At 68.6% G+C, this 56,340-nt stretch carries 52 protein-coding genes, 3 tRNA genes and 1 pseudogene (1 of these 56 only partly in view); 23 read left to right on the forward strand and 33 right to left on the reverse strand.

Annotation, left to right across the window (positions count from 1 at the left end):
* The first annotated feature begins 386 nt into the window (after positions 1–386).
* A complete protein-coding gene (locus tag ABZ848_RS45590; protein WP_360841816.1) occupies positions 387–596 on the forward strand; it encodes a hypothetical protein in 210 nt (69 codons plus the stop codon).
* 140 nt (positions 597–736) lie between these two features.
* On the opposite strand, the gene ABZ848_RS45595 is transcribed toward ABZ848_RS45590, so the two are convergent.
* The gene (locus tag ABZ848_RS45595; RefSeq protein ID WP_360841819.1) at positions 737–1,291 is read right to left on the reverse strand and encodes a histidine phosphatase family protein; all 555 of its coding nucleotides are present in this window, start codon (positions 1,289–1,291) and stop codon (positions 737–739) included.
* A 252-nt stretch (positions 1,292–1,543) separates the two neighbouring features.
* Here ABZ848_RS45595 and ABZ848_RS45600 point away from each other — a divergent pair, with 252 nt between their 5' ends.
* Positions 1,544–2,527: a phosphotransferase gene (locus tag ABZ848_RS45600; protein WP_360841822.1), complete on the forward strand. Its 984-nt coding sequence runs from the start codon at positions 1,544–1,546 to the stop codon at positions 2,525–2,527.
* Positions 2,528–2,676: 149 nt separating this feature from the next.
* Here ABZ848_RS45600 and gltX read toward each other — a convergent pair whose 3' ends face one another.
* Positions 2,677–4,044: a glutamate--tRNA ligase gene (gltX, locus tag ABZ848_RS45605; RefSeq protein WP_360841825.1), complete on the reverse strand. Its 1,368-nt coding sequence runs from the start codon at positions 4,042–4,044 to the stop codon at positions 2,677–2,679.
* Between the two features lie 157 nt (positions 4,045–4,201).
* On the opposite strand from gltX, the gene ABZ848_RS45610 reads away from it, so the two are divergent.
* Positions 4,202–4,357 (forward strand): hypothetical protein, encoded by a 156-nt coding sequence (locus ABZ848_RS45610; protein WP_360841828.1) that lies wholly within the window; start codon positions 4,202–4,204, stop codon positions 4,355–4,357.
* A gap of 242 nt (positions 4,358–4,599) precedes the next feature.
* Here ABZ848_RS45610 and ABZ848_RS45615 read toward each other — a convergent pair whose 3' ends face one another.
* The 3 genes from ABZ848_RS45615 to ABZ848_RS45625 form a co-directional block, all read right to left on the reverse strand.
* On the reverse strand, positions 4,600–5,151 hold the full coding sequence (locus ABZ848_RS45615) for an ATP-binding protein (RefSeq protein WP_360841831.1): 552 nt from the start codon (positions 5,149–5,151) through the stop codon (positions 4,600–4,602).
* An 83-nt stretch (positions 5,152–5,234) separates the two neighbouring features.
* Complete coding sequence (locus ABZ848_RS45620; RefSeq protein ID WP_360841833.1) at positions 5,235–5,720, reverse strand: NUDIX domain-containing protein; 486 nt, start codon at positions 5,718–5,720, stop codon at positions 5,235–5,237.
* 124 nt (positions 5,721–5,844) lie between these two features.
* Positions 5,845–6,549 (reverse strand): nucleotidyltransferase domain-containing protein, encoded by a 705-nt coding sequence (locus ABZ848_RS45625; RefSeq protein WP_360841836.1) that lies wholly within the window; start codon positions 6,547–6,549, stop codon positions 5,845–5,847.
* A 240-nt stretch (positions 6,550–6,789) separates the two neighbouring features.
* Between ABZ848_RS45625 and ABZ848_RS45630 the strand changes: the two genes are divergently transcribed.
* Positions 6,790–7,455, forward strand: a complete 666-nt coding sequence (locus tag ABZ848_RS45630; protein ID WP_360841839.1) for an HAD family hydrolase — start codon at positions 6,790–6,792, stop codon at positions 7,453–7,455.
* Positions 7,452–8,321: a DUF1932 domain-containing protein gene (locus ABZ848_RS45635; RefSeq protein ID WP_360841841.1), complete on the forward strand. Its 870-nt coding sequence runs from the start codon at positions 7,452–7,454 to the stop codon at positions 8,319–8,321. The genes ABZ848_RS45630 and ABZ848_RS45635 overlap by 4 nt, the downstream gene beginning before the upstream one ends.
* Positions 8,322–8,345: 24 nt before the next feature.
* On the opposite strand, the gene ABZ848_RS45640 is transcribed toward ABZ848_RS45635, so the two are convergent.
* Positions 8,346–8,897 carry a guanylate kinase gene (locus ABZ848_RS45640; protein WP_360841844.1) on the reverse strand — a complete coding sequence of 184 codons (552 nt, stop codon included), beginning with the start codon at positions 8,895–8,897 and terminating at the stop codon, positions 8,346–8,348.
* Positions 8,894–9,904, reverse strand: coding sequence for an AAA family ATPase (locus ABZ848_RS45645; RefSeq protein ID WP_360841999.1), 1,011 nt, complete (start codon positions 9,902–9,904; stop codon positions 8,894–8,896). The genes ABZ848_RS45640 and ABZ848_RS45645 overlap by 4 nt, the downstream gene beginning before the upstream one ends.
* Positions 9,905–10,316: 412 nt before the next feature.
* On the opposite strand from ABZ848_RS45645, the gene ABZ848_RS45650 reads away from it, so the two are divergent.
* Entirely contained in the window at positions 10,317–10,571 is a 255-nt protein-coding gene (locus ABZ848_RS45650; protein WP_360841847.1) for a helix-turn-helix transcriptional regulator, read from the forward strand.
* Positions 10,572–10,654: 83 nt separating this feature from the next.
* On the opposite strand, the gene ABZ848_RS45655 is transcribed toward ABZ848_RS45650, so the two are convergent.
* From ABZ848_RS45655 to ABZ848_RS45680, 6 genes are all read right to left on the reverse strand, one after another.
* The gene (locus tag ABZ848_RS45655) at positions 10,655–11,062 is read right to left on the reverse strand and encodes a hypothetical protein (RefSeq protein ID WP_360841851.1); all 408 of its coding nucleotides are present in this window, start codon (positions 11,060–11,062) and stop codon (positions 10,655–10,657) included.
* A gap of 1 nt (position 11,063) precedes the next feature.
* Complete coding sequence (locus ABZ848_RS45660; protein WP_360841854.1) at positions 11,064–11,351, reverse strand: hypothetical protein; 288 nt, start codon at positions 11,349–11,351, stop codon at positions 11,064–11,066.
* Positions 11,351–12,400, reverse strand: coding sequence for a major capsid protein (locus ABZ848_RS45665; protein ID WP_360841856.1), 1,050 nt, complete (start codon positions 12,398–12,400; stop codon positions 11,351–11,353). Before ABZ848_RS45665 ends, ABZ848_RS45660 begins: the two co-directional genes overlap by 1 nt.
* 15 nt (positions 12,401–12,415) lie before the next feature.
* Positions 12,416–12,832 (reverse strand): head decoration protein, encoded by a 417-nt coding sequence (locus tag ABZ848_RS45670; RefSeq protein ID WP_360841860.1) that lies wholly within the window; start codon positions 12,830–12,832, stop codon positions 12,416–12,418.
* 106 nt (positions 12,833–12,938) lie between these two features.
* The gene (locus tag ABZ848_RS45675; RefSeq protein ID WP_360841862.1) at positions 12,939–13,646 is read right to left on the reverse strand and encodes a hypothetical protein; all 708 of its coding nucleotides are present in this window, start codon (positions 13,644–13,646) and stop codon (positions 12,939–12,941) included.
* A 67-nt stretch (positions 13,647–13,713) separates the two neighbouring features.
* On the reverse strand, positions 13,714–15,465 hold the full coding sequence (locus ABZ848_RS45680) for a hypothetical protein (protein ID WP_360841865.1): 1,752 nt from the start codon (positions 15,463–15,465) through the stop codon (positions 13,714–13,716).
* A gap of 168 nt (positions 15,466–15,633) precedes the next feature.
* Here ABZ848_RS45680 and ABZ848_RS45685 point away from each other — a divergent pair, with 168 nt between their 5' ends.
* The gene (locus ABZ848_RS45685; RefSeq protein ID WP_360841867.1) at positions 15,634–16,581 is read left to right on the forward strand and encodes an endonuclease domain-containing protein; all 948 of its coding nucleotides are present in this window, start codon (positions 15,634–15,636) and stop codon (positions 16,579–16,581) included.
* A gap of 34 nt (positions 16,582–16,615) precedes the next feature.
* On the opposite strand, the gene ABZ848_RS45690 is transcribed toward ABZ848_RS45685, so the two are convergent.
* From ABZ848_RS45690 to ABZ848_RS45720, 7 genes are all read right to left on the reverse strand, one after another.
* Complete coding sequence (locus ABZ848_RS45690; protein ID WP_360841869.1) at positions 16,616–18,052, reverse strand: terminase family protein; 1,437 nt, start codon at positions 18,050–18,052, stop codon at positions 16,616–16,618.
* A gap of 53 nt (positions 18,053–18,105) precedes the next feature.
* Positions 18,106–18,639, reverse strand: coding sequence for a hypothetical protein (locus tag ABZ848_RS45695; protein WP_360841871.1), 534 nt, complete (start codon positions 18,637–18,639; stop codon positions 18,106–18,108).
* A gap of 25 nt (positions 18,640–18,664) precedes the next feature.
* Positions 18,665–19,570 carry a ParB N-terminal domain-containing protein gene (locus ABZ848_RS45700; protein ID WP_360841874.1) on the reverse strand — a complete coding sequence of 302 codons (906 nt, stop codon included), beginning with the start codon at positions 19,568–19,570 and terminating at the stop codon, positions 18,665–18,667.
* Positions 19,571–19,572: 2 nt separating this feature from the next.
* The gene (locus tag ABZ848_RS45705) at positions 19,573–20,907 is read right to left on the reverse strand and encodes a hypothetical protein (RefSeq protein ID WP_360841876.1); all 1,335 of its coding nucleotides are present in this window, start codon (positions 20,905–20,907) and stop codon (positions 19,573–19,575) included.
* 130 nt (positions 20,908–21,037) lie between these two features.
* Entirely contained in the window at positions 21,038–21,451 is a 414-nt protein-coding gene (locus ABZ848_RS45710; protein WP_360841879.1) for a hypothetical protein, read from the reverse strand.
* A gap of 147 nt (positions 21,452–21,598) precedes the next feature.
* Positions 21,599–21,916, reverse strand: coding sequence for a hypothetical protein (locus ABZ848_RS45715; RefSeq protein WP_360841881.1), 318 nt, complete (start codon positions 21,914–21,916; stop codon positions 21,599–21,601).
* Positions 21,917–22,106: 190 nt separating this feature from the next.
* The gene (locus tag ABZ848_RS45720; protein WP_360841884.1) at positions 22,107–23,243 is read right to left on the reverse strand and encodes a ParB/RepB/Spo0J family partition protein; all 1,137 of its coding nucleotides are present in this window, start codon (positions 23,241–23,243) and stop codon (positions 22,107–22,109) included.
* 842 nt (positions 23,244–24,085) lie between these two features.
* Here ABZ848_RS45720 and ABZ848_RS45725 point away from each other — a divergent pair.
* Together ABZ848_RS45725 and ABZ848_RS45730 are read left to right on the forward strand one after the other, a co-directional pair.
* Entirely contained in the window at positions 24,086–24,619 is a 534-nt protein-coding gene (locus tag ABZ848_RS45725) for a hypothetical protein (RefSeq protein WP_360841887.1), read from the forward strand.
* Between the two features lies 1 nt (position 24,620).
* Positions 24,621–25,397: a hypothetical protein gene (locus ABZ848_RS45730; protein WP_360841890.1), complete on the forward strand. Its 777-nt coding sequence runs from the start codon at positions 24,621–24,623 to the stop codon at positions 25,395–25,397.
* Here ABZ848_RS45730 and ABZ848_RS45735 read toward each other — a convergent pair.
* Positions 25,394–26,344 (reverse strand): recombinase family protein, encoded by a 951-nt coding sequence (locus ABZ848_RS45735; RefSeq protein WP_360841892.1) that lies wholly within the window; start codon positions 26,342–26,344, stop codon positions 25,394–25,396. The two genes, ABZ848_RS45730 and ABZ848_RS45735, sit on opposite strands and share 4 nt — an antisense overlap.
* Positions 26,345–26,886: 542 nt before the next feature.
* Between ABZ848_RS45735 and ABZ848_RS45740 the strand changes: the two genes are divergently transcribed.
* Complete coding sequence (locus ABZ848_RS45740; protein ID WP_360841894.1) at positions 26,887–28,776, forward strand: tyrosine-type recombinase/integrase; 1,890 nt, start codon at positions 26,887–26,889, stop codon at positions 28,774–28,776.
* 148 nt (positions 28,777–28,924) lie between these two features.
* Here ABZ848_RS45740 and ABZ848_RS45745 read toward each other — a convergent pair.
* From ABZ848_RS45745 to ABZ848_RS45755, 3 genes are all read right to left on the reverse strand, one after another.
* Positions 28,925–29,001: transfer RNA gene (locus ABZ848_RS45745), tRNA-Ile, on the reverse strand.
* Positions 29,002–29,180: 179 nt separating this feature from the next.
* Positions 29,181–29,253 (reverse strand) — tRNA-Asn (locus ABZ848_RS45750).
* Between the two features lie 5 nt (positions 29,254–29,258).
* A tRNA-Asn gene (locus ABZ848_RS45755) sits at positions 29,259–29,331 on the reverse strand.
* Positions 29,332–29,474: 143 nt separating this feature from the next.
* Here ABZ848_RS45755 and ABZ848_RS45760 point away from each other — a divergent pair.
* From ABZ848_RS45760 to ABZ848_RS45775, 4 genes are all read left to right on the forward strand, one after another.
* On the forward strand, positions 29,475–29,780 hold the full coding sequence (locus ABZ848_RS45760; RefSeq protein WP_360841897.1) for a YtxH domain-containing protein: 306 nt from the start codon (positions 29,475–29,477) through the stop codon (positions 29,778–29,780).
* A 52-nt stretch (positions 29,781–29,832) separates the two neighbouring features.
* Positions 29,833–31,284: an FGGY family carbohydrate kinase gene (locus tag ABZ848_RS45765; protein WP_360841900.1), complete on the forward strand. Its 1,452-nt coding sequence runs from the start codon at positions 29,833–29,835 to the stop codon at positions 31,282–31,284.
* A 116-nt stretch (positions 31,285–31,400) separates the two neighbouring features.
* The gene (locus tag ABZ848_RS45770) at positions 31,401–33,134 is read left to right on the forward strand and encodes an ABC transporter ATP-binding protein (RefSeq protein WP_360841902.1); all 1,734 of its coding nucleotides are present in this window, start codon (positions 31,401–31,403) and stop codon (positions 33,132–33,134) included.
* Complete coding sequence (locus ABZ848_RS45775; RefSeq protein WP_360841905.1) at positions 33,134–35,065, forward strand: ABC transporter ATP-binding protein; 1,932 nt, start codon at positions 33,134–33,136, stop codon at positions 35,063–35,065. Before ABZ848_RS45770 ends, ABZ848_RS45775 begins: the two co-directional genes overlap by 1 nt.
* A gap of 73 nt (positions 35,066–35,138) precedes the next feature.
* Here the strand turns inward: ABZ848_RS45775 and ABZ848_RS45780 are convergent, their stop codons facing one another.
* The 5 genes from ABZ848_RS45780 to ABZ848_RS45800 all read right to left on the reverse strand — a co-directional run bounded on the left by ABZ848_RS45780 (position 35,139) and on the right by ABZ848_RS45800 (position 42,122).
* Entirely contained in the window at positions 35,139–36,452 is a 1,314-nt protein-coding gene (locus ABZ848_RS45780; protein ID WP_360841908.1) for an RNA polymerase sigma factor, read from the reverse strand.
* Between the two features lie 103 nt (positions 36,453–36,555).
* The gene (gene dnaG / locus ABZ848_RS45785) at positions 36,556–38,460 is read right to left on the reverse strand and encodes a DNA primase (protein ID WP_360841911.1); all 1,905 of its coding nucleotides are present in this window, start codon (positions 38,458–38,460) and stop codon (positions 36,556–36,558) included.
* A 50-nt stretch (positions 38,461–38,510) separates the two neighbouring features.
* Positions 38,511–39,776 carry an FAD-dependent oxidoreductase gene (locus ABZ848_RS45790; RefSeq protein WP_360841913.1) on the reverse strand — a complete coding sequence of 422 codons (1,266 nt, stop codon included), beginning with the start codon at positions 39,774–39,776 and terminating at the stop codon, positions 38,511–38,513.
* 167 nt (positions 39,777–39,943) lie between these two features.
* Positions 39,944–41,197 carry a deoxyguanosinetriphosphate triphosphohydrolase gene (locus ABZ848_RS45795; RefSeq protein ID WP_360841917.1) on the reverse strand — a complete coding sequence of 418 codons (1,254 nt, stop codon included), beginning with the start codon at positions 41,195–41,197 and terminating at the stop codon, positions 39,944–39,946.
* A gap of 55 nt (positions 41,198–41,252) precedes the next feature.
* A complete protein-coding gene (locus ABZ848_RS45800; protein WP_360842001.1) occupies positions 41,253–42,122 on the reverse strand; it encodes a sirohydrochlorin chelatase in 870 nt (289 codons plus the stop codon).
* A 238-nt stretch (positions 42,123–42,360) separates the two neighbouring features.
* On the opposite strand from ABZ848_RS45800, the gene ABZ848_RS45805 reads away from it, so the two are divergent.
* Positions 42,361–43,047, forward strand: coding sequence for an ElyC/SanA/YdcF family protein (locus ABZ848_RS45805; RefSeq protein ID WP_360841919.1), 687 nt, complete (start codon positions 42,361–42,363; stop codon positions 43,045–43,047).
* Positions 43,048–43,210: 163 nt separating this feature from the next.
* Here the strand turns inward: ABZ848_RS45805 and ABZ848_RS45810 are convergent.
* Positions 43,211–43,556, reverse strand: a pseudogene (locus tag ABZ848_RS45810) (transposase); the annotation flags it as partial.
* A gap of 436 nt (positions 43,557–43,992) precedes the next feature.
* On the opposite strand from ABZ848_RS45810, the gene ABZ848_RS45815 reads away from it, so the two are divergent.
* Positions 43,993–46,122 carry a molybdopterin oxidoreductase family protein gene (locus tag ABZ848_RS45815; protein WP_360841922.1) on the forward strand — a complete coding sequence of 710 codons (2,130 nt, stop codon included), beginning with the start codon at positions 43,993–43,995 and terminating at the stop codon, positions 46,120–46,122.
* Between the two features lie 13 nt (positions 46,123–46,135).
* Here ABZ848_RS45815 and ABZ848_RS45820 read toward each other — a convergent pair whose 3' ends face one another.
* Positions 46,136–46,735 carry a DUF308 domain-containing protein gene (locus ABZ848_RS45820; protein ID WP_360841925.1) on the reverse strand — a complete coding sequence of 200 codons (600 nt, stop codon included), beginning with the start codon at positions 46,733–46,735 and terminating at the stop codon, positions 46,136–46,138.
* Positions 46,736–46,847: 112 nt separating this feature from the next.
* Here ABZ848_RS45820 and ABZ848_RS45825 point away from each other — a divergent pair, with 112 nt between their 5' ends.
* The 3 genes from ABZ848_RS45825 to ABZ848_RS45835 are packed head-to-tail and all read left to right on the forward strand — an operon-like array spanning position 46,848 to position 50,805.
* Positions 46,848–48,047 (forward strand): histidine kinase, encoded by a 1,200-nt coding sequence (locus ABZ848_RS45825; protein WP_360841929.1) that lies wholly within the window; start codon positions 46,848–46,850, stop codon positions 48,045–48,047.
* Positions 48,044–48,706 (forward strand): response regulator transcription factor, encoded by a 663-nt coding sequence (locus tag ABZ848_RS45830; RefSeq protein WP_360841932.1) that lies wholly within the window; start codon positions 48,044–48,046, stop codon positions 48,704–48,706. The genes ABZ848_RS45825 and ABZ848_RS45830 overlap by 4 nt, the downstream gene beginning before the upstream one ends.
* 35 nt (positions 48,707–48,741) lie before the next feature.
* Positions 48,742–50,805 carry a glycoside hydrolase family 36 protein gene (locus ABZ848_RS45835; RefSeq protein ID WP_360841934.1) on the forward strand — a complete coding sequence of 688 codons (2,064 nt, stop codon included), beginning with the start codon at positions 48,742–48,744 and terminating at the stop codon, positions 50,803–50,805.
* A gap of 28 nt (positions 50,806–50,833) precedes the next feature.
* On the opposite strand, the gene ABZ848_RS45840 is transcribed toward ABZ848_RS45835, so the two are convergent.
* Positions 50,834–51,262, reverse strand: coding sequence for a gamma-glutamylcyclotransferase family protein (locus ABZ848_RS45840; protein WP_360842003.1), 429 nt, complete (start codon positions 51,260–51,262; stop codon positions 50,834–50,836).
* 120 nt (positions 51,263–51,382) lie between these two features.
* Between ABZ848_RS45840 and ABZ848_RS45845 the strand changes: the two genes are divergently transcribed.
* Entirely contained in the window at positions 51,383–53,035 is a 1,653-nt protein-coding gene (locus ABZ848_RS45845) for a M4 family metallopeptidase (protein WP_360841936.1), read from the forward strand.
* Positions 53,036–53,059: 24 nt separating this feature from the next.
* Here the strand turns inward: ABZ848_RS45845 and ABZ848_RS45850 are convergent, their stop codons facing one another.
* The gene (locus ABZ848_RS45850) at positions 53,060–54,457 is read right to left on the reverse strand and encodes a hypothetical protein (protein ID WP_360841939.1); all 1,398 of its coding nucleotides are present in this window, start codon (positions 54,455–54,457) and stop codon (positions 53,060–53,062) included.
* Positions 54,458–54,830: 373 nt separating this feature from the next.
* Between ABZ848_RS45850 and ABZ848_RS45855 the strand changes: the two genes are divergently transcribed.
* The 3 genes from ABZ848_RS45855 to ABZ848_RS45865 form a co-directional block, all read left to right on the forward strand.
* Positions 54,831–55,349: a hypothetical protein gene (locus tag ABZ848_RS45855; RefSeq protein WP_360841942.1), complete on the forward strand. Its 519-nt coding sequence runs from the start codon at positions 54,831–54,833 to the stop codon at positions 55,347–55,349.
* A 108-nt stretch (positions 55,350–55,457) separates the two neighbouring features.
* On the forward strand, positions 55,458–56,075 hold the full coding sequence (locus ABZ848_RS45860) for a class F sortase (protein ID WP_360841945.1): 618 nt from the start codon (positions 55,458–55,460) through the stop codon (positions 56,073–56,075).
* A gap of 118 nt (positions 56,076–56,193) precedes the next feature.
* On the forward strand, positions 56,194–56,340 hold the start of the coding sequence (locus tag ABZ848_RS45865) for a GNAT family N-acetyltransferase (RefSeq protein ID WP_360841948.1). 1,065 nt of this gene lie beyond the right edge of the window; 147 of the gene's 1,212 nt are visible here — the first part of the coding sequence; its start codon is at positions 56,194–56,196; its stop codon lies off the right edge, out of view.

Consider the following 56,340-nt stretch of genomic DNA (forward strand, 5'->3'; position numbering starts at 1 on the left):
AACATCGCCGCCGCCCTACGGCATCACGCACGCGACACCGACCGCCCCATCAACCTGCTCCTGACGGCGTGATCAACGACTTTGCCGGAGCCCTGGATCCGCGCCCGACTCGTTCATTCAGTCAGGCCGATCGGTGCCAAGGTGCAGTTGTGGATCAAGCGGAGGAGTGCTCATCGGAGGGCGCGCTGGTGCAGGCACATCCTGCTCCGCAGGCGGACCCGCGTCGCAGAGAGCTCGTCGAGCGCAATCTGACGGCAGTCTCGTCTAACTTCGCCGAGCTCGGGGTACCGCCGCCTGATCTACGCACAGGCAGCTATCGTCTTGGCTGAGAGCAAGGGCAAGTTCCAGCCTGCCATAGGCCGGGACGTCGAGATCGTGCGGATATTGTGCTCACCGACTCCGATGTCACCGCCGGTGAGCGGCTCGCGGGCAGGGAGCTTGGTTCAGAGCTTGAGCATGAGTTGAAGAGCAGCGCCTATGAGGCCCGGCTCCTGGACGAGCGCGTACCCGTGGATGCTGTACGCGTGGCCACCGACGGGCGTTCCGGCTTTGACATAGCGCGCGAGGAGATGGCCGCTACCGACTGGCTACTGTAACTGGACGGACAGGTACGGCCAACCGATGGGCCTTTCAAACAGACTCGCTCTGGCCGTAGCACGATCAGGCCAGCACGGGACACGGCAGACACCGGTGCGAGGGCGACTTCCCGAGCCGCATCCCGTGGCCATCGAGCGCACTACCCCAGATGCTTTGTCGACGCGATGTCGATTACCGTCAGGTCCTCGAACGTGGTGACCGCGCAGGAGGGAACTCCCTCATCCAGCAACTCCGACGTCACAGCCTCATCGCCGAGCAGTGTCCGGAGCAAGTCCACAGTGACGCCACCATGCGTGGTTACCACGATCGGCCCCGGCTTGGAGGCGTAGTCGAGGAGAAACGCGCGGAACCGGGCCCCCGCCTCACGTGAGGAGACGCCAGTCCGCGGGACGTAGTCGCGATCTCGTACAGACTTGGCCCAATCGGCCATAAATTCCTCAAATGACTGGCCCTCCTCCCAGTTCGCCCGCTCCTGCAGCCGGGCATCCACCTGGAGTTCGAGCCCAGTCTCGGCGGCGATTGCCTCCCCCGTCTCCCGAGCACGTCGCAAGGGACTGCTCACCAAAGCACGCAGACCTAGGTGGCTAAGCCACTGTGCGGTCCGATGAGCCTGCAATCGGCCGAGTTCGGTGAGCCGTTGATCACCGGGCTGCTGCTCCTTCTCGGCATGCTGCACTACGTAGAAGAGCGTCATAACATCGAAGCCTGACGCATCAGCCGCGTGCTCCACCACTCAAGACACGCCCAGTAGACCTGCATGGGCGTCTCCCGCCCGCGCGGCTCGTCAAGACGCCCACCACGATCGCTGCACGCATCCCCATAGCGCCTGCTTCCCCCGATCAGCGATGGTCCGGTGCTTGCGCCTGGGCGCCGGCGAGTCGCCCGACCTGGTCCCGTGCGGGAATTCCGGTGGCGACTCGGGCTGCGAGTCCGCCACTCTGGCGGAATGCCGGACGCCGTCACTCCGAAACCGCCATACGCCTCTACCGCCGCGCGCCCCTGCTGGGAGAGCCTTCCCCAGGAAGTCCGCCATCTGATCTCGCGACGTCTGGGAGGCACAGCCATCGCTCAGCCGAGCGCCGGCAGCGGGTTCACCGGAGGCTTCGCCGCAGTGATCAATGGGCGCTCTAGCACGCAGTTCATCAAAGCAGTCAACAGCACGGACATGGTCCATGTCGCCGACTGCTACCGGCGGGAGGCGGTGATCAACCAGGCCCTACCAGAGGAGGTCCCGGCTCCACGCATCCAGTGGATGGAGGAGCAGGACGGATGGGTGGTCCTTGGATTTGAAGCCGTCGATGGTGGGCGGATGCCTACCGAGCCGTGGAAGCGCCACGAGTTGGTCGCCACCTTGGCCGCCTTCGCAACGACGGCTGAGGCGCTCTCGTCACCGCCGGAGCAACTGATGCAAGTCGGGCTCAAACCCGTCGGCGCTGGGGGAGACTTCGGCGACTGGCGTGACCTGCAGGCCGGCGTCACCAAGGTCGATCTCCTGCCTGAGTGGGTACCGGTCCAGCTCCTAGACCCCTTGGCTGAACTCGAGGGCGGATGGCGGCAGGCCACCGCGGGCAACGCGGTCCTCCACCACGACCTGCGCCAGGACAACGTGCTGATCGATATCAACGAGGCCGCCTGGATCTGCGACTGGAACTGGCCTTGCTTGGGGGCGCCCTGGTTCGATCTCGTGCTCCTATTGGCCACCGCACACGCCGACGGCCATGACGCCAACGAGCTATTCGCGGAACACCCCACGGCTCGCGGAGTCGCCGATGAACAACTCGACGCCGCTCTGTCTGCTCTGTCCGGCTTCTTCCTCATCTCTGGCGCGCAGCCCCCGGCCGACTGGTCCCCGTACATTCGCCAGCATCAGACCTGGTGCGGAGAGGTCACGTTGCGGTGGCTGGCAGACCGGCGTGGTTGGACGTTCTGAGGCCACACTACGTCGAGGGTTGGCCTCACGCTGGTCGTCATGCTGCAACTGCCCTGGTCACGTCAGTCCGTCGCGTCTCCGACGGGTTCAACAGGGTCCGGTGGGGTTCTTCAAGCCCCACTGCCTCCCCGTACCTGGAATGCAGGGCTTCATCGGGCGAGCTTCGCCAGGGCCGCGTCGATCCGGGCCATCGTGCGGTCCTTGCCGAGGACCTCCAACGACTCGAAGAGGGGCAGACCGACCGTGCGGCCCGTGGTGGCGACGCGCACCGGGGCCTGGGCCTTGCCCAGCTTCAGGCCGTGCTCCTCGCCGGCGGCCAGAACCGCCTCCTTGAGGGACGCGGGGCTGGTCCAGTCAGATGTCTCCAGCTTGGCGCAGGCCGTGGTCAGGAGGGCAGACGGGTCGCCCTTCATGGCCTTGGTCCAGGACGCCTCGTCCTCCACCGGCTTCTTCAGGAACAGGAAGTCGACGTTGGCCGTGATGTCGGACAGGACGGTCACGCGGGTCTGGGCATGCGGGGCGATCGCCTCCCAGGCGGCCTGATCGAATTCCTCGGGCGCCCAGCTGGCGTACGGGGCGCGCAGCCACGGCCCACAGGCCTCGATGAACTTCTCCAACGGCAGGGCGCGGATGTACTCGCCGTTGAACGCGGTCAGCTTCTTGATGTCGAAGAAGGCCGGGGAGGTGTTCACGTCCTTGACGCGGAGCTTCTGCTCCAACTCCTCGTACGGCAGGAGCTCGACGTCGTCGCCGGGGCCCCAGCCGAGCAGCATCAGATAGTTGGTCATCGCCTCGGGCAGGTAGCCCTCGGCGAGGTAGTCCTCAAGGGCGACCTTGTCGCGGCGCTTGGACAGCTTCTGCCGCTTCTCGTTCACGATCACCGGCAGGTGTGCCCACACAGGGGGCTTCGCGCCGAGGGCTTCCCACAGCATCTGCTGTTTGGGCGTATTCGACAGGTGCTCGTCGCCGCGGATGACCAGGGTCATGCCCTCGTCGAGGTCGTCGACGACGTTGGCGATGAGGAAGACCGGGGAGCCGTCGCCGCGCGCGATGACGAAGTCCTCGATCGCCGAGTTCGGGAAGGACGGCTCCCCGCGGACCAGGTCCACGACGACCGTGTCGCCCTCGGTGGGCGTACTGAACCGCAGAGCCCGGCCCTCGACGTACTCAAGGCCCCGGTCCCGGCAGAAACCGTCGTAGCCGAGGTGCTGGGAGCCGGTCCGCTCCTGCACCTGCTCACGGGTGCAGTCGCAGTAGTACGCGCGGCCCTGGGCATAGAGCCGCTGGGCGGCCTCGCGGTGCCGGTCGGCGTTCTGCGACTGGAAGTAGGGGCCCTCGAACACGGGATCGTCCTTGGAGATCCCGATGGACGCGAGCGCGCTGATGATCCCGTCGATCCACTCAGGCTTGTTGCGGGCCGCGTCGGTGTCCTCGATGCGCAGGACGAACTTGCCCCCCGACTGTCGTGCGACTGCCCAGTTGTAAAGAGCCGACCGGGCTCCGCCAACATGGAACATTCCAGTTGGAGACGGGGCGAAACGCACGCGAGTGGAGGTCATAGACATACGCGCAAGCCTACTGATTCCTACCGGGTGCGCGGCCGACGATGGCGCGTGGATCTGCGACTAAAACTGACCGCGCCTCGGGGGCAGTTGGTTCGACTAGGTCCTCCTCTTGGCCACCGCGTTCACTGATGGCCACGACGCCACGACACTGTTCGCGGCGCAACCCACCGCCCTCGAGGTCGCCGACGAGCGGCTCGACGCCGCCCTCGCCGCGCTCCCTGGCTTCTTCTTGGTCTCCGGTGCACAGCCTCCGGCGGACTGGTGACCGCACCCTCGCCAGCATCAGACATGGTGCGGCGAAGTCACTCTGCGATGGCTGTCCGACCGGCGTAGCTGGTCGTTCTGACTCCGTGAAGCCGCCCTACCCTTCGGCCTCCCCGTAGCCGAAGGGCAGGACTTCGGCACAAGATCGGCCACGATAGTTAGCACACCTGTACGAGACCATGGAGTTGTGCGCGAGCCGTGATACTGCAGCTTCTCATCGGCTTCAAGGAGGCTGCGGGCTCCTTATGAGCAAGCAGGGACTGCCAGTTCGAACCAAGTCGTCTTGCCTGCCGTACAAGGCTCAGAGCCCCACTCGGTCGCCAACGCGTCAACGAGGAAGAGGCCCCGCCCGTCTTCATCCATCGCGTCAGCGCGGGACGGACGTACCAAGGTGGGCTCAACATCAGTGACTTCAACGCGCAATCGCTCTCCGGTCCACCGCACCGACACCACACACGAACCCTGCGTGTGGGTGATCGAGTTTGCGACTACTTCTCCGGTGAGCAAGCGCAGGTCGTCGGTAAGTTCGTCACCCAGGGGAAGCCCGAGCCGTTGCGCACGGTTGACAACTCGGGCTCGTGCGGATGGAACCGCCTCGACCGAGGGTGGGACGGTGAACGCGTAGGGCGAACCTTCGAGTGGGCCGGACATGACTGTGGCCTCTCGCGAGGCGGGAGTTAGGGTGTCCACGCGGTCTCCCAGAAGTGAATGGGTCGCTCGCCGTATTGACCGGGCGCGTCCAGCAGGTGACGTCTGGAAACCGGCAGCAGCCCAGTAGGTGGCGGACAACACCATGGGCCAAAGGTGGCTCAATTCCCTATCCCACAGGTGATATCACCTCTGCAATACCCAACGGGCAGCCCCACCGGACCATAAGTTCACGAGCGAGCCGTCAATCCGTCGCGACCTGCGCGGTGCAGACGATGATCGAGTTCCCACAGGGCCGAGCGGTTGGAATCCCACTGCACAGCCGTCATCGCCGCGTCGAAGGCGAACCATCTGTACTCGGTGTGTTCGTTGGAAAGCGTCAGCTCCGGGCTGTCGACTCGGACCCCGAAGGCGAACTCCGGGATCACCAGTACATCCGGTCCCCAGGTGAACTCGCCGGTGACGTACACCACCGGGATCGTCGCGCGAGAGTCGAGTTCGACGAAATCAAGATCGCCGTCCAAGTCCGCCTCCTCGGCGGCCTCTCGCCGAGCCGCCTTCATCGGGGATTCCCCTGCTCCGCCGCCTCCAGCCACACCCTGCCAGCAGCCCCGATCTGCACGCCGGAACAGGGCGTATCTCAGCCCATCCCCGGTTTGCCGGAAAGGCAGAACCAGCACCTGGAACGGGGCCCGGCCCTTCGGATCGTCAGTCATCGATTTACGGTAGGGCACCGCCAAGCATCCCGCTGTCGTCTGGCCCCCGGGAACTCCATGCTCACGGCGAGAACATCGACGAACCTCGGTGCCGACACTTCACGTCGTACGGCTACCAAATCCGTCATGGCGTTCCGCTGCGCCGGTAGCCGGCCCACAAACGGCCGCCGACCGGCCCCAGCACGTCGTCGACCACGTCGACAAGGGCCTCGTCATGGCCCTCCAGCGCATCGCGGACAGCGTGGTGTAGGCGCAGACCGAGCCCGGGTGCATGGGCCTCAAGACGACGCGCGAGCCACTTCCCGCCACCACTCCAAGCCCCGCCAACAGCCAGCATCAACTCGCCGGTTCGGCGGGTCAATTCGGTAGCGATGAACAGGCGCTCAACCCGGTCGGTGCTCGCAGCGAGATCGTCCAAGAGATCAGTGATCGCGTAGCGATAGTATTCGATCTCTTCGCCCGTCACAGCGGGTGGCCCAGCGGCGGCCAGCTTCCGGGCTTCAGCAGCGAGACGTTCACCTACTCCATCCCTGTCGAAGAGCAGCAGGCCGTCCGCGCACATCCACAGCAGAGGCGACCGGCGCTTCACTACCTCCCGCTTTACGAAGGCGTGCCACGTCTCCTCGGTATGCACGAACAGCTCAACCGGCCATTCGCCATGCTGAAGGCTCTCCCGGTATGGAGCCGGTGCTCCGTGCAACAGCACCACGATGTCGAGGTCAGACGTCGCCGTGCGGCGCGCCGTGACGACGCTGCCCCCTAGGAACGCCGCACGAGCGGCCGGATGACGTTCCTCTGCAACGGCGCGAGCTGTGGCAACCGGATCCATGTAGGCCACTATTCAGGGATTTTGGGCAGCGTGCATCCTCCTTCTGCATCCGGACGCGCGGACAGTGACCGGCGGTGAAGGTGTTCGCAGGATGTGGAGAACGGCATCGTGGCGATCGTGGCGCTAATGTTGCCAGTTCTCTCCTGCGCCCATTCGCAACAGCGCCCACGCCAGCCAAGGCAGTCTCGTCCACCGGCCCGACCCCGTGACGGCCGCTGGGCTCAGCTAGGGTCTCGCGCTGTGCAGAAGCTGGTGCTCTTTGACCTCGACAACACCCTCATCAACCGCCAGTGGGCGCTGACGGAATGGGCGGCCGACTTCTGCCGCCTCCAAGGCCTGAGTGACGAAGACGAGGGGCACCTCGTTGGGGCGCTCCGGGAAAGGGCGTACCCGGCCACCTTCGAACGGCTGCGCCAGGAGCTCGGCCTCGAGGCGCAGGCTATGGACCTCTGGGACAACTACGTCACTGGAATCACCGCCGGAGTGCCCCGTAGACCGGACATCGTCCAGGCCCTCGACCAGCTACACGACGCGGGATGGCGACTGGGCATCCTCACCAATGGAGCCACCGACATCCAGCGCGCCAAAATCGCCGCCGCAGGACTCACCGAGGCTGTCGACGCCATCGTGATCTCAGAAGAGATCGGAGCACGCAAGCCAGAAGCGGACGCCTTCCACGTCGCTGTCGCCCGCTGCGGCGGCACCCCCTGGGAGGAAGCCTGGATGGTTGGCGACAATCCCGAGAACGACATCCGCGGAGCTCAAACCGCTGGCCTCGGAACCATCTGGGTCAGCCACCACAGACCATGGCCCGATCACCTCACCCCGCCCAACCACGCGGTACCCGAGACGCTCAGCGCCATCGCACTGCTGCTGAACACCACCCAGACGAGGACAGCACCATGATGGTCACAGGGATAACTGTCGGGCTGATGCACCCCGGCAGCATGGGCGCTGCTTTCGGTGCCCAATTGCGAAGGCAGAACGTCCGGGTGCTGTGGTGCACAGATGGCCGCAGCAGCCGATCATGCGCCCGGGCCGAGAACGCTGGCCTCGAAGGCGTGCAGAACCTTGCGCAACTCGTGGCGCATGCTGATGTGTTGCTGTCTCTGTGTCCGCCTGCCGCCGCGGTGGATGTCGCACAGCAGGTGGCTGCCTGCGGGTTCGATGGCCGGTTGTATATCGAGGCGAACGCGATCACGCCGAGCCGCGTCCAGGATGTCGCAGAACTGCTTCCTGGCACCAAGGTCATCGACGGCGCGGTGATCGGCTCTCCGCCTGTGGGCGGCAAGCAGCCCACGTTGTATCTGTCCGGAGACCCAGACGGCTGTTCTCAAGCCACGGCCCTGTTCGCCGCGAGCGACGTGAAGACCTATCTGTTGGGCGCCGAGGTGGGAGCGGCCTCTGCACTGAAGCTGTCTTACTCGAGTTACCAGAAGGCCTCCCGCGTCCTGGCGGCGCTCGCCTACGGCGTCGCCGATGCCAGCGGCGTAGCCGACGAGCTCCTCAAGATCGCCGGGAAACGGGGCGGCAGCTATCTGACCGAAACCGAGTACATCCCCAAGACAGCATCCCGCGCCTGGCGCTGGGGCCCTGAACTTGACGATGCAGCAGCTCTGCTGAGGGAGATCGGGCTCCCCGATGACCTGATGCGAGCAGCCAGCCGAGTCCTCCACCAGTGGTCGGACGCCCGAGACCGCGAACTCACCGTCGCCGAGGCACTCTTGCTTCTGCAAGTTGACCAAGGCCGGGAAGGTAACGACGAACCATAGCGAGTTGCCGTGGTTCGCCTGCGGTCAGATGCCGTGGCGAATCAGGCGATCAATCTCCTGGGCCGCCTCTGTGGGCGACACGGCATCGGTATCGAGTCGCAGATCCCAGCCGAAATCCGAACTGGCCTCGAGGTCTTGGGCCGTAGCCTCCCAGGCAGCCAGGCGGGCCTCGGTGTCGCTGTCACCGCGCCCCTTGGAACGGACCGCGGTGCTCTCCCGTGAACACCACAGCAGCACACTGCTCCACGAGGCGGGGAACCTAGCCACTACCGCCTCAAGTCCCGCGACCTGCCCGAGATGCAGGATGGGAACGGACCCGTCCTGCATGGTCTGGACAAGGCCCTGACGGTCTACGAGGTAGATGTTGCCGTACCTGTCGTTACGGTAGATCACGTCTCCGCGCGCCTCGAGCTCTACGAGCTGATCGGAGGTCCCCATGCGGTAGCCATCGGTGCGGCCACTGCCAATTTTCAGACGCTTGAACGCGCTGTAGGACTGGTTGTGTTCGCACAGCACCGTAGTGATGGTGTCCTTCCCAGATGCGGGTGGACCGTAAAGCAGGATGCCCTGGCTCATGCGAACACCGCCCCGAAGATCTGTCGCACCTGGTCGGTGAGGGATATTGCAGCACCCAGACGGTTGTCGACCACCAAGTGCGGTATGACCGGACGCAGCTCCGGGTCAATCGTCGAGGCGTACTCGTCCCAGTTCTGCAACTTCCAGCTGTCGCGGGCTGCCGAGCGAAAGCTGATGTACTCGTGCATCGTCTCCAGGTCACACTGGATCCAGATGACCGCCACGGTCACTCCCCGAGCCTCGCACCGGTTGATCAGCCGGCGCATCCACCGCTCGTCGCTAACCTCGGCAACGAACGGTGCGGTGAGCACCGTGCTGATCGAACAATCGACATTGGCGTAGGCGGTCTCCAGCAAGCACTGGTACTCCAAAGGCCGCACGCTCTCCCGATATACCGGGGAGTGGCGGTCGTTTGGATCGCTTCCCATCTCAACCAGCAGCCGCTCAACAAGCGGACGGGTGATGGGGTCCTTGTCGAGGACAGGCCATCCGGTGAGCCGCGAGATGAACCGTGAGAACTCCGACTTCCCACTGCCGGCGAAGCCGCCCACCATCAACAGAGTGGGCCGGTTCGGATCGCCGCCAGTGTGACGACGTCTCCAGGCGTCGATGATCCGCTGCTGAACCTCCTTACCGTTGCTGCTGGCGTCGCCCGGAGCGATCTGCAGCACCGCGCGCTCAACGGCCAGCACGTGGTCGCCGAGCGGTTCCGCCTTCGACGGTGTGAGCTTGAGCTGAGTCTGCTCACCCGGCAGTGCCTTACGCAACCCCAACTCCGGCTCAGTGGCTCGGTAGAGAAGGCAATAAGCCCGACGGTAGTGGGGGCCGGGATACACCTCGCCCTGCTCGTGCTGCCACAGCGTCTGGAAGTTCGCTGCCGGCACAGTGAGTCCGGCAGCGCCGGCCACTTCACGAAGCCGCTCGCCGGCGCCCTCAAGCGTCAGACCATGTGCTTCGCGCATGGCACGAAGCTGGTCCGGACGCCACCCCGCGCGGCCTTTGCCCATGCCTGCTACCACCTGCCCGCTACTCACCATGATCGTGACCCTAAGTCTGCCCCGAACGAACACATGTGTAAGCGGATGTTGAAAAGTCACGTCGCCCGACGTTGAGCAGTTTCGCCAAGCGCCAGTGATACGCCACAGAGCCGAACGCCGGTGTGATGGGGCACACGCCGGCCGGTGCCGGATCCAAGGTTTTTCAGCGAGCGAAGGAGACGATCAGGTGTCGGGGCCGCGGGTCACTGAGATAACTGCAACTTCACGGGACACTCGTCGGTGCCGTACCTGCCAGTGCCGCCTGAGCAGGTACAACAGCGACGACATCTGTTCCGGCTGCGCTCGCAGCGGGGCGGTTGCACAGCCTGCGGGCCCCTCCGTTCCACCCCATGTATGGGCTTGCCAGAGCGTCAGAGCTGCTTTGTTACACAGAGACTTCGGCAGGCTGTGCCAACTCGTACGGGAGCACGGCCATCTCCGTCAGGAGGACATGGCCCTCCTGACGGGGCTGAGCCAGGCTTTTCTGTCGATGCTGGAGTCTGGGCAGCGGCGCCTCACCAACGTCGACCGGATCATCGTGCTCCTGGACGGCTTGAACGCACCCGTCGACATCACGGGGCCGATGCTCCGCCCCGTATCTGCCACTCAAGGCACGCCTCTCCGGACCGCCTCCTGATGGACCACCTCAGATCGCGATCTTGTTGGCAAGGGTGGCCGGCGTGCCCACACGAGACGGCGGCGCGCCCCGGCCGTCAGCCCCTACCTGTAACGGTGTGTGGGCACCAGCCACGTCATCCCAAGCGTCTCGTCCGCCTCGCCTTGGTCATCCGAGTCATCCGGCGAGGCGACCTGGCGCGCCTGCTCGATCTGCCGCTCGATACCGCGCAGGTTCTCCTGAAGGTCCATCGTCACCACGCCGTCGACGGTGACCTTCAACGGGTCCGCGAGGAGCTTGGCCCGCCGCTCGCCCAACACCTCGAGGGCGACGGCGCGCACCGACCGCAACCGGAAGTACCGGCGCTCCAAGTCGGCCGGGTCAGTGTCCGGGCCGAGCTGCGCCAGCAGCCACGACCTCTGAAACTCATCCACAGGGGGCTGGCCCTCCTCGAACGAGGTACGGCCCGTCACCAGACGGGGGATGCTGGTGACGAGCCGTACGAGTGTCATCCTACGACCCGGACGAGCGGGAGCGCCGGGTCTGCGGCTTCTTCGTCCCGCTCGCGCCGGCGTCGTCCTCCTGGCCGTCGTCCTTGCTGTCGGTCGGCTCCGGCTTCTCCACCGAGACCATCTCGTCCCGCTCCTCGCAGTCGTCCGGCGGGACGTCCCACGCGTCCGGGTTGGTGATCAGGGCGGCCACCTCCGGTTCCGGGCAGTCGCCCGGCAGCAGGACCAGCTCCTCCCTCGTCGTCGGGTCCTGCACGTACACCGCGGCCTTCAGCCGCCCGCGGTCCGCCATCACAGGACCTTCGCCACGATGTGCGCGTCCGGGGTGTGCATGACCGGCATCCCGACCGCGGCGCCCTTGGTCCAGATCTGCACGGGGTCATCCTGGACACCTCGGGTGATGATCAGGCCGGGGGCTTCCTCCCGGATAATCTCCGGGTTCGTCCCCCGCGACAGCACCAGGGCCTCCGCCGTCACCCCGTACATGGTCTGTGCCCACTTCTCCCGCTCCGGCGGCACCAGAATCCACAGGTCCTCGGGCAGCACCTTGCGGGGCTTGCCGTCGACCCGCACCTGGGCTTTGTAGAACTGGATGGGCGGCAGCGAGTAGTTGCCGCGCACCACGTTGATCTGCTGCGGAGTGAGCGTTGCCGTCGGCGTGGTCGACGGGCTCACGGACCCGTAGTACGCCGCCCTGTAGGAGTTGTTCGCCGCCAGGTAGCTGAACGCCTTCCGGGACGTGATCACCATCTCCGGCTCTGGGGCGCCGATGTCGTCGAGCTGCTGAATCCACCGCAGCTCGTCCGCGATCGGGTCGGAGGCCGGGTCCGACCACGGAATCCGGGCGACCGGCATGTTCGCGGCGGGGACGTTCCAGTCCACCTCCAGCGTCAGGCCGTTCTCCTGCTCCAGCGTGAACCGGCCGTCGCTGAGCACGTCGCCGGCGGCCAGCTCCAGCCGGGACCTGATGGCCTCGACATGGCGCTCCACATCGTCGTACAGCAGCTCGACCAACCGGTCCTGATCCGAGCCGTGCGACGCCTCCAGCAGGATCTGCTCCTGCTCGGAAACGACGAGCTTCTGGCCCAGCGCGGGCAGCGCGCCCTCGCGGGAGGTCTGCCACGCCTCACGGGTCGCGAACGGAACGCTGGCGTTGAACGCGCGGTACTTGGCGACGTTGACGTACCGGCCGGAGTCCTTCGTACGCCACTTCACCTCCCGCATCTCGACGGTCGGGAAGATCGTCTGGGTGAGGAGGAAGTCCTTCGGGCTCGGGATCGCCCTGGCGAACGCCGTCAGGTCCATGACCGAGACGTCCTTGAGCAGGTCCTGAATCGTCACAGCTCAAGCCCCCGCTCAGACGAAGCAGATCTGCGCGGCACGCGGGTGCCACACGAGCTGGGACACGTCGATGCCGCCGGGTACCTTCGACGCCTTCACCGCGCCGTGCCACAGCAGGGCGGCCGGAACACGGGTCTGGCCCGGCGCGAACGGGGCCTCCGCGATCACGAAGCCGCGCAGGATCTGACGGCCGCAGCGCGCCTCCGGGTCGTACGGCCCGTACAGGCCGGACTCCGCGACCCTGCCGACCGGGACACCGGACAGCACCCGGCCGTACGGGTCACAGCCGTCGCCGCACACGTAGTGGGTGCCCTCGCAGAACAGGTTCAGGTCGAGGGTGATCGTGTCGACGGAGTCGGTGCCGTGCAGGGAAGCCAGCCACTCGCGGTTGGCGGTGGTGTACTCGGACTTCGAGACGGGCTGGATGGTCATGTGCGTATCTCCATGGACGCTGCGGTCAGAATCCGCACACCGCCCAGGGAGGCGATGTCGTCCACGAAGTTCTGGGGGCGTGGTCCCCCAAGGTCTGTGCCCGGGACTACGGGGCGGTGGAGTCGCTGAACTCCGGGATCAGGCCACGTCGGCGGGCCATATCCAGTCCTGCCGAACCGGGCTTGGACACTGGGGTCGTACGGGTCGGGCCGCGCCCTGCCGGTGCACCCGCGGGGGCGGCCGGCACCGGCGTGCGGACCTCTCCGAACAGCTCCGGACGCCTGGCCCGCAGCGCCTCGGCCGCGGACTGGATCTGCGCCTCGTCGGCGTCCTCGTCGTCCAAGGCAAGCAGACGCTCTGCGTCCAACAGGTCGTCGTCCTCCGCGCCGAGGGCCACGAGCGCAGCCCGGCGCAGAGCCGCCCGTTCCCGCTCGGCGGCCAGCTCCTCCCGGCGAGAAGCCTGCAACTCCCGCTCCTGAGCAGCCTGTTCCCGGCGCTCCACCTCCGAAAGCGCGGCCTGATCAGCCTCCCTCCGAGCGGTCACGAACTCGGAGAGCGCCTTCGGAGTATCGAATCCGAGCGAGGACAACAGGCGCTTGATCGCGGCCCGTTCACCCTGGGCCTTCTCCCGAGTCAGCATCTTTCCAAGCCGGTCCTGAGTGACAGTGACCTGCTGCTCTTGGCCGCCGTCATCGGTGCCGTCGTCCAGCTGGTCGTTCGTCTCGTCCTCCGAAGAGGCTCCGAGAATCGGGTAGATCGGCCGCCCATCACGGCGGAAGCCGACAGGGCGGCGAGGCAGCAGGGGCCGGACCATACATCTCCTCCAGAGCGCGCCCCCGCGCTGTCGGCCAGTGTAACCACCTGCGCCGACACGGCCACCGTCAGCCGCCTACCGGGTCCGGTACTCGCCCCTTGTCGTGCTCGGCCCTGCCGCCCCACGCTGCGGGATCGTTCTCCTCCGTATCCTCCTCGCCGCTCGCCCCGCGACGGGCCGCCGCCTCTGCCAGCCGCACCGCGGCCTCCTGCTCCGCCTTCGCCCTGATCTGCTCCACCTCCTGCGAAGCGTCCCGGATCGGGTACCCAGCCTCCATCAACATCGCCACGGCCGTCTCCAGCGACAGCACCCCTGCCCCGTATGCCTTGACTACCTCCTCCAGCACCGCGCCTCGGTCGGTCGGCGTATGCGGCGCCCACGCCAGCCGCGCCAGCATCGTCTCCCCAGCGGTCCATCCCTCCGCCCGCCCGGCCTGGTACAGCCGCTGCACCATCTTGAACAGCAGGCGGTACTTGTGCTCCCGCGCCAACCGCATCATCCCGATCAGCGCGTCCAGCGGTCCCAGCGCCAGCTTCAGCGCGTACCCCGACGGCACCTCCGTGGCGTCCAGCGTGCCCAGCCCGGCCGCCGTCACCCGCGAGTTGGCCGCGATCCGCTCCAGCAGGTGATCCACCCGGGCCCGCAACTCGGCCAACTGCGGCGACGTATCCAGGGCATCCATACGCCCGGTCTCACCGAGCTGCCACACCGCACCCGCCTTCACCTCAAGCTCCTGCGGCCTGCCTGTCGCCCGGTCGACCGGCAGCCGCGCGCCAGCAAGCCCGATGATCGGCGTGCCTGTCGTCGCCGACGCCGCCGAGCTGTCCGAGTCCGTGGCCGCGAGCTCGTCAAGCGCCTGCAGCACCCGCGCCAGGACCGACCGCCCCCAGTGCTCTCCACCGTCCGGGATCGTGTTCGCGACATGCACCACCGGTACGAAGTCGATCATCAAGTCCAGCCGGTTCAGCTCCGTGCCGTCCTCCCGCACCCGGAACGCGGCCTTGCCCATCGGCAACTGGTCCAGCGTCTCGCCGTTCTTCAGGTCCTCCAACAGCCACTCGGCGTCCGTGAGGTAGCACGTCACGTTCGACGTACGGCCCGGCTCCCACGGATAGGTGCGCGCCCTCGCTGAGCCGTCGCCCTCCTCCTCGCCGCCCTCGGAAATCGGCCCGAGCTCGTACGTCACCCGACGTACCCGAGCCTTCAGCCCGGCGTCGTCGTCCGCCGGCAGTTCCCACGCTAGGTGGACCTTGCGGGGGAAGTCGTCATCCTCGTCGTCCCACTGCGGAAAGAAGAAGCCCGGGTCATAGACCCGCAGCGTCGGCCGCTGCTTCTCCGGGTTCCACGCCAGGACCATCACGCTGTCCCCGAGGAGCACCGCCGCCCGCTCCGCCTGCTGAACCCGGAACGTCAGCAGCTCCTTGTCTGCCCACTTCCGGAGCCGGTCCTGCACCGCAGCGGCCTCCGCCGCGCCGGGCATCGACGTCTCCTCGTCGGCGTGCTCCGCCCCCTCGACCGCGACCTTCTGCTCCGAACCCAGCAGGTAGCCAAGCGCAGTGTCCACGAGGTTCGCCGCGTCGCCCAACTCCCGCCGCTCCAGCGCGCTCGCGTCGCCGCCTACCGCCGCGAGCTGCCCCGCCTGATTGTTGTCGTACGACGCCAGCACCTTGTACGCGGCCAGCCGCCGGAAGTCGTGCGGTGGCACCCACGTCCGTGTCAGTTCCGGAAACGCGCGGCTGCCCGGACGCCCGGCCTCCGCCATCACCGGCTTGTAGTTCAGCCACGACCATGCATCGATCACGAATTGGCGCAGGCCCACTTTGCCCTCCGGCAGTCGGCCCCGCGCCGGAGAAACCGTATCGCTCAGGAGTCCGGTGGTCGTTGCGAGTACCTCACGGGCCGACGCATCAGGGAGTGTCAGTGCCCACACATACGATGCTCAACTCCCAGTACCTCGCGCACCTGCCGGCGAACGGAGTGTCACGGCGTGAAGCTGCTCTACAGCCAGATGTCCGACAAGGAGAAGGAGAAGTACCGGTCTTGGCATCCGAACTGCGCGATCTGCGGCCACGTTGCCCGCTCCATCGACCATGACCACGAGACCGACGTCGTGCGCGGCGCATTGTGCCAGAGGTGCAACAGCCGAATCGGATCGCTTGAGTGTGCTCTCCGCCTACCCAAGGGGCGCGGTTTCCAGTCTTTAGCTGGCGATCTCCATCGCGCCTATGCCCAAACGGGCGCGATGAACCTGAGTCGGTTCACCGACGATTTTCCTTACCTCGGAATCACAGAAGACGAGTTCATACACCGCTTGGCCGCCGTGCATACCCTGTTGACGCGACGATTCATCTACTGGACCGAGATCACCTCGGTCACGCTATCGTCCGACACCTTGTGGCAAAAAGTCGGACCACTCACTGAAGAACAAGCGCAGCGAACCCTGTCCCGCTTGCAAGATCCGGCGAGCGTGCCGCCGCACCTGCAGATCACCATGACTCTAGAGCCCGACGATGGAATCGACTCTCCGGTCCCTCGAACTCTCGGCTTCAGCTACCACACACCGGGGGCCATCCAATATCGCATCGAGCTACGGCGCAACCAAGAGTCATCTATCGGACTGTCCACGGACTTCCAGAAGAAGTGCGAAGCCTACGTCCGTGACGTGGTTCCCATCCTGCTCAGTCGCGCGCTCACCGCAGCCCAGATACACGCTGCCGACGTGTGGCTGAAGTCGGTACCAAAGAACAAGAACGAACTGCGCGATGCCATCGGGGACTGGTACTCGCCCCGATGGGTAGACATCGCCGTACAAATCGCCCTCGAAGACCTTGGCGATAACCTTCCGAACCCAAAATGGGCGTCCTTCACCAGGGCTCGTTTCCACTGGCAGGAACTCTGCGCGTACTGGAATTCCCACCGTCAAGGAAGCATCTGATCGGAGTACCGTCCGCCGTGCACCACCACGCGCCTCAGCGTCGGCTGTCGAGTCGGTGATCTGCTGCCCCCCGCGGTGGCGGCATCGTCGGGTCGAGGAACAGGTCCCACAGCGCCCACACCGCGCTGTCGAGCAAGTCCGGGGAGTCCTCCGTCTCGCCCTGGCCAACGAACGTCGTCATCTGCTCCTCCAACGGCGCGAACCGTCGAGCCGGACCAACGTGCGAAACCCGCGCCTGCTCGTACAGCTGGGCAGCCGGAGCCGCCCGCGCTCGCTTCCCGCGTGTGGCATGAACGATCCGCCAGTTCACCGTCGGGTCCACCTGCTCCAACAGCGCAGGCAGGTAGTCACCGCCGTTGTTCGCCTCAATGACAACGCAGTCCGCACGGTGCTCGTGATACAGCGTCGCGGCCCGCTTCATCGCCTGCGTCGGCGTGTACCGGTCCTGCTCGCAGTGCAGCAGATACCCGCGGGGACGGTCGTCCCCGAACATCGTGTCCACCGGGAACGCGCGCCCCGCCACCGTGAACGCCGTCATGTCCGCGTCCTCATGACTCTTGGTCGCCGGGTCCACGGCCACCACAACCCGCTGAAGGTCCGGCAGGTGCTCGGGCCTGGGCCGGAAGCCCTCGACCTCCAGCATCCAGCCTTTCCACAGCGCGCCCTCCACATCCTCGAGTAGCTCGCCCGACAGCTCCTGCCGCCCCAGCCGGGTGCCGGCATACTCCTCCTCCAACTCCTCACGCGCCGCCGCCGACAGGTTCGCGTCGTTCTCCCGCATGTGCCCGCGGGTCAGCACCACCCGCGGCGGGGTCCCGCCCTTCCGGTGCGCCTCCTCCTGCGCACGGCCGCGCTCGACCAGCCGCTTGACGTGGGGGAGCGGCTTCGGCGTCGTAGAGATGACAACCTGCGGGGTGTCCGCCTCTCGCAGGCAGAACCACAGCATGTCGTACACCGCCTGGGCCGTAATCCGGTTCCAGGCCGCGTACTCGTCCAGCCATGCCTTGTCGAACGCCCAGCCACGCAGGTTGTCCGGCGTCTCCGCGCCGAACCCCCTGATGGTCGTCCCGTTCGTCAAGCGGAGCGTCGTCTCGCCCAGCGACGAGTTGTACTTCGCCACCTCCTGCGGCGGGAACACCGACAGCAGCCCGGACTTCGGGGACTCGAAGCAGATGTCGCGCACTAGCGTCGCGTTCCTCGCCACCACCGCAATCTGCAAGCCCGGCGTCTGTGCCCACTCCCGCACTGCCTCCGCCGCCGTCCGCGACTTGCCCCAGCCACGGCCGGTGAGCAGCATCCACACCGTCCACAGCCACAGCGGCCGACGCTGCGCCGCTCGGGCGTGATGGTGCAGCCACCCCGCATGGGGCAGCCCGTCACAATCTGGGACCTCGCATGCCCACCGGCGCGCCGACAGCTCATCGGCCCGCACCAGCGCCGCGACCTCGGCCCTCAGCTGCTCGTCGGTCATGACCGAGGGGTCGGCAAACCCCTCGATCTGGCGCCGCTTGGCCCGGCCCCGGCTCACTGTGCGCCCTCCGACAACCGGTGCTCCAGCTCACGACGGAGCTGATCCATCCGCGCCCGGCGGTCCTCGTCCGACAGCGCGGCCACGTCCGCGCCCTGGTCCCGGCCCTCGACCGTCCCGACCGCCGGTGCCTCGCCCACGGCCCGACGCTCGATCTCCGCCGCGACCTGGACGTAGCGCAGCAGTTCCGAGGGCGACAGCTCCCGCGGGTCGAGCATCTGGAGCCGCGCGACGGCCTTGCTCTGTACGGCCTGAGCCAACTTCGCGTGCCGGCGGGCGATATCGCGTCGCGCCTGCATCTGTTCCGCGAGGAACAGACGGTCCTGCTCCCGGTCGTAGGCCACAGCCCGCATCACCCATGCGAACTGGCGCGACCAACGGCCCAGCAGCGTGCGGGATTTATGCAACTCGCGTGCTGCCTTTGTCAGACTCCGCGCTGAGCCGAGATCGCGGTACACGGCGAACGCCTCGAACGCCTGGACCGACTCCCCGCTCTGCCGCTCCCAGGACTCCACGGTGTCCTCGGCCACCGCTCACCTCCTGGCCGACGGCCTTCTAGTTGTTCTGGGCGGCCAGGACTTCCAGCGCCCTCCACGGCTCGTCAGCGGGCACAGTGCCGTCCTGCACCATCCGATCGATGGCAGTCCGTACGACGGCCGCGGTCTCTACCGGCAGGTCCCGCACGCCGAATACCGTCTCCAGCGGCGCCGTCCCCGCCCGCGTCGGCTCCCCGGTGGCTGCGTCGAACCAGCCCTCGGCCAGCTCTCCCAGGTGCCGCTCGAACACGGCGAGGATCACGCCGAGCGCCGTAGCGGAGTTGCCGATCTTGTACGCGGCCCGGGAGGACTCCAGCGCATCGAGCACCGGCTCGTACTGCTCCAACCCAGCCGCCCACCGCTGATCCGCCGTCGCCGTGGAGCGGGCCGCATCGAACGCCGTCTCGGCGCGCTCCAACTCGGCGGGCAGGAACATGAACTGGACGCTGGCGAAGTCCAGGTTCGCTTCCCCGAGGGAGGCGACGTCCACTTTCTCCAGCAGGTCAAGGGTCTTGTCGTCCAGGCCCGTGTACTGCCGCCACTCCACCGACTCCAGCTCGTCGTACAGCTCCTTCAGGATCGCCGGATCGTCCTGACCCGCAATCGCGTTGTGCGAGAGCTGAAGCGCGATCTGCCGCTGGCGGGCCAGCGGCTCGTCTATCTGCATCCACCAGATCTGCGGCAGGCCGGCCTCGATAGCGGCGAGCGTGCGGTGGTTCCCGGAGAGGACGACCAGCCGCCCCGTGTCCCGGTCGTTCCACACCAGCGGCGTCGAGGTCAGATGCCCGTCCCGCTCGATGTTCGCCACGAGCTGCCGGAATTGCTCGTGTGGCAGGAACCTCGCGTTGACGTCGAGGAGCGTCAGCGTGCGCGGGTCGCCCTGCACCATCTGCGGCGGGGCAAGGCGAGTGGACTCGGTCTCCATGATCAGACTCCCGTCTTCGTCGTCGGGGCGCCCCACCGCTTCGCCCACACCTGAAGGGCCTCGGCCAACGAGTGCTGGCCGATCGCCCCCTGGTACTGGAGCTGGTACTTCCAGCCGTCCTCGTTCGACGGGCTGCGCTTGTTCAGCCGCAGCAGCCCGCGGTACTTCATCGACACCGGGTTGTTGCTGAACGCCGTCGTCGCCACCCGCCGAATGCGCCGTGAGAACGCCCGCTGGCACAGCAACTGCGTCTCGGCGCTCATTGCCGCCATCACGATCAGCTTCGACAACCTCGGGTAGTCGGTCGGCGCAACCGCGAAGTCCGAGAGCACGTACGCCTCGTCCGGGGTGAACGTGCTCGGGGCCATCGCGAACACGCCCAGCACCCGCCCGCCGCCGTCCCTCACCGCGACCGCCAGGTTCGCCGCGCCCGGAGCGATCCTGGGGTTGAGGTACCGGGAGCGCAGCGCGTTGAACTGGCCGGGCTTGAGCAGCGAGAGCGAGAGCGGGCCGACCAGTTCCTCGCCCTCGCGCAGGCGCGGGATCTTCACCGGGTCGATCGGCTGGCGCGGGGCGACGATCCTCGTGCGCGCCTCACTGGCGTACACGTAGAAGGGAGCGGCGCGCGGCGTCGCCTTGATCACGCCGCGCAGGTACGGGCGCAGCTCGGGCACGCTGTGGTTGGAGGCCGTCAGCCAGTACGGCCGGTCCGTGATCGCGCCGAGCACGCTGACCACGTCGTCGTCCGACAGCGGCTCGTAGTGGGGCGCGTCCCAGGTGAAGTGGGCTTCTAGCGGCTCGTACAGCTTCTCGTAGCCGCCGCCGTAGAAGGGAGGGAAGGAACACACGGGAGCGTCGCCGGGGACCTTCTGGAGCCAGGAGCGCACGTCCTCCACCTCGTACGAGGCCAGATCGACGTCCGAGCCGGACAGCCGCTCCACGGTCTCCGCGTGCTTGGCCTTCCACTGCTCGCGGTAGGAGCGCACCACCCGCTCGTGCCACAACCCTTCGCGCCCGACGCTGGCGAGGAACCGCGTGCCGAGCATGAGCGTGGCCACGGTGCCAACGCCGTCGTCCAAGGAGTCCGCGAGCCAGCCGAGTTCGTCTGCGCTCTCTTCGCGGAGCTGGATGCCGACCGGTTGCCGGGTGAGCCAACGGCCGACCGCGCTGGTGTAGATGGACACGTCGGAGGAGTGAAGGCCGAACCCCATGCCGGCCAGTGACCGTTCGATGGTGAAGTTCCCGCAGCACGGTACGTACACCGGGCCGCTCGGCCACAGGCTGGCGGTCTCGCGCACGATCGAGCGCATGGGACCCGGGATGGTGCCCTGGAACATCTTCGCCTCCCAACGAACGACAACGCCCGGCCTCGGCGGGTGCCGGGCCGGGCGCCGCGCTGCAACCTACACAAGGAGCACGCAGCCCCTTGGAATCATGTCACCTATCTTGAGAGAGCGGTTCCGCCGCTCACATCAAGGTTCCCTGCTGGTAGTGGTCGTCCCCCATGGGGGACAGCTCGCGCACCTCATCCCCGGTGCGGTCCTTCCACCATGCCGCGAACGTCCTTCGGTGGCACCACAGACCGGGCTTGGCCAAGTCCTCGAAGCAGAGGAGCACCAGGCGGTGGTCGCCCTCAGCCTCCGCGATCTGCCGGAGCCGCGCCGCGATCCGCTCAGGGCCGAGCTGGTCGAGGTCCCCACGGTATGCCTTCGTGAACTCGTGCTCGGACGCGTTGAGGTAGTCCCGACGCGGCGCGAGCTCCCGCACCGCATGGGTGAGGGAGTAGGGGAGCTTGAACCGGACGCCGCCGAGGGTGATGCGCACCGGTACCCCTTGCGGGGGTTGGAACGCCTGGAACCGGTTGGTGAACAGGGTGAGCACGCTTGCTTCCTTCCTTACTGCTGATCACGCCGGCCCTGGGCGTGGTGCCGGTGGCCGGGGGCTTGCCGGCCCCGCCCCTGCCTGTGAGCGGGGGTCCGGAGGGCGCCGGGCCCGCAGGGAGAGCCCCCGCGGGCCCGGGCCAGTCTCTTACTCCTGCGCGTAGACGAAAGGGGTGCGAGCTGCCAGTTGAACGACGAGGTCGAACTCCACCGGGCCTTCTGCACAGTTGGCCGTGAACCGGATGACGCGGTTGGTCTCGTTGGCGTACGCGGACGCCGTGGTCTCCTCGACATCCTCGATCACTTCCGACGCAGGCCCAGGTACCAGATCGCGCGCCTCCGCCATGAGGGAGGAGAGGTGGTCCGTGATCTGACGGATCGCAGGGTGGGCCGACTTGGACCCCCAGTCCACGTACTCCGACCTGACCTGATGGAAGCCAACAGAGAGTTTCCCGCTTTCCGTCATTTCCAGATCCCCAATCCCGGAGGGAATTTCCCTTTCCGTGCTTATATCTTATGACATTTGCAATTCCGTGAACATGGAATACGGAAGGGAATTCGAATGAAAGTGGGCGCAGCCGGGGGTTCCGGCTGCGCCCATCCCTACGCCCCACTGGGGAGAGGTGGGGCGCGGGCTCAGCCGCGCCCCACCTGCTCTACTTCGCCGCTTCGGTGGCCTTCTTCGCGGGCGCCCGGCGTGCCGCAGGCTTGGCGCTCGCCGCCGTCTTTGCCGCAGGCTTCGCGGAGGGCCTGGCCGCCGCCTTCTTCGCCGGGGGCTGCGGCTTGGCCGCCGCCTTGACCTCCGGCTTCTCGGCCTCGGCCTTGCCCTCCTCACCCTTCTTCGCAGCCGCCGCCTCCTGCTGAACCTGGGCCGCCGCCTTGTTGAACTCCTCGGTCATGGCGCGCTGGACACCCTGGGCCTTGCTCAGCAGGTTGCGCACCATCTGGACCTTGGCGTACAGGCGGCCGACGACCCGCAGGTGGCGGGCGAGGTCGTCTCCGAGAATGACGGCCAGGTCCTCCGGCTTCTTCTCGGCCAGCTCCTCCAGCAGCGGGATCAGGACCTCTTCTGCCTTGCCGAGGCCATCCTTGGCCTCGGCCTTGGCCGCCTTGCGCTTGGCCTCCTCCTCCGCGGTGGGCGGCTCCTCGCCGGTCAGGGAGGTCTGCTTCTCCATCAGCTTGAGGCCGTTGGCGAAGTGCTGCGCCTCGGCCTCGGAGTCGAAGTCGCCGCGCACGTAACGGGAGGCGGCGACCATCTGGTTGGCCGGGTTGAGCTGGGCGATGTGCCAGGCGAGGTTGTTCTTGATCAAGCCCTTGTCGACCATCTCGGCCACCTCGGGACGCAGGGTGAGCAGGCCGAGCCTCCAGGTGATGTGGGTCTCGGTCTTGCCGAACTGCTTGGCGATCTTTGCAGGCGTCCAGCCAGCCGCCTTGAGGTCGGCGTACGCTCCGGCCTCCTCCATGATCGTCATATCCGAACGGTTAACGTTCTCCGCGATGCTGAGGACGTAGGCCTCTTCCTCAGTGGCGCCCTCGATGACCTTCGCGGGAATGACCTCCAGGCCGGCCGCCTGGCAGGCCCGCCAGCGCCGCTCGCCCGCGATCAGCATGTAGGGGACCTTCGCGCCCTCGACCGGCCGGACGACCACCGGCTGAAGGAGACCGTTCTCCTTGATGCTCCCGGTCAGCTCGTCCAGTGCCTCCGGAGAGAAGAACTTGCGAGGCTGGTCGGGGTTGGGGGCGATCTCGCCGAGCTTGATGCTGATGAAAGCGACCTTGTTGTTGTCAGCCATTTTCCCGCGCCTTCCGTGAATTCCGTTTGGGGTGTTTCCCTTTGTTCTTACACTTATATCTTAATGGCAAATACCACCAAAGCAAGTTCAGAACTCTTTTAATTCAAAGGAATTCAGAAAGGGGAATTCTGCTCTTTTGAATTCCATCTCGCGCGAGTGCGGATACGAGAGAGCCCGCCACGACCGAGCGGTCGCGGCGGGCTTGCTCCGTCACACACCCCGACGGCCGCACCGGGCGGCCGACTCCTCGCCGGGCGGGGCGCGGGGGGTCGGCCACCCGGCGAGGAGCAGGGAAGGGCGCCGCATGCGCGGCGCTGCCGTGCGGGCTCCTGCGGCTGCTGTACCCACCCGGCGGACTAGAACGTACAACAGCTCATCAACAATGTCACCTATCTCAAAGCCAAGGGCGCGAGCCCTCACGGGAGTCAGGGCTCACCCTCGGCATCACCTCCACCCCGTTCCCGGCCCCCGAGGAGCGCCATGACCTCGACTACCTTCCGAACCTCACCCTGCGCCGCCTGACTCGACGCCGCTCTGAGCACCCGCGGAGCCCCCTTCGCGATCTCAGCTATCCGGCGTTCGTCAACCTCGGACATGGATATGCGGCTCCTCCCGTGCACGGCGTGCGCGCCGCTCCGCCCGCCCTGATGCGAATCCTCGGAGCACCCGCCGACAGCGGGCACACGGGAGCACGACCGATGCCCGCTCACCGGCCGACGCTCCGCCGAGAAACTGTGCGACAAACCCTATAACCCCTGCGACCTGCGATGTAGTGTTATGTTTGCTGGTGCTACCGGCCGGTCACTTCGCCGGAGCATACGACACGGCCAGAGATGACGGACATGGCGGACACCCACGGCACCGAGCGACCCTTGAGTCTTCAGGCGAAGCTCATCTCCTTGCTGAGGCTGCGTCGCGACTCCGACGGCTACACGCCCAGTGCCCGGGACATCTCCCGTGCCACCCAAGGAGGTTCGGGCGCTTCTGTCTCTCACGGCCAGGTCAACAGCCTGTTCAACGGGTCGAGTTGCAACCCCACAGCAGCCACCCTCGAAGCAGTCGCCCACGCCCTCGACGCGCCGGCAGCCTTCCTGCTGCCGGGCACCGAATGGGACGACCTGACCGCGCTGTCCGTGTTCGCGTCGAGACCCGAAGCGCGCGAGGTCTTGCGTTTAATGCAGGATCTTGAAGTGCAGGACATTCTTGAAATCAGTTCAAGGCTCCGGGAGCTCCGTCGTCACAAAGGACTGTCCGAGGACGTCCCGACGATCCCCCCACCTCCCCCTGGCGTCGACCAGCCCCGCGAGGGCCGTCCACGCCGTCGAAGCCTGCACGACGCCGCTGAGCGGGCAGCGGATTACTTGGAAGGACGCTGACGTGGACGGCCCGATATTCGGCCTGTGCTCGGTGGTCACCCTGCTGAGCACGGCGGTAGCCCTCAGTCGAGCCGTCGCCCAGCGCAGACGCAGCGCGTTCCGCGTGTCCCGCCGCGCCCACGTCGTGGCCCTGGCCAGCAGCTTCGTCGGCTCTGTACTGACCATCCCCGCCGTTGGCGACGTCGTAGACAGGGCTACGACGCCCGAACTGTCCTCTCTGGTCTCGGACATAGCCGTCGTGATCTTCTGCGCGAGCCTCCAGATCATGGTCATCGACTGGGAGTACCGAGAGCTGCCCCACTACGTCAGCATCGCGTGCCGCATCGCCTTCGTCATCGCGGTCTGCGGCCTGCTGATCTTGCAGTTCCACCGCACGGACCCGGCCAGGCTCGACCTGGATCTGTCGACCTCGTACGCCCAGTCCAACGACGTCCGGATCTACATGCTGACCCACCTGGGCTTCTTTGCGGCCGCCACCGCCGAGGTCGCGGCGCGCGCCTCGAAGCTCGCCTGCGCAGCATGGCGGCAGGGCCGCTCGGCAGCCGTCGGCCTGGCTGTGGCGGCGGCGGGAGCGACGTTCGGCGTCCTGTATGCCATGAGCCGAGGTGGCTACATCCTCGCGTATGAGCAGGGGCACGCATGGCCGCTGACCCTCGACAACATCATCAGCCCTGCGCTGGCAGGGCTGTCCATCGGAAGCGTGGCGGCCGGGCTCTCGATGGCTGTGCTCAGCAACAGCCGCCGCCCGGAGTCCGTACGCAGCAGCGCCAACGTCTAGGCGGATCGCGGCTTCTGCATGTCCGCGTCCCATTGCCTCCAGGTGAAGGCCACTCGGTCCGCGTCCACGGTGCGCGAGCCCCTGGACGCGGCCGGGTACACAGCGATCCGCTCCAGCAGCAGGACGACCAAGCCCTTCTTCGCCTTCAACGGGGCGTGCTTCCACCAGCGCACGAGATCAGGGACGTCTCCCACGGGAACGTGCTTGACCTGCTTCAGGAAGCGGGCTTGCGTCGCCTTCTCCCTGATCTTGGTCGTCAACTCCTTGTCGGCCGCCTTGAAGGCGGCCAGCGAGATGCCTGAGTTCGCGGCATAGTCGGCACCCAGCTTCTTCTGCCGTCGCCGGTCCGCCGCGACTTCCTTGTCCAGGACGGCGGCCCTAGCAAGCAGGGCTTCGCGCGCGGCGCCGATCAGCTCCGCAACCTCGGGCTTGGCAAGCTCGCCCAGAACCTGCTCACCGACGTACCTCTCGTACAGGTCGGCGTTGATGCGGACCTTGCCGCAGCCACCCGGGTGCTGAGGTGAACTCGGCTGACAGCGGTGCCCGCGTGCCCCTGCATTCGACGGCGAGGTGCCGAGCGGATGGCCGCACAGGCCGCACACGCTGATGGGACCGGAGAGCAGGTACTCGCGCTGGTCAGCCCTCTCCTTGCCTTCGCCCTCGGCCTGCTTCATCGCACGGATGGCCAGGAAGTCCTCAACGGGGATGATCCGGGGGCCACCGCTGTCGACCAGCTCTCCGGCCGCATCCTCCGTCAACCCGGCGATAGCTGGGTGATGGAGCACGCCGGCGAGGACATCGGGCTTGAACTTGTTGCCCAACGTGGTGCGGTAGCCCTCCTCGCTCATCCACTCCGTGATCGCGGGAAAGCTCTGTCTCAGCAGCCGCCGCGAGGCGGCGGCCCGAATTCCCTCCGCCTCCGCCTCGCGCACGCGCCGGTACGCCATGTCCTCAAACCCGTAGAGCCTTGGCATGATCTCGACCCCTCTACCCGACCCCCTACATCCACCAATTTACCAGCGAGATAGGTCACACTCTTGATAGAGCAACGAACACCTCGAATCGCGCATACCTCATGATCATGGACTCACCTCCGTACGTGGCTCAACGCCGAGCACCCTCCACAGCTCGGCCGTGGGAACACGGACCGTCCCCCCAAGAGGGAGCGTCCGGACGGGGAACGTGCCCGCCCTGATCAGCTCGTACGCCTTGTCGCGACCAATGCCCAGTGCACGTCCCGCTGTTGTGACATTGACCGTGGCCGGAAGGGCAAGTAGCTCTTCCAGCCGCATGGCTCCGGCCGGTCCACCTGCTTCATGAGCAGTCATCTTGTTGGTCGCCTGTCTCCCCCGCGCCAACTGATCAGCGACTTTACAGCAGTGTCCGACAGCCCCAGCAAGATCGGAAGAGATCACGCCAGACACGTACGGAACCGTACGACACCACGAACTGGCTGTGAGCCAATCAACAGCCGACAGCAGGGGACCGGATGTTCGAGCCGAGTTACTACCGGCGGTGCCAGTGCAAGGGACCACTCAAGGACAAGGAGGGCAAGCCGGTCCTTGATGCCGACGGCAACCCCAAGATCGGCTCCATCGGCACGACGTGCCCCAAGCTGGGCAAGGGCCACGGCACCTGGAACTTCTACTTTGAGCTCGAACCAGCCGAGGGTGGTACCCGCCAGCGGGTACGCCGCGGCGGCTTCGCCAGGCTCGACGACGCGAAGAAGAAGGCGAAGGAGATCTACGACGCTGCTGTGGCCGGCACCGACGTGCTGTCGGACGAGAAGTGCGGCGACTTCTTCCTCCGGTGGATCAAGGCGAAGAAGTCCCTCGCCCGCACCACGCGTCACGGGTATGAGGAGCACATCAACAACTACTTGCTCCCCCACCTCGGCCACATCAAGCGGCGCGACCTCAAGGTCCGCCACCTCGACAAGATGTACGACGCGATCGAGAAGGAGAACGCCGAGCGAATCCTCCACCGCCTGCGCGTCGATCAACTCCAGAAGGACCGTGACGACGCCCACCAAGCCTGGGTGAAAACCGCGGGCTACGCCAAGAAGGAGGAGCGCCGTGCCACCCGCCGAGCCTTCCTCGACGCCAACGCCGCGCTCCGCGAGGGCAAGAAGGGGCTGCGGAAGATCACCTCCGCCGCCACCATGCACCGCATCAACGACACCCTCAGTTCCGCCCTCAGTTGGGGGATCAAGCGCGAGCAGGCGTTCACCAAGAACTGGGCACAGCTTGTGGAACTGCCGCCGGTGACCCGGCCGAAGCCCCTCGTCTGGACGCCCGAGCGCATCGAGCACTGGAAGCGCACCGGTGAGAAGCCGGGCCCGGTCATGGTCTGGACGCCGCAGCTGACCGGCGAGTTCCTCGACTTCGTTTTGGACGACTGGCTCTACGAGCTGTGGCACACCTTCATCTTCCTCGGCCCCCGCCGCGGCGAGATGGCCGCGCTGCCCTGGACAGAGGTCAGCCTCGATGCCCTGTGGCTGCGCATCTCCCAACAGATCGTCGAGGTGGCGTACGAGCTGTACGGAGAAGCACCGAAGGCCGACAGTGTCCGCACCCTGTCCCTGAGCCTGGAGTCCGGAGACAACCTGTCCGCCTTCCGCGCAAAGCAGGAGCAGCAACGCCAGGAGTGGGCAGACGCCTACGTGGAGAGCGGCCGTGTATGGACGCACGAGAACGGCGCCGGGCTGCACCCCGACTGGATATCGAGGCGCTTCACCCGCCTGGTGGAGCTGTCCGGCCTGCCGCCGGTCCGTCTGCACGACCTGCGCCACCTCGCCGCCACCCTCGCCCTGCTCGCAGGCCACGACATCAAGGTGGTCCAGGAGAAGCTGGGGCACTCCTCGCGGCAGATCACCTCCGACACCTACACCAGCGTGCTGCCCGAGATGATGCGGGCCGAGGCCGAGTCGGTCATGGCCGTCGTCCCCCGCGACGTTGCCTTCGAGGTGCGCTCGCCGCTGACGATCCCCGAGGCGGCATGGCAGAACGACGTCGCCGTTTTCTTCGCCCACGGCGCCAAGCAGTCAGGTGACGTCTGGGCCGTCGGAGCGCAGGCCCAAGCCGACTCCGACCTCCTCGGCATGATCACCCTGACCGGGCGGGGCCAGGACGATGCCGCCAACGCGGCCGTGAAGTGGATACGCGATCACTGCGCCGCCAACGACTTGGAACTGGTGCGGGTGGAGAACTTCAACGACCGCTACCCCGAGAAGCAGCGATGCACGTTCTCGCTCACGCGCTTCACCATCGCGCGCTCCGAGTCCCCCGGCGTGGACGGCTGGGCGTTGCCGACGGGTCTCCCGCCAGCAGCGTCCCGGGCCGCTCGCCGGCCTCACAACGGGCGCCGGAGGGCGGCGTGAGGGCCCTGCTGTCCACTGAACCGCTCCCGCGTCCACTGAGCGTCCACTGGATCTTGGTCTGAACGAATGAACGGGGGGCGCCACCCTGGAGTGGCGCCCCCCGTTCTCACGTTTCCGCAGGTAGGAACGGTTCTGCCCGCGTAGCGAATGGTGGGGCGGGTGGGACTCGAACCCACGGCCGACGGATTATGAGTCCGCTGCTCTAACCGGCTGAGCTACCGCCCCATAGCGGCGTGTCGCGTACATGTGTGCGCGCCGTCTGCCGCAGCATAGCCGCTCATACGATCTCCTGCTTCGTATGGTCGACTTCGCATGCCCTTGAGGACTCCGCTGTGACCTGCACGGTTCCCCCGGGACAGGGTCGGACATGAAAAAGGACCCCGTCGGGGTCCTCGTTCAGCATGCTCCCCCGACTGGACTCGAACCAGTAACCTGCCGGTTAACAGCCGGCTGCTCTGCCAATTGAGCTACGGAGGACCGAGCTCCCCCGACTGGACTCGAACCAGTAACCTGCCGGTTAACAGCCGGCTGCTCTGCCAATTGAGCTACGGAGGAATGCCTCGTTGCATCGAACGTACCTACCTGGGTATTCGCCAGGGGGCGGGCGCTCGCTGCGACACATACATTAGCGCAAGCAGGGGGGTGCTCCGCCAATCGGTTCCCCCGGCGTCGGCCTACACGAGGGAAGGGTGGCCTCCATGCGCTACAAGCTCACGTTCGTCGTCGGACTGGCCCTGGGTTACGTCCTGGGCACCAAGGCCGGACGCGAACGCTACGAGCAGCTGAAGAAGTCCGCACGCCAGGTCGCCCAGAACCCCGCCGTGCGCAACACCGCCGAATCGGCCGCCCAGCAGGGCCGCCAGTTCGCCGGCAAGGCGTACCACGCGGTGAGCGACAAGGTCGGCGACCGGGTCCCCGACTCCGTCGCCCAGCGGGTGCGTTCCCTGCGCGACCGGAGCGTGAACGGCGCAGGCGAGGACGACTGGGGCACGAGCAACACCTAGCCGCGCGGAACCACTCGCACCGCCACCGCGCTACGCCCATAGAATTTTCGCCATGGGGATAGTCGCCGGGTTGGACAGTGCGCCCGATTTCACTCGCATCGTCGTCTGTGACGCGGACACAGGGGCCGTGCTCAGGCAGGGGTACGCCCCCCACCCGGTGGAGTCGCCGGACGGCGGCCGCCCCTCGGACGTCGATCCACAGGCCTGGCTGCTGTCCCTCGGTGAGGCGGCCGGCGGCGGTCTGCTGGAGGGCGTCCAGGCCATCGGTGTGTCGGCGCAGCAGAACGCCGTGGTGCCGCTGGACGCCCAGGGCGGCACCGTCCGCCCCGCGATGGTCGGCGGCGACAAGCGGACGCAGGTCGCCGCCGCCGATCTCATCGACGCGCTCGGCGGGAGGGAGGCCTGGGCACAGGCCGTGGGGTGTGTGCCGCAGGCCGCCCAGCCCGTCACCAAGCTGCGCTGGCTCGCGAAGAACGAGCCCGACGCCGCCCTGCGCGCCGCGATCCTCATGCAGGCCCACGACTGGCTGGTGTGGCAGCTGCTGGGGCGGCCCGTGAGAAGGACCACTGACCGCGGTGGCGCGTCCGGCACCGGCTACTGGTCGGCCGCCACCGGGGCCTACCGTTCCGACCTCGTCGAGCTGGCGCTCGGTCACCAGGCCATGCTGCCCGAGGTGATCGGGCCCTCCGACGCCGCCGGTACGACCCCGGAGGGGCTGCTGATCTCCGCCGGGACCGGCGAGACCATGGCCGCCGCCTTCGGGCTCGGGATCGGGCTGGGCGATGCCGTGGTGTCGCTCGGCGCCTCCGGGTCCGTGATGGCGGTGCATCCCGAGGCGCTCTTCGACAGCTCGGGGATGATCACGTCCCTCGCCGACGCGACCGGCATGCACCTTCCCGTCGTAACGACTCTGAATGCCGTACGGACCCTGCGCGGGACCGCCGAGTTGCTCGGGCTGCCCGATCTGGAGAGTCTGTCGGACCTGGCGATGAAGTCGACGCCGGGGGCGCACGGGCTGGTGATGCTGCCCTATCTGGAGGGTGAGCGGACGCCGAATCTGCCGCACACCGCCGGGACGCTGGCCGGGCTGCGGCGGGAGTCGATGAAGGCCGAGCATCTGGCGCGGGCCGCGTTCGAGGGCATGCTGTGCGGGCTCGGGGACGCGCTGGACGTGCTGCGCGGCCGGGGTGTCGACGTGCGGCGGATCTTCCTGCTGGGGGCCGCCGCCGAGCTGCCCGCCGTACAGGCCGCGGCGCCCGCGCTGTTCGGGGCGCAGGTCGTCGTACCGCAGCCCGCGGACTACGCGGCGATCGGCGCGGCGCGGCAGGCGGCCTGGGCGCTGGGTGTGTCACAGGGCACGCTCGACCCGCGCACCCCGCCGGCCTGGCAGGGCGCGGCGGCGCAGGTGCTGGAGCCCGGCGAGGACCTGGCGGTGGGACAGGCGGTGCGGCAGCAGTACGTGTCGGTGCGGGAGCAGACACATCCGGGCGCGTTCCGCTCGTAAGACTGCAAAGCGCACTGCTCTCGGCTTAATCGGTTGAGGTAACGCGGGTGGAATGTTCGACGATAGGGGCCAGGGGCAACGAACCCGCCCCTACCGCCGACTCCGAGAGACGTAGCGTGCTCATACGACTTCTGCGGACCTATCTCAGGCCCTACAAGAAACCCATCGCCCTGCTGGTGCTGCTGCAGTTCCTGCAGACCTGCGCCACCCTCTATCTGCCCACGCTGAACGCGCACATCATCGACGAAGGTGTCGTCAAGGGGGACACCGGCTACATCCTCTCCTTCGGCGCCCTGATGATCGGCATCTCGCTGGCCCAGGTCGTGTGCAACATCGGGGCCGTGTACTACGGCGCCCGGACCGCGGCGGCGCTCGGCCGGGACGTGCGGGCGGCCGTCTTCGACCGGGTGCAGTCGTTCTCGTCGCGCGAGGTGGGCCACTTCGGCGCGCCCTCGCTGATCACCCGGACCACCAACGACGTCCAGCAGGTCCAGATGCTGGCCCTGATGACGTTCACGCTGATGGTGTCGGCGCCCATCATGTGCGTGGGCGGCATCGTGCTGGCCCTCGGCCTGGACGTGCCCCTGTCGGGCGTGCTGGTGGCCGTGGTGCCGACGCTGGGCATCTGCGTGACCTTGATCGTACGGCGGCTGCGGCCGCTGTTCCGTTCCATGCAGACGCGGCTGGACACGGTCAACCGGGTGCTGCGCGAGCAGATCTCCGGCAACCGTGTGATCAGGGCCTTCGTGCGGGACGACTACGAGCAGGGCCGGTTCGGGAAGGCCAACGCCGACCTCACCGAGATGTCCCTGAAGACCGGCAACCTGCTCGCCCTGATGTTCCCGGTGGTCATGACGACCGTGAACCTCTCCTCGATCGCCGTGGTGTGGTTCGGCGCCCACCGCATCGACAGCGGCGGGATGCAGATCGGCGATCTGACCGCCTTCCTCGCCTACCTCATGCAGATCGTGATGTCCGTGATGATGGCCACCTTCATGTTCATGATGGTGCCGCGCGCGGAGGTCTGCGCCGAGCGCATCGAGGAGGTGCTGGACACCTCCTCCAGCGTGGTGCCGCCGGTGGCGCCGGTCACCGAGCTGCGCCGGCACGGGCATCTGGAGATCCGGGGCGCCGGGTTCCGCTATCCCGGTGCCGAGGAGCCGGTGCTCAAGGCGATCGACCTGGTCGCCCGGCCCGGCGAGGTGACCGCCGTGATCGGCTCGACCGGCAGCGGCAAGTCGACGCTGCTCGGGCTGGTCCCGCGGCTGTTCGACGCGACCGACGGCGAGGTGCTGGTGGACGGCACGGACGTGTCGACGCTTGAGCCGAAGCTGCTGGCCAAGACCGTCGGACTCGTACCGCAGAAGCCGTACCTCTTCGCGGGGACCGTCGCGACCAATCTGCGGTACGGCAATCCGGACGCCACGGACGAGGAGCTGTGGCACGCGCTGGAGGTCGCGCAGGCCAAGGACTTCGTGACCAAGCTCGAAGGCGGGCTGAACGCGCCCATCGCGCAGGGCGGGACGAACGTCTCCGGCGGTCAGCGGCAGCGGCTCGCGATCGCCCGGACGCTCGTCCAGCGCCCGGAGATCTACCTCTTCGACGACTCCTTCTCCGCGCTGGACTACGCGACGGACGCGGCGCTGCGGGCCGCGCTCGCGCAGGAGACGGCCGAGGCGACCGTCGTGATCGTCGCCCAGCGGGTGGCGACCATCAGGGACGCCGACCGGATCGTCGTACTCGACGAGGGGCGGGTGGTCGGCACCGGCCGGCACCACGAGCTGATGGCGGAGAACGAGACCTACCGGGAGATCGTGCTCTCCCAGCTGACGGAAGCGGAGGCTGCCTGATGGCCGGGCCGATGGCGCGGATGATGGGCCAGGGCGGCGGCCCCGACAGCCGTTCGATGGACTTCAAGGTGTCGGGCAAGCGCCTGATCGGCCAGTTCAAGCCGGAGCGGCTGACGATCTACACGCTGCTGTTCTGCGTGGTCGTCAGCGTCGGCCTGAACGTGATCGGGCCGAAGATCCTCGGCAAGGCCACCGACCTGGTCTTCGCCGGCATCATCGGGCGGCAGATGCCGGCCGGTGCGACGAAGGACGAGGTCCTCGCCTCCATGCGGGAGCGCGGGCAGGGCAGCGTCGCCGACATGCTGCGCTCCACCGACTTCACGCCGGGCAAGGGCATCGACTTCGACGCGGTGGGGCGCGTACTGCTGCTCGCGCTCTGTACGTTCCTGGTCGCCGGGCTGCTGATGGCGGTGGCGACCAGGCTCGTGAACCGGGCGGTCAACCGCACGATGTACCGCCTGCGCGAGGACGTGCAGGCGAAGCTGTCCCGCCTCCCCCTCTCCTACTTCGACAAGCGGCAGCGCGGCGAGGTGCTCTCCCGCGCCACGAACGACATCGACAACATCGGGCAGACGCTCCAGCAGTCGATGGGCCAGCTCATCAACTCGGTGCTGACCATCATCGGTGTGCTCGCGGTGATGTTCTGGGTGTCGTGGCTGCTGGCGCTCGTGGCGCTGGTGACCGTGCCGCTGTCGTTCGTCGTCGCCACCCGGATCGGCAAGCGCTCGCAGCCGCACTTCGTGCAGCAGTGGCGCTCCACCGGCAAGCTGAACGCCCACATCGAGGAGATGTACACCGGGCACACCCTGGTGAAGGTGTTCGGGCGGCAGGACGAGTCGGCGAAGCAGTTCGCCGAGCAGAACGACGCGCTGTACGAGGCCGGGTTCAAGGCGCAGTTCAACAGCGGGGTCATGCAGCCGCTGATGATGTTCGTGTCGAACCTCAACTACGTGCTGGTGGCGGTCGTCGGCGGCCTGCGGGTCGCGTCCGGCGCGCTGTCCATCGGTGACGTGCAGGCCTTCATCCAGTACTCGCGGCAGTTCTCGATGCCGCTGACGCAGGTCGCCTCGATGGCGAACCTGGTGCAGTCGGGCGTCGCCTCGGCCGAGCGGATCTTCGAACTCCTGGACGCGGAGGAGCAGGAGGCGGACCCGCTGCCGGGCGCGAAGCCCGAGGAGCTGCGCGGGCTGGTGGAGCTGGAGAACATCTCCTTCAGTTACGACCCCGAGAAGCCGCTCATCGAGGACCTCTCCCTGAAGGCCGAACCGGGCCACACGGTCGCGATCGTCGGCCCGACGGGAGCGGGAAAGACCACCCTGGTCAATCTCCTCATGCGGTTCTACGACGTCTCCGGCGGGCGCATCACCCTCGACGGCGTCGACATCGCGACCATGTCCCGGGACGAACTGCGCGCCCAGATCGGCATGGTGCTGCAGGACACGTGGCTGTTCGGCGGCACGATCGCCGAGAACATCGCTTACGGCGCCTCGCGCGAGGTCACCCGCGGGGAGATCGAGGAGGCGGCGCGGGCGGCCCACGCCGACCGCTTCGTCCGTACGCTGCCCGACGGGTACGACACGGTGATCGACGACGAGGGCACGGGCGTCAGCGCCGGTGAGAAGCAGCTGATCACCATCGCGCGGGCGTTCCTGTCCGACCCGGTGATCCTGGTCCTGGACGAGGCGACGTCCTCGGTCGACACCCGCACCGAGGTGCTGATCCAGAAGGCGATGGCCAAACTCGCCCACGGCCGCACGTCGTTCGTGATCGCCCACCGTCTGTCGACCATCCGGGACGCGGACACGATCCTGGTGATGGAGAACGGCGCGATCGTCGAACAGGGCGCGCACGCGGACCTGTTGGCGGCGGACGGGGCGTACGCGCGGCTGTACAAGGCGCAGTTCGCACAGGCGGTGGCGGAGGTCGACTGATTATCCGGGGGGCTGGTTGCTTTCAGGGGCGCGGGGAACTGCGCGACCAGCCCCCACGCACCCGCACCCGGCATCAGTCCAGATAGCCCCGCAGCTGATCCGCAAAAGCGTGGTCCCGCAGCTTGTTGAGCGTCTTCGACTCGATCTGCCGTATCCGCTCCCGTGTCACCCCGAAGATCCGCCCGATCTCCTCCAGGGTCCGGGGACGCCCGTCGACCAGCCCGTACCGCAGCTGGACAACCTTCCGCTCCCGCTCCCCCAGCGTGGAGAGCACGGCCTCAAGATGCTCGCGCAGCAGCAGGAACGCCGCCGACTCCACGGGTGACGTCGCGTCGCCGTCCTCGATGAGGTCGCCCAGCGCGACGTCGTCCTCCTCGCCCACAGGGGCATGCAAGGACACCGGCTCCTGGGCCAGCCGCAGCACCTCGCTGACCCGCTCGGGCGGCAGGTCGAGGTGGGCGGCCACCTCCTCCGGCGTGGGCTCGTAGCCGCGCTCCTGCAGCATCCGCCGCTGCACGCGCACGACCCGGTTGATCAACTCGACGACGTGGACGGGGACTCGGATAGTCCGGGCCTGGTCGGCGAGGGCCCGGGACATGGCCTGGCGGATCCACCAGGTGGCGTACGTCGAGAACTTGTAGCCGCGGGCGTAGTCGAACTTCTCGACCGCCCTGATCAGGCCCAGGTTTCCCTCCTGGACCAGGTCGAGCATGGTCAGCCCGCGGCCGACGTACCGCTTGGCCACGGAGACCACGAGCCGCAGGTTCGCCTCGATGAGGCGGCGCTTGGCCATCCGGCCCATGACGACGAGCCGGTCCAGGTCGAGGGCGAGCTGACTGTCCAGGTCGGGTGCGGTGCTGAGCCGCTCCTCGGCGAACAGGCCGGCCTCGACGCGGCGGGCGAGCTCGACCTCCTCGGCCGCGGTGAGCAGGGGGATCCGGCCGATCTCACGCAGATACTGACGGAACAGGTCGGAGGACGGGCCGCTGGTGTCGGCGGCGCGGGCCCGCTCCACGATCGGCGTTTCCACCGGCTCCGGGTCCGCCTCCAGCACCTCGGCGGGTGGTTCGGCGGGCTCGGGCGGGCCGTCCGCTTCCACCGGGTCCGCCTCGGGGTGGTGCACGACACGGGTCTGCGGCGGGACCGCGACGAGGACGTCGGTCTCGGCGTCCTGCTCCGTGCCGTCGGTACTGATGTCGGTCTGGGTCAGGGTCTGGGTCTGCACGGGGGCGACCTCCAGGATGATCGCTGCTGAGGGGAGCGGCAGCGCTGCTTTGGGGGCGGAGTCGGCGGCCACGCCGCTGTCCGTCCCGTACGCGATGAGCGGAACCGCGGGTGTGTGGGACCCGTGTGGGACGGATCGGCCGCGCTCCGAGGACTCAGGCACCGGAACCCAGTGTGGAGTACGACACATCGTCGCCACGAGGGGCGTGCGGTGACTTTTTGCAATCGGGCCGTGACCGGTCGGTTACCGTGCCGTACGGATGTGCTCAGAGAGCAGCGGCGCCGTGCTCCCGAAGTGCCTGGTCGTACTGCTGCAACACCCACAACTCGTTCTGTACGGCGGCCAGCTGGGCGGGGTCGCCGCCGGCGGAGAGGCGGGTCAGCTGGGACTGGATGTCGCGGATCCGGCGCTCCACGGCGCGGCGGCGGACGGTCACCAGCTGGTCGCCCGCGTAGTGCTCGTCGACCGTGCGGCGCATGATCGCCTCGACGGCCAGCTCGGTGACCATGGCGCGAACCGAGTCGTCCGGGGCGGCCTCGCGGACCCGGACGAGGTAGTCCTGCGAGTCCTGCAGGCCGTACTCGGCGCCGCCCGCCTCGATGATCGCCAGGCGTACGGCGGCGTAGGGCGCGGCGGTGAACTCGTCGACGCCGTACGCGTCGAAGGCCGGGGAGACCAACTCCGGGCGCTGGAGGGCGAGTTTGAGCAGCTCGCGCTCGGTGGCGTAGACGGGGTTGCGGAGGTTGAGGGCGGGGCCGGACGGTCCGGAGGGGCGGGGCACGGCGTCGTACTGCTGCGGGCCGCGGCCGGTCGGCGCCGGGCCCTTGCCGCCGCGGTCGCGGGCCCAACGGGCCAGCTGGGCAACGCGCTTGACGACGAACTGGGTGTCGAGGATGCCGAGCATGCCGGCGAGCTGGACGGCGACCTCGTGCTGGGCGCCGCTGTTCTTGATGCGGGCGACGATGGGGGCGGCCTCGTCCAGGGCCGCCGCCCGGCCTGCCGGGGTGTCGAGGTCGTAGCGGACGACGATCTGGCGCAGGGCGAACTCGAAGAGGGGCGTGCGGGGTTCGACCAGGTCCGCCACCGCCTCGTCGCCCTTCGCGAGGCGGAGTTCGCAGGGGTCCATGCCGTCGGGGGCGATCGCGATGTACGTCTCGGCGGCGAACTTCTGGTCGTCCTCGAAGGCGCGCAGGGCCGCCTTCTGGCCGGCCGCGTCGCCGTCGAAGGTGAAGATGACGCGGGCCGAGCCGTTGTCCATCAGCAGGCGGCGGAGGATCTTGATGTGGTCGCCGCCGAAGGCCGTACCGCAGGTCGCGATCGCGGTCGTGACCCCGGCGAGATGGCAGGCCATGACGTCGGTGTAGCCCTCGACCACGACCGCGCGGCTGACCTTGGCGATGTCCTTCTTCGCGAGGTCGATGCCGTACAGGACCTGGGACTTCTTGTAGATCGGGGTCTCGGGCGTGTTGAGGTACTTCGGGCCGTTGTCCGCCTCGTACAGCTTGCGGGCGCCGAAGCCGACGACCTCGCCGCCGATGTCGCGGATCGGCCACATCAGGCGGCCGCGGAAGCGGTCGATGGGGCCGCGGCGGCCGTCCTGGGAGAGGCCGGAGAGGATGAGCTCCTTGTCGGTGAAGCCCTTGCCGCGCAGGAAGCGGGTGAGGTGGTCCCAGCCCTGGGGGCTGTAGCCGACGGAGAAGTGCTGGGCGGCGGCCTGGTCGAAGCCGCGCTCGGCGAGGAACTGGCGGCCGGTGTCGGCCTCCGGGCTCACCGCGAGCTGCTCCATGTACCAGTCGGCGGCGATCTTGTGCGCCTCGACCAGGCGGATCCGCTCGCCGCGCTGGTGGGCGGGGTTGTAGCCGCCCTCCTCGTACCGCAGGGTGATGCCGGCCTGGCCGGCGAGGCGCTCGACCGCCTCGGAGAAGGTGAGGTGGTCGACCTTCATCACGAACGTGATGGTGTCGCCGCCCTCCTGGCAGCCGAAGCAGTGGAAGAGTCCCTTGCTCGGGCTGACCTGGAAGGACGGCGACTTCTCGTCGTGGAACGGACAGAGGCCCTTGAGGTTGCCGCCGCCCGCGTTGCGCAGCTGGAGGTACTCGGACACCACGGCGTCGATCGGGACCGCGTCCCGTACCGCCTTCACGTCCTCGTCGTTGATCCGTCCTGCCACGCGTGAATTCTACGGTGGCGCACTGACAGCTACGGGACGTGGATTGCCGCCTATGAGACGAGGGTCGCGAGCGGAACGTGCGGGTCCGCCAGGGCCTCCGTGTTCACCTGTGTCTTCGACCTGATCAGCTTCTGGATGGGTTCCGTGACGTCCCACACGTTCACGTTCATCCCCGCCAGCACCCGGCCGTCCTTCACCCAGAACGCGATGAACTCACGCTTTCCGGCGTCCCCGCGAATCACCACTTCGTCGTACGACCCCGGGGGCGCCCAGCCGCTGTACTCCATCCCCAAGTCGTACTGGTCGGAGAAGAAGTAGGGCACGCGGTCGTAGGTGACGTCCCGGCCGAGCATCGCGCGGGCCGCCGCGGGGCCGCCGTTGAGCGCGTTGGCCCAGTGCTCGACGCGCAGCCGGGTGTCGAACAGGGCGTGCGGGAAGGAGACGACGTCTCCGGCCGCGTAGATGTCCGGGTCGGAGGTGCGCAGCCGCTCGTCGACCACGACACCGCCGCCGTACGCCCGCTCGGCGATCTCCAGGCCCGCCGCCTCCGCGAGCCCGATGCGCGGGGCCGCGCCGATCGCCGCGAGGACGTCGTGCGCCGGGTGCTCCTCGCCGTCGTCGGTACGGGCCGCCAGCACCATGCCGTCCTGGCCGACGATCTCCGTCAGCTTCGCGCCGAAGTGGAAGCGGACGCCGTGTTCGCGGTGCAGTTCGGCGAAGAGGCCGCCGAGCTCGGGGCCGAGGACCGCGTGCAGGGGCGTGGCGAGGGGTTCCACGACGGTCACCTCGGCGCCGTACTCCCGGGCGGCGGCCGCGACCTCCAGGCCGATCCAGCCGGCGCCGGCGATCACGATGTGCCCGTTGTCCCGGCCGAGGGCCGCGAGGACGCCCTTGAGACGCTCGGCGTGGGCGAGGCGGCGCAGGTGGTGCACGCCCGCGAGGTCGGTGCCCGGGATGTCGAGGCGGCGCGGCTCGGCGCCGGTCGCCAGCAGCAGCTTGTCGTAGCGCACGAGCGTGCCGTCCTCGCCGAAGCGGACCGTCTTCGCCTCGCGGTCGATGGCGTCGACGGTCTCGCCGAGGTGCAGCTCGATGTCGTTGCGCGCGTACCAGGCGGGCTCGTGGACGAAGACGCTGTCGCGCTCCTCCTTGCCCAGCAGGTAGCCCTTGGAGAGCGGGGGCCGCTCGTACGGGTGGTCGCGTTCGTCGCAGATCAGTATCACGCGGCCGCTGAAGCCCTCCGCTCGGAGCGTCTCGGCCGCCTTCGCGCCGGCGAGACCTCCTCCGACGATGACGAATGTCTGATCCGCGTCGACCACTTCATGCCTCCTACGGGGTGTCTGAGGGGTGTCTCCTCAGAAAACACAGCGGGGCCGCCACATGCGAGCGTCCCGCACGGAGCGTGATGGGGGAAGAGGGAGTGGCCCGATCAGGCCACGGAGGGTCACATTCGGGCGCGTTTTCCGTCACTCGCGCTTCTTCAGTCTCATGTGTGCCCCGTCAGCCGCGCGTGAAGCGAGCGGGCGGAGGCGTCGGTGAGCGAGGCGATCTGGTCGACGATCACCCGCTTGCGCGCGCGGTCGTCCGCTGCCTGGTCGAACAGCGCGCGGAACTGGGGGTCGAGGCCGTCGGGTGCACGCGCGGTGAGCGCCCGCGCCAGTTCGGCCACCACGACGCGCTGGTCGGCCCGCAGCCGCTCCTGCTCCGCGCGCTGCATCACGTACCGGTCGGCGACGGCCTTGAGGACCGCGCACTCAAGGCGCGCCTCGTGCGGTACGACGAGTTCGGCGTCGTATCTGGTGAGCCGGCCGGTGCCGTACCTCGCGCGCGTGGCGGTCTCGGCGGCGAGGCAGAAGCGGCCGATGAGCTGGCTGGTGGCGTCCTTGAGGCGGGCCTGGGCGACGGCGGTCCCGTCGTAGCCGTGCGGCCACCATTCCTGGTCCTGGAGCCGGTCGAGGGCGGCGGCGAGTTCGGCCGGGTCGGTGTCCGCGGGGGCGTAGCGGCCGAGGGCCACCGCGAAGACCTCCTGGCGTTCCGGTTCCGCGTGGAGGCAGTTGGGGTCGATGTGGCCCGCGTGCAGGCCGTCCTCCACGTCGTGCACGGAGTACGCGACGTCGTCGGACCAGTCCATGACCTGGGCCTCGAACGTGGTGCGGGTGCCGGGGGCGTCCTTGCGGACCCAGTCGAAGACGGGGCGGTCGTCCTCGTAGACGCCGAACTTGGGGGAGGCCGGGTCGGTGGGGTGGGCGCCTCTGGGCCAGGGGTACTTGGTGGCGGCGTCGAGGGCGGCGCGGGTGAGGTTGAGGCCGACGGAGCCCTCGGGGGTGAACCGTTTGGGTTCGATGCGGGTGAGGAGTCTCAGGGACTGGGCGTTGCCCTCGAAGCCGCCGCAGTCGTGGGCGAACTCGTTCAGGGCCTGTTCGCCGTTGTGGCCGAACGGGGGGTGGCCGAGGTCGTGGGAGAGGCAGGCGGTTTCGACGAGGTCGGGGTCGCAGCCGAGGGCTGCGCCGAGTTCTCGGCCTACCTGGGCGCATTCGAGGGAGTGGGTGAGGCGGGTGCGGGGGGTCGCGTCCCAGGCCTGGTTGCGGGTGCCTGGGGTCACTACCTGCGTTTTGCCGGCGAGCCTTCGCAGGGCTGCGGAGTGCAGTACTCGGGCGCGGTCGCGTTGGAAGGCGGTGCGGCCGGGGCGTTTGTCGGGTTCTGGGGCCCAGCGTTCTGTTGACTGCGCGTCGTACGGCATGTCTCGACAGTACGGGCAAGGACTGACAATCCGCCTACGGGGCGGGGTGGTTCGGTCAGATGGCGAGTGCGGGTTCGTTGTGGCTGGTCGCGCCCCGCGGCGGAGCCGCAAATTGACACAGCCCCGCGCCCCTTGGGGACATGCCGCTCGCCTGCGTTGCCAATGCCTGGTCGTACCTGTACAGGAGTAGCTCCGCCATCGCCGGGTGGGTGCCCAGAGGTGCCGAGGCGATCCAGGGGGCCTTTTCCGCGCACTCCGTTGCGAAGCGGCCCGGGGCCGTGAAGTACGACGCCACCGCCACTCGGTGGAAGCCCCTTGCCGTCAGGGAGTCGATCGCGTCCTGGACCGTGGGGGCCGCTGTCGTGGCGTACGCGGGGACCACCGGGACGCCCAGGCGGTCGGAGAGCAGCTGGGCCGTGCGGTTGGTGTCGACCTTGGACTCCGGGTCGCGAGAACCCGCCGCCGCCAGGACTACCGCGCTTCCCCGGCGGGTCCCGGCGTCCATCCTCATGCGCCAGCCCGCCTCCACCAGGCGGGACTGGAGGGCGTCCACCAGGAGGGGGTGGGGGCCCAGGGCGCCGGCCACGCGTGCGCGTACCTGGGAGGCGGCCGCCATTTCGGGGATGTCGCGCTTGATGTGGTAGCCGCGGCTGAGGAGGAGGGGGACCAGGACCGTCTCCCTCGTGCCGAGGGACTCCAGGGTGTCCGGGAGGAGGGGCTCGTTCAGTTCTATGTGGCCCAGGTGGACCTGGAGGCCGGGGCGCTGTTCGCGGACCCGGTCGAGGAGCTTGCGGACGGTGCGCAGGGCGCGCGGGTCGCGGCTGCCGTGGGCCACGACGACCAGGGCGGGCGGGCCGGGGCGCCGCCTGCCGTTCAGCGAGATCAGGCTGAGCTGGCTGGCCAGCTGGGTGCCGATCTGGTTCATGAGGTGCGCCGTACTGTCCGTCATGCACCGATGGTCGCGGGGGCAGGTTGCCTCCCCGTTGCATGAGAATGACGGGCCTTTTCCGGCGGTTCACGGTGGGGTGTGAGGGGATTGTGAGGTGGCGTGACCTGGGGTTTCATCGCGCGGAGTGAACCTGGTCACGTAGTGTGCGGCGAACCGGATCAGCCGACAGGACGTCTCTGACTGTCGAACCAGGGCCGAACAGGGGGACCGTCCGATGCGCCTACCCAAGCCGCGCAGACCGCGCCTGCCACGCACGCGTACCGGGCAGCGGCGGCTCGTGCAGGCCGTGATGGCCGCGTGCGTGCTCGCGCTGCTTCCGGCGACCTGGCTGTACGTCGTGACGGGCGACCGCTTGCGTACGACGGCGGACGCGCCGCGCACCGAGGTCGCCGTCGTCTTCGGCGCGGGTCTGTGGGACGGCGAGCCCTCGCCGTATCTCGCGAACCGGCTGAGCGCGGCGGCCGAGCTGTATCACGCGGGCCGGATCAAGGTCGTGCTCGTGACCGGGGACAACAGCCGCAAGGACTATGACGAGCCCGATGCCATGCGCGCCTATCTGACCAGGCACGGGGTGCCGGACTCGCGGATCGTCAGCGACTACGCCGGGTTCGACACCTGGGACTCGTGCGTGCGCGCCAAGAAGATCTTCGGGGTCGACCGGGCCGTGCTGATCAGCCAGGGCTTCCACATCCGGCGCGCGGTCGCCCTGTGCCAGGCCGCGGGGGTCACCTCGTACGGCATCGGCGTCGACGCCAAGCACGACGTGACCTGGTACTACGGCGGCACCCGGGAGATCTTCGCGGCGGCGAAGGCGGCGCTGGACGTCGTGTTCGAGCCGGATCCCCGGTTCCTCGGACCGAAGGAACCGGGGGTCGCGCAGGCGCTCGCCAGCGCCCGGTGAAGCGCGGGGCCCGTTTCTCCAGGAACGCCGTCATGCCCTCGGGACGGGTACCGAGGCCGCCCGGGGGGTGAGGAGGCTGTTGGCGACGTTGCGATGGGTGACCTTCACACCGTTGGAGCGGCCGATGGTGCGCCCGAGGTGAACAGGACTTGACTTGCTCCTCGGCCAGGCGCGTGCGGGCCAGTCCCACCACCGACAGGTCCTCCACGGCGATCCCTTGGTTCTCGGAGATCAGCCTGGTGGAGAGCTGATGGTGGAACTCACGGCGCGCGTCAGCCACCCGCACGTGGGCGCGGGCCACCTTGACGCGGGCCTTGGCCCGGTTCTGACGCGGGGAGTCGGTCTTCGTGCCGTCGGAGAGAACCGCGAAATGGGAGAGACCGAGATCGATACCGATGGTGCGGTCGGTGTCCGGCATCCGTGCTTGGTCGGCTGCGGGGTCGGTGCCGGTGACGGGTGGTGGGCAGGGTCCGGGACCATTTCACCTTCACGGCGCCGATCTTCGGCAGGTAGCGGATCCGGGACGGGGACGGCGGGACCATGGCCGTATCGCTGGAAAAGCCGCTGGTCGCGGGCGGTTAAGTAGCGCAGGGGCATGGTGGGGAGACCTCCTGGCTGTTTCGAGTGTCGAGATGCGGTGTGTGCCAGTCCGGGGTGAGCGGCGGGCATGCCCGGTGTGTCGAACGCCGTGCGGAGTCATGCGGCAGCCAGGGTGCGTCCTCTACGCTTCAACTCTCAACAACGCGTGCTCGGCCATTCACGCGACGGAATGAGCCACCTGTGGCGTCATTCACATCACGGGCAACTCCCGCCCCGGCCGGCAGCGACTCCTGGGTGGTGAGCTGTGCGCCTCACCGGCGCCCCGGCCCGGCGGGGAGGCCGCCGTGTTGGCCGCGTAACAGGGGGCCGCGCCGCGCGTAACACGCCCGAAGCACGCTGAACGGCATGCAGAACACCGCGACGCCCACCCACTGCCCCTACTGCGCCCTGCAGTGCGGGATGAACCTGACGCCCGTGCCCGGCGGCACGGTCGAGGTGAGCGAGCGCGCCGACTTCCCGGTGAACCGGGGTGCGCTGTGCGGCAAGGGCCGTACCGCGCCGGCCGTGCTCTCGTCCCAGGTGCGCCTGACCTCCCCGTTGGTGCGCTCCGAGGGCACACTCGTACCCGCCACCTGGGACGAGGCACTGGACCGTGTCGCCGAGGGGTTCCGTCGCACGCGGGCGGAGCACGGGGCGGACGCGGTCGGGGTGTTCGGCGGGGGCGGGCTGACCAACGAAAAGGCTTACACGCTCGGCAAGTTCGCGCGGGTCGTGCTCGGCACCTCGCAGATCGACTACAACGGGCGCTTCTGCATGTCCTCGGCCGCGGCCGCCGGCACGAAGGCCTTCGGCCTCGACCGGGGGTTGCCGTTCCCGCTGGAGGACATCCCGAAGACCGGCTGCGTGATCCTGGTCGGCTCCAACCTCGCGGAGACCATGCCGCCGTCGCTCAGGTTCTTCAACGAGCTGAAGGAGAACGGCGGCACCCTGATCGTCGTCGACCCGCGCCGCACGAAGACCGCCGAGCAGGCCGACCTGCACCTGGCCCCGCGCCCCGGCACGGACCTCGCCCTCGCTCTCGGTCTGCTGCACCTGGTCGTCGCCGAGGGGCGGGTCGACGAGGAGTACCTCGCCCGGCGTACGGCCGGCTGGGAGGACGCACGGGCTGCCGCGATGGCGCACTGGCCGGAGTACGTGGAGCGGATCACCGGTGTGTCCGTGCCCCAACTCCGGGAAGCCGTACGGCTGTTCTGCGAGCCGGAGAACGCGATGGTGCTGACCGCGCGCGGACCCGAGCAGCAGTCCAAGGGCACGGACACGGTGGGCGCGTGGATCAACCTGTGCCTGGCGACCGGGCGGGCGGGCCGGCCGCTCAGCGGTTACGGCTGTCTGACCGGGCAGGGGAACGGGCAGGGCGGGCGCGAACACGGGCAGAAGGCCGACCAGTTGCCGGGGTACCGGAAGCTGGACGATCCGGCGGCACGGCGGCATGTGGCCGAGGTGTGGGGGGTGGATCCGGAGAGTCTGCCGGGGCCGGGGCGGAGTGCGTACGAGCTTCTCGACGCGCTTGGCGGGGACATCAGGGCGCTGTTGCTGATGGGGTCCAATCCCGTGGTGTCGGCGCCGCGGGCCGGGCACGTCGAGGAGCGCTTCAAGGCGCTCGACCTCCTTGTGGTATGTGACATAGTACTGTCCGAAACCGCAGGTCACGCCGACGTCGTCCTCCCCGTGACCCAGTGGGCCGAGGAAACCGGCACCACCACCAACCTCGAAGGCCGCGTCCTGCTGCGCCGCCGTGCGATCACGCCTCCCGACGGTGTCCGCAGCGATCTGGAGGTCATGCACGAGCTGGCCGACCGGCTCGGTGTGGAGAAGGGCTTCCCGACCGACCCCGAGGAGGTCTTCGAGGAGCTGCGCCGGGCCAGCGCGGGCGGGATCGCGGACTACTCCGGGATCACGTACCGCAGGCTGGCGGAGGAGAACGGGGTGTTCTGGCCGTGCCCGGCGGACATGGCCGACGGCGAGGACTCGTCGCTCGACGGCCCGGACGAACCCGGCTCCCCGGCCGCACACCCCGGCACGCCCCGCCTCTTCCTCGACCGCTTCGCCACCCCGGACGGCCGGGCCCGCTTCGTCCCCGTCTCGCACCGGGCGACCGCCGAGGAGCCCGACGCCGAGTACCCGGTGCTGCTCACCACCGGCCGGGTCGTCGCCCAGTACCAGTCCGGTGCCCAGACCCGCCGTGTCGACGAGCTGAACGCCGCCGCGCCGGGGCCGTTCGTGGAGCTGCACCCCCGTCTCGCGGCCCGGCTCGGAGCGGCCGAGGGCGACCCGGTCGCCGTGGTCTCCCGGCGCGGGCGGGCCGTCGCCCCCGCGCGCATCACCACCGCCATCCGGCCCGACACCGTGTTCATGCCCTTCCACTGGCCGGGCGAGGGCCGTGCCAACACCCTCACCAACCCGGCGCTGGACCCGACCTCGCGGATGCCGGAGTTCAAGGCGTGCGCGGTGCGTCTGGAGACCGTCGAGTCCTGAGGTCCGGCGGCGGTCAGTGCGCCGCGCGCCGGCCGCGGATGCTCAGGGCGACGGCGGAGACGAGGAACCAGAAGGCGCCGAAGGCCGAGTATCCGGCGATGGAGGACAGGCCGCTCGTCGCCGAGCCGGACATGGCGGCGAAGGAGGCACCGGCGAGGACGGACAGCCCGCCGCTGATGACCATGGGCCACTGGGCACCGACGGTGCGCCGGCGCCGGATCGCCACGGCGAGCTGGATCGCTCCGGACAGGAGGGCCCAGATGCCGAAGACGAGCAGGGCCGTCCCGATGGTGGAGAAGGCGGCGACGATCATCCCGGCGGCGGTGGCGAGGCCGAGCGCCGTGTTCGTCGTACCGACGCGGTCCATGGAGCCGGTGCCGGTCAGGCGCTGTTCGAGCAGCGTGGCGACGGCGTCCCACAAGGGGTAGACGACGAGCAGCACGGCCGCGGTCGCGGTGGGGCTGTCGGTCGACACGAGCGAGGCGGAGGTCGCGTGGACGAGCGCCACCCAGATCAGGGAGAAGACGGCTCGGATCAGGTGGAGCGAGCGGAGTCCGGAGGACGTCGTCGTGGTCGTGGCCGGTGCTGTCGAAGTTGCGGTGGTCTGCGTCATCGGGAGTCCCGTTCGGTGATCGTGACGGTGTGAGACGGTCGCCTCGACGAGGAGTCTCAGCCGCTTCCGGCGGGGCCGCGTACTTCGAACGAAGTACGCGGCCGAAGAATCCGTGAACGAGAATCGGCTCATGGTCGAGGCGCGGATGGGTCAGAACGGTCCCGTGGCACCCCTGTGGGTCCGCCGCCCCGAGGCACTGCGCCTCGCCGCCTACGCGGTGGCCGCGCTGGTGTTCACCGGCCAGATCGTCGCGGTGGTCGTGCGCGGGTCGGACGGGCCGACCGCCCTCTCCGTGCTCCTCGCCGGCGCAGGTGTCGCCCTCTCGTGGTGGCGGCCGTGGGCGGGACTGGTCGTGGCGAGCGCGGCGTCCTTCGCCGTCACGGCGGTGGGCCACGACCCCCTGTCGGTGTGGATGATGGCGGTGCTCGTGCTGTTCGCGGTCACCCTCGGGGGAAGGCAGCCGCTGGTCGCCACCGGCATCGTGGCGGTGTTCTTCCTGGGCGCGTTCATGACGCTGGGCGGGTTCCGCGGCGGCGCGATGGTGGGGGCCGCCGCACTCTTCTCGGCCGTGGCGGGAGGTGCGACCGGGGCGGCGCTGCGCATCCACCGGGAGCACTGGCGCACTCTGGAGGAGCGGGCGGAGAGCGCCATCGCCACCCGCGAGATCGAGGCCACCCGGCGGGTGACCGAGGAACGGCTGCGCATCGCCCGGGACCTCCACGACGTGATCGGCCACCAGGTCGCGCTGCTGAGCATGCATCTCGGTGCCGCGGAGATCGGGCTGCCCGAGGACGCGGAGTCCGCCCGGCAGGCGCTCGTCTCGGCCAGGTCCAGCGCCCGCACGGTCGTCGTCGAAACGCAACGGATCCTCACGCTCCTCCGCCTCGGGGACGAGATCTCCGACGACGAGGCGCTGCGGCCGACCCCGGCGCTCAGCGGACTGGAAGGCCTGGTCGCCTCCTTCGAGAGCATCGGCCTCGACGTCCGGCCCTCCATCGACATCCCCGCCGGCTTCGTGGAGCCCAGCGTCGGCGTGACGGTCTACCGGGTCGTCCAGGAAGCGCTCACGAACGCCTACCGGCACGGAGAGGGGGCGGCGACGGTGGATGTGCGCGAGCGCGACGGCAGGATCCGCGTCACCGTGGAGAACCGCGTCGGCCGCCCGGTGCGCGGCTCCGGCCCGGGCGGCGGACTGGGACTGGTGGGGATGCGCGAACGCGTCGAGTCCTCCAACGGGCGGCTGACGATCGACAGTGCCGACGGGCGGTTCCGGGTCCGTGCGGAGTTCAGCGCCCTGGGAGCCGCCGTATGACCACGCGCATCCTGATCGTCGACGACCAGGACGAGATCAGGGCCGGGATCCGGGCGATGCTCCGGCTCGACCCGGGTCTCGTGGTCGTGGGCGATCTCTCCGACGGACTCCAGGTCGTCCCCTACCTGCGGGACCGCCCCGTCGACCTGGTCCTGATGGACATCCGGATGCCGGGCATCGACGGTGTCGAGGCCACCCGCCGGATCCGGAAGGAGCACCCGCCCGAGAAGCTGCGGGTGATCGTGCTGACCACGTTCGACCAGGACGACATCGTGCTCGCCGCCCTGCGCGCGGGCGCCAACGGTTTCCTGAGCAAGACCGTGAGCCCCGCCGAACTCGTCGCCGGGATCACCGAGGTCGTCGGCGGTGGCGGAGCGCTGTCGGCCGCCGCGACGGCCGCGCTCATCGGTCACATGACCGACAGTCCGCCCCCGGTGATCGACCGTGAGCTGCTGCGCCGCTTCGACGCCCTGACCCCCAGGGAGCGGGACGTGGTCGTCCTCGTCGCGAGCGGTCTGGGCAACGACGAGATCGCGGCCCAGATGTCCGTGTCGCCGTTCACGGTGAAGACACATGCGGTACGGGCCATGACGAAGGTCGGCGCACGTGATCGGGCGCAACTCGTCTCGTTCACCTTCCGGGCCGGCCTCTACCCCTGAGCCGGCCGGGGCGCACGCCCTACGCTGGGATCACCATGGCTGAGGACAACTACGGCTACCGCTGGGGCCACTCCGCGCTCATCGCCGACTTCGACTTCGGTCAGGACGGCGGCCGCCTGCGGCTGTTCCGGCCCGGCGACCCGAAACCCCCGCCGTCCGGGCTGCCCTTGGCCGACCTGACGCTGACGGGCGCGGGCCCGGGCTGGTCGGGTACACGCTTCGGGGGTACGGCGCTCGGGCCGCGGCTTCTGTACCGCGGCCACCGTGCCACGTACGGGGACGGCTGGCATCGCTTGGCCGTTCAACTCCGGGCGCCCGAGCAGCGGTTGACGGTGGTCGTCGAGTACTCCTCCCCCGATGGTGTGCCCGTCCTGCGCTCCCGTCTGCGCATCCACCAGGACGGCGGCGGGCCGGTGACCGTCCGCTCGGCCGCGAGTCTGCTGATCGGCGGACTGCCCTCGCCCGACGTGCTGGAGGTGCACCGGGCGCGCAACGACTGGCTGGCGGAGTGCCGTTGGTACGCCGAGCCGCTGCGGGAGTGGGTGCCCGACATCGGCCGGGAGGTCCACGGTCACGACTCGGGGGCGAGGCTGCGTTCGACGAGCCGCGGAAGCTGGCCCACGGACGGCCACTTGGCCATGGGCGCGCTCACCGACCGTACGGACGGGCGCAGTTGGCTGTGGCAGATCGAGTCGTCCGCGGGCTGGGCGTGGGACGCGGGCGAGGTGGCCGGGCAGACGTATCTCGCGCTCGGCGGGCCGACGGCGGACGACCACGGCGTACGGCCCGAACTGGAGCCCGGTGTCCGGCCGTTCGTCACGGAGTACGCCGCGCTGGCCCTCGGCGACGGCTTCGACGACGCCCTCGCCGCCCTGACGGCGTACCGCCGCCGCGTCCGCCGCCCGCACCCCGACCACGAGCACCTGCCCGTCGTCTTCAACGACTACATGAACACGCTGATGGGCGACCCCACCACCGCCAGGCTGCTCCCGCTGATCGACGCGGCGGCGGCCACCGGTGCCGAGTACTTCTGTGTGGACGCCGGCTGGTACGACGACACGGCGGACGGCGGCTGGTGGGACAGCGTCGGCGCCTGGGAGCCGTCCGCGCGGCGCTTCCCCGGCGGGATCGGCGAGGTGCTGGGGCGGATCCGGGAGCGCGGGATGGTGCCGGGGCTGTGGCTGGAGCCGGAGGTGGTCGGGGTGCGCAGCCCCGTCGCCGAGCAGCTGCCGCCGGACGCCTTCCTGCGGTACGCGGACGGCACCCGGGTCACCGAACAGGGCCGCCACCAGCTGGACTTGACCCACCCGGCGGCCCGCGCCCACCTCGACGCGACGGTCGACCGGATCGTCGGCGAGTGGGGCGTGGGCTATCTGAAGCTGGACTACAACATCACCACCTCCGCACCGGGGCTCCTCGACCACACCCGGGCCTGGCGGGCCTGGCTCACCTCCGTCCTCGACCGCCACCCCGGCCTGGTGATCGAGAACTGCGCCTCGGGCGGTATGCGGATGGACGGGGCGTCGACCTCCGTCACCCAGCTCCAGTCGACCTCCGACCAGCAGGATCCGGTGCGGTACCCGCCGATCGCGGCGGCGGCGCCGACGGCCGTTTCGCCGGAGCAGGGGGCGGTGTGGGCGTATCCCCAACCGGAGTTCACGGACGCGGAGATCGACTTCACGGTGGGTACGGCGCTGCTGGGGCGCGTCCATCTCTCCGGGCACCTGGACCGGATGACGGAGCGTCAGCTGGGGCTGGTGCGGGCCGCGTTGGAGACGTACAAGAAGATCCGGCCCGATCTGCCGGGCGCCACGCCCTTCTGGCCGCTCGGGCTGCCCGGCTGGACGGACGAGTGGATCGCGCTCGGGCTGCGGGTGCCGGTCGGGGGTGCGACGTATCTGTCGGTGTGGCGGCGCGGCGGTGAGGCCGAACTCGTGCTTCCTGTACGGCACTTGACTGAGCTGGACGGCGTACGCGCCGAGGTGCTGCACCCGGCGGCGGGGGTGCCGGGCACGGAGGCGGAGTGGGACGAGGGGGCCGGCGCGCTGCGGGTACGGCTTCCGGAGGCGCCGGCGATGGTGCTGGTGCGGATCGGCTAGCGGGGGCGGGTCGCCCTCACGGGCCGGCTCAGCGCCGGACCAGCCAGTCGCCGCTGCCGATCGGGCGGCCGTGGGTGCGCAGGCGGGCAGCGACGGGGGCGGCGGCGACGTACACCCAGGCCCGTACGGGACTTCCGTCGGACTCGCGGGTCACCTCGCGCTCAACCCGTTCGTAGAGGTTGTCCGGGTCGCCCGGCGTGTAGTCCTCCAGCCGGTCGAGGGCGACGAGCAGCTCCTCGTACCGCTCCGGGAGCGCGGTGACGAGGTCGCCGAAGACCAGGCCGTCCGGCTCCTCCACCGCCCATGGGTAGCCGGGGCCGTCGTAGAGCACACAGCCGGTCAGCCGGCCTGGCTCCTCGGAGCGGGTGCGGCCGCGCAGGAAGAGGTCGTGGTTGACCTCGCCGGGGCGGAGGGTGCCGTAGACGAAGAAGGGCAGCTGGGGACTCACAAAAACGATTCTCTCTCTTCACATACTTCCGCGTACTTCCTATGGACCTCGACATGTCATGGCCCCTTAAATCTTGGTCAACACCAACGCCGTCCCCACGCGCCCGTTGGCGCCCTATCGAGGAGATCGATGAGTCGGATACGGATCGACGTCCGAGGTTCCCGTCGTCTCGCCGCCGCCGGCGTGGCCGCGACCACCGCCACCCTGCTGGCCACCGCTCTCGCCCCCGCCGCCCAGGCGGCCGACCGACCGACCAGAAGCAACGCCATCGCGAACGCGGCCGAGGCCCTGCTCTCGCACGCCGCGTCCCTCGGACTGACCTCCACGGAGGGCACGTCGGTCCGCGACGTGATCGTCGACAAGGACGGCACCCAGCACGTCCGCTACGACCGGACGTACCGTCAACTCCCGGTACTGGGCGGCGACTTCGTGGTCCACCTGGCCCTGAACGGCACATACCGCAGCTCGAACCGGGCGACGAGGGGCGAGATATCCCTCACCTCGATCGTCCCCTCCATATCGGCCCCGAAGGCCGCCGACCTCGCCGCGAACGCCCTGCGCGCGGTGAACCTCGGGGAGACGCTGAAGAAGCTCACGGCCAAGCCCCAGCTGGTCGTCGACGCCCTGCACGGCGCGCCGAAGCTGGCCTGGAAGACGCAGGCCGCGGCGCAGGACTCGCTGGGCAACCCGGTCGCCCGCACCGTCATCACGGACGCCCGCACCGGTGCGCAGATCGACGCCTGGGACGACATCGAGACGGCGTCCGGTGACGGCAAGTCCCTCTACAGCGGCACGGTTCCGCTGGAGACGACGCTGTCGGGGTCGACGTACCAGCTGAAGGACCCGACGCGCGGGAACACGTACACCGGTGACGCGGCGAACAAGACCGACCTGTGCTTCCTGACCAGCATCTGCATCAGCCGGGCCCCCTCGACAGTGTTCACGGACGCCGACAACCACTGGGGGACGGGGGCGACTTCGGACCGCGCGTCCGCCGCGGTGGACGCCCAGTACGGCACCGACGTCACCTGGGACTTCTACAAGAACACCTTCGGCCGCAGCGGCATCGCGGGCGACGGCAAGGGCTCGTACAACCGCGTCCACTACGGGAACGCGTACAACAACGCGTTCTGGGACGACAGTTGCTTCTGCATGACGTACGGCGACGGTGACGGGACGACCTTCGGGCCGCTGGTGTCGCTGGACGTGGCCGGGCACGAGATGACCCACGGTGTGACGTCGAAGACGGCGGCGCTGACCTACTCGGGCGAGTCCGGCGGCCTCAACGAAGCCACCTCCGACATCCTCGGCACCCTCGTGGAGTGGTACGCGAACAACTCGTCCGACCCCGGGGACTACCTGATCGGCGAGAAGATCGTGAAGTCCGGGTTCGGCCGGGACGCCCTGCGCTACATGGACAAGCCGTCCAAGGACGGCAACTCCGCGGACTACTGGAGCAGTTCGGTCGGCAACCTCGACGTCCACTACTCCTCCGGCGTCGCCAACCACTTCGCGTACCTCCTCGCGGAGGGCAGCGGCGCCAAGACCATCAACGGCGTCAGCTACAACTCCCCCACGTACAACGGCTCCACGGTCACCGGCATCGGCCGGGCCAAACTGGGCGCGATCTGGTACCGCGCCCTGACGGTCTACATGACGTCCTCGACGAACTACGCGGGCGCCCGCACGGCCACCCTGAACGCGGCGAAGGACCTCTACGGCGCGGGCAGTACGGAGTACAACGCGGTGGCGGCGGCCTGGAGCGCGGTCAATGTGAACTGACGGAGCGGGCCTGAGGGGGGTGGATCACTTCCGCTGCTGGAAGATCCACTCCCTGATGCCCTCGATCGTGTAGGCGATCGGCCAGGTCGAGTTGTGCTCCACGGTGCCGAACTTCTTCTTGGACTCCGCGGTCAGGGTGGTTCCCTTCTCGAACGTGACGTAGTTGACCGAGGTGCCCTTCGCGGTGATCGCGTCGACGTCCTTGGTGAACTGCGCGGCCGTGGACCTGCCGTCCCAGGTCGCGCGGCTCACCTTCGTACCAGCCTTCTCGATCACCGACATGATCGCGTTCTCGCCGGGATACGCCTTGGTGTCGCCCTGCGAGACGGTGACGAAGAGGTTCTTCTTCGCGAGCGGGGCGGCCTGGGCGGAGGGCCACTGACCGGCGACGACCCATGAACCGCCGAAGACATCGGGGTATTTGATGTTGAGGCCGAGCGTCATCATGGCGCCCATGGACTGGCCCGTCGAGTACACCCGGTCGGTGTCGATGCTGTACTTGCCGGTCAGTTCCTGGACCAGGTGGACCGTGGTGTCGAAGTACGCGGTCGGCTTGTAGTCGTCGCCGACGACGACCTCCGGGTACTGGGGCGCGAGCACGAACGCCGGACGCTTGGCCTGGTCCTCGGGGCTCGCCCAGACCACCGCGCCGAGCCCCTGCACGAGCGTCGCCGTCGTGACGGTGCTGACCACACTCGCGTCGTGCATGAACAGGACGAGCGGGTACTTCCTGCTCTCGTCGTAGTCCTTGGGGATGAACAGGTTGTACGGCAGCGTCTTGCCGGTCTTCGGGTCCTTGTACGACAGCTGCTTGAAGTCGTCGACGATCGGGTTGACCTGCTTGGTGGTGGCGAGCTTGACGCTGCCGCCCTGGTAGGTCGAACCGCCGGTGGTCGTGACGGTGCCGACGCCGGTGACGGTGCCCTTCGCCGGATCGGCGCCCTTCGCCCCGCCCTTCTGGCCCACCTTCGGGCCTCCGCCACCGCCGGCGGAGGCGGAGGAGGAGGCGGAGGCGCTCCCGCTGCCGCTCCCGCCGCCGTTGTCGCTGTCGTTGCCCCACAGCAGTGCGCCGCTGTCGTCGGCCGAGAGCTCGACGATGACGTACTTGCCGTCGCGGCCCTGGTCGGCGAGTGCCGCGGCGGTGTTCGCGTAGACCTTGGTCACGGTCCGTGCGTCGACCTTGAAGGACGACTTCGACAGTTTCGACGTGTCGATGGCCGAGTCGTACTCCAGGGCCACGGCGATGAACTTCTGGCCGTCGCCGTAGACCTTGGTGATCGCGGTCGCGCTCTTGACGTGGTCGGCTCCGGAACCGGAGCCGGAGCCGGCCTCGTCGGCACTCGAACTGCAGGCGGTCGCGCCCGCCGCGACCGCCACCGTCGCCCCCATGACCTGCGTGAGAAACGCTCGTCGCGTACCCATTCGCTCAACGCCTTTCGATGCCCGTGCTTTTCTTTCGGATTCTTCGCTGAATTCGCCACAGAGTTATTCACAGGAAACTCAGATCCATTCGTGAAGATGCGGTCGAATTAGTGATGACAACGTCACGGGCCGATCCCGCCGATCCCCCGGCGCGGGGTCACCCATTCACACGCGCGCTGTGCGCCCTTCGGGTTCTCTTGCCCCGCAGGCCGTCGTACGCCGGTGACCTGCTGAAACTCCTCCCGACTCGGCCCGTTTCACGCCAGCTTGACACCCATTCACCACATTTCTGACGCTCCCTCAGCAAGCGCGGTCGGCGTCCTGGGACTTTGCTCGGAAGGGCAGGGACACCGAAACGCTCGGAGGAGCATCGATGCGACGTACCGCCCGGCTGCTGACCGGTACCGCGCTCGCCGTCGCAGCCGCGGGGTTCGTCGCCGCGCCCGCCCACGCCGACGACACCGGCGGCCTTGAAGTGTTCCCGTCCTCCGCCGTGCCGGGCGGGGAGGCCACGGTGAACACCGCGGCCTGCGGCGACGGGGGTACGGCGGCGGGCGACGCCAGCGCGGTCGGCGCGGGCTCGTTCACGCTGGCGCCCAGCACGCACGAGGGCGACGCGATCGGCCAGTTCCGGGTGCCGTCGAGCGCGCAGCCGGGGACGTACGAGATCGTCGCGAAGTGCGCCGAGGGCGGCAAGGAGGTCTCCGGCGACCTGGTGGTGACGCTGACCGCGGAGCGCGGACAGGTCCCCCGCGGAAGTGTGAAGACGGGGGTCGGCGGCGTGATGGGCCCCGACCCCGTGCAGACCGCGGCCGGCGTGGCGGCTCTCGCCGTCGCCGCCGCGGGCGGTACCTGGCTCCTGCATCGCCGGGCGAGAGGCGACGGGATCTGACGGACACCCTCCGCTGTCCGTCCGCCGGTACCGCATGTCCCTCCCCCTCCGGGTCCGACGCCCCTCGCGGCCCGGAGGGGGACCGGGTCCACCAGGCAGGAGGCTCGTGTGCGCAGATTCAGCAATGCCGCCATAGGGGCCGTCACCGTGGCCGCCCTGTGCACCGGCGCGTGGCTGCTGGGCAGCGGCGCCGAGACGCACGCGCCGCCCCAGCCGACGGCCGCGCAGGCCCGCTCGGGTCACCCCGACGCCCGTTCCGCGCCCGCGCTGCCGCCCTCCCCGCCGGACCGCGTCCGCATCCCGTCGATCCACGTGGACGCCCCCCTCATGGGCCTCGGCCTCACCCCGACGGGCAGCCTCGACGTCCCGTCGGCCGAGAAGCGGAATCTCGCGGGCTGGTACGAGGCCGGCACGACCCCGGGCGAGCGCGGCACCGCGATCGTCGCCGGACACGTCGACAACGCCGACGGCCCCGCCGTCTTCTACGACCTCGGCGCCCTGAAGAAGGGCACCGGCATCGAGGTCGACCGGCGCGACGGAAGCACGGCCCTGTTCACGGTGGACGCGGTCGAGGTGTACGACGCGAAGCACTTCCCGGACGAGAAGGTGTACGGCGCGGCGAGCCGGCCCGAGCTGCGGGTGATCACGTGCGGGGGCGGGTATTCGCGGTCGACCGGTTATCAGGGGAATGTCGTCGTCTTCGCGCATCTGACGGGGAGCCGCTGAGGAGGGCGAACCGCCGTCGGGCAGCCTTAATTCGCTTGACCCGGACTCGGCGTGACGTTGCACTGTGCCGGGGCGCCGCAGGTCGTGGTGCCGTGCCGACGGGGAGGCAACCGCAGCAATGGAGATCCGTCCTACGACCGACCAGGACCACGGCGTCTTCGTCGACACGATGCACGCCGCGTTCGGGCGCTTCCCGGAGACCCCGGCCGAGGGCGGCGGCGGGGTCTGGTGGGCGGCCCTGGAGATGGACCGCGCGCTGCTCGCC

The sequence above is a fragment of the Streptomyces sp. NPDC047081 genome, assembly GCF_040643775.1.
In the GTDB taxonomy this organism is placed as follows: Bacteria; Actinomycetota; Actinomycetes; order Streptomycetales; family Streptomycetaceae; genus Streptomyces.

Coding starts and splice junctions, on each gene's coding strand:
- ABZ848_RS45765 (WP_360841900.1), top strand. CDS start 29,833: ATGGGGATAGTCGCCGGGTTGGACAGTGCGCCCGATTTCACTCGCATC.
- ABZ848_RS45845 (WP_360841936.1), top strand. CDS start 51,383: ATGAGTCGGATACGGATCGACGTCCGAGGTTCCCGTCGTCTCGCCGCC.
- ABZ848_RS45775 (WP_360841905.1), top strand. CDS start 33,134: ATGGCCGGGCCGATGGCGCGGATGATGGGCCAGGGCGGCGGCCCCGAC.
- ABZ848_RS45625 (WP_360841836.1), bottom strand. CDS start 6,549: ATGGATCCGGTTGCCACAGCTCGCGCCGTTGCAGAGGAACGTCATCCG.
- ABZ848_RS45760 (WP_360841897.1), top strand. CDS start 29,475: ATGCGCTACAAGCTCACGTTCGTCGTCGGACTGGCCCTGGGTTACGTC.
- ABZ848_RS45735 (WP_360841892.1), bottom strand. CDS start 26,344: ATGGCGTACCGGCGCGTGCGCGAGGCGGAGGCGGAGGGAATTCGGGCC.
- ABZ848_RS45595 (WP_360841819.1), bottom strand. CDS start 1,291: ATGACGCTCTTCTACGTAGTGCAGCATGCCGAGAAGGAGCAGCAGCCC.
- ABZ848_RS45795 (WP_360841917.1), bottom strand. CDS start 41,197: ATGCCGTACGACGCGCAGTCAACAGAACGCTGGGCCCCAGAACCCGAC.
- ABZ848_RS45855 (WP_360841942.1), top strand. CDS start 54,831: ATGCGACGTACCGCCCGGCTGCTGACCGGTACCGCGCTCGCCGTCGCA.
- ABZ848_RS45725 (WP_360841887.1), top strand. CDS start 24,086: ATGGCGGACACCCACGGCACCGAGCGACCCTTGAGTCTTCAGGCGAAG.
- ABZ848_RS45820 (WP_360841925.1), bottom strand. CDS start 46,735: ATGACGCAGACCACCGCAACTTCGACAGCACCGGCCACGACCACGACG.
- ABZ848_RS45670 (WP_360841860.1), bottom strand. CDS start 12,832: ATGACCATCCAGCCCGTCTCGAAGTCCGAGTACACCACCGCCAACCGC.
- ABZ848_RS45660 (WP_360841854.1), bottom strand. CDS start 11,351: ATGGCGGACCGCGGGCGGCTGAAGGCCGCGGTGTACGTGCAGGACCCG.
- ABZ848_RS45690 (WP_360841869.1), bottom strand. CDS start 18,052: ATGACCGACGAGCAGCTGAGGGCCGAGGTCGCGGCGCTGGTGCGGGCC.
- ABZ848_RS45805 (WP_360841919.1), top strand. CDS start 42,361: ATGCGCCTACCCAAGCCGCGCAGACCGCGCCTGCCACGCACGCGTACC.
- ABZ848_RS45835 (WP_360841934.1), top strand. CDS start 48,742: ATGGCTGAGGACAACTACGGCTACCGCTGGGGCCACTCCGCGCTCATC.
- ABZ848_RS45640 (WP_360841844.1), bottom strand. CDS start 8,897: ATGAGCCAGGGCATCCTGCTTTACGGTCCACCCGCATCTGGGAAGGAC.
- ABZ848_RS45700 (WP_360841874.1), bottom strand. CDS start 19,570: ATGGAGACCGAGTCCACTCGCCTTGCCCCGCCGCAGATGGTGCAGGGC.
- ABZ848_RS45715 (WP_360841881.1), bottom strand. CDS start 21,916: ATGACGGAAAGCGGGAAACTCTCTGTTGGCTTCCATCAGGTCAGGTCG.
- ABZ848_RS45635 (WP_360841841.1), top strand. CDS start 7,452: ATGATGGTCACAGGGATAACTGTCGGGCTGATGCACCCCGGCAGCATG.
- ABZ848_RS45675 (WP_360841862.1), bottom strand. CDS start 13,646: ATGGTCCGGCCCCTGCTGCCTCGCCGCCCTGTCGGCTTCCGCCGTGAT.
- ABZ848_RS45600 (WP_360841822.1), top strand. CDS start 1,544: ATGCCGGACGCCGTCACTCCGAAACCGCCATACGCCTCTACCGCCGCG.
- ABZ848_RS45620 (WP_360841833.1), bottom strand. CDS start 5,720: ATGACTGACGATCCGAAGGGCCGGGCCCCGTTCCAGGTGCTGGTTCTG.
- ABZ848_RS45615 (WP_360841831.1), bottom strand. CDS start 5,151: ATGGTGTTGTCCGCCACCTACTGGGCTGCTGCCGGTTTCCAGACGTCA.
- ABZ848_RS45720 (WP_360841884.1), bottom strand. CDS start 23,243: ATGGCTGACAACAACAAGGTCGCTTTCATCAGCATCAAGCTCGGCGAG.
- ABZ848_RS45645 (WP_360841999.1), bottom strand. CDS start 9,904: ATGGGCAAAGGCCGCGCGGGGTGGCGTCCGGACCAGCTTCGTGCCATG.
- ABZ848_RS45830 (WP_360841932.1), top strand. CDS start 48,044: ATGACCACGCGCATCCTGATCGTCGACGACCAGGACGAGATCAGGGCC.
- ABZ848_RS45850 (WP_360841939.1), bottom strand. CDS start 54,457: ATGGGTACGCGACGAGCGTTTCTCACGCAGGTCATGGGGGCGACGGTG.
- ABZ848_RS45705 (WP_360841876.1), bottom strand. CDS start 20,907: ATGTTCCAGGGCACCATCCCGGGTCCCATGCGCTCGATCGTGCGCGAG.
- gltX (WP_360841825.1), bottom strand. CDS start 4,044: ATGTTCCATGTTGGCGGAGCCCGGTCGGCTCTTTACAACTGGGCAGTC.
- ABZ848_RS45815 (WP_360841922.1), top strand. CDS start 43,993: ATGCAGAACACCGCGACGCCCACCCACTGCCCCTACTGCGCCCTGCAG.
- ABZ848_RS45800 (WP_360842001.1), bottom strand. CDS start 42,122: ATGAACCAGATCGGCACCCAGCTGGCCAGCCAGCTCAGCCTGATCTCG.
- ABZ848_RS45740 (WP_360841894.1), top strand. CDS start 26,887: ATGTTCGAGCCGAGTTACTACCGGCGGTGCCAGTGCAAGGGACCACTC.
- ABZ848_RS45655 (WP_360841851.1), bottom strand. CDS start 11,062: ATGACACTCGTACGGCTCGTCACCAGCATCCCCCGTCTGGTGACGGGC.